This is a genomic window from Methylobacter sp., assembly GCF_036845245.1.
Lineage (GTDB): Bacteria > Pseudomonadota > Gammaproteobacteria > Methylococcales > Methylomonadaceae > Methylobacter_A.
In genome coordinates this window covers 1-57671 of sequence record NZ_DAIUEH010000037.1, presented here as the reverse complement: position 1 = coordinate 57671, position 57671 = coordinate 1, and the positions used below count along the sequence as shown (strand labels likewise).

Sequence of the window (57671 nt, the reverse complement as noted above, 5' to 3'; positions counted from 1 at the left end):
AAATGGTTTTGATAGCCAAGACCCTTTATAAGACCTCCTTCACAGTCAACATCAGATCATCGATTGCCATTAAGACAAAATATCGGCTAATTAAAATAATCCGAGGGAAAGAATTGCAGGGAAAGCTTTTAGTCGAGCGCTTATCTTGGAAGTGCTTCAGCCCATTGAGGAAATTATTTATCACACTGTAAAAATGATTTTTTTTACCAGCAATGTTAGAATCGATACAATTCCTGAATAACCAGATTTAACGGATGTCAACAGACTCTCAACAGCACACTCACCACCTACCGGTATTGGAATTTAAAAGCAGCACTTTTTCTGTGCCTGTTTTGGTTTTAGCCGGTAATGACATCATTACTATCGAACAACAGTTACAAGAAAAAATCCATCAAGCCCCTGAGTTTTTCAAAAATTCGCCGTTGGTGTTTGACTTGCAGGAACTGAATAGTCTTGATCTCGACATCAATGTTACCGAACTCATCAACATCATTCGTAAGCTGGGTTTATTACCGATAGGAATACGCGGCGGCGTTGCACAACAGAACCAGCAGGCGTTGGAACTTGGAATCCCGATACATTCCGGACATAGCATTGCCGCCTCGTCCGGCACACCAAAACAACAAACGCCTGATCCTGAGCCTGAAGCAGCTCCCGAACCACAATTCATTGCCGCAACCACCACACTGATTACACATCCTGTCCGTTCCGGCCAACGTATTTATGCAGAAGGCGATTTGGTCATTTTAGCCCAAGTCAGTGCCGGGGCTGAGATCCTGGCCGAAGGCAATATTCATGTTTACGGCTCGCTAAGAGGCCGGGCCTTGGCAGGCGTGCAAGGCAACACGGAAGCACGTATTTTCTGTTCCGATTTACAGGCTGAACTTATTTCGATTGCCGGAAATTACAAGATCAGCGAAGATTTGAATAGTGCCGTTCACAATCAGCCCGTTCAAATCTATTTACAAAACCATACTTTAATCATTAAAGATATTTAATTTATATTGCTCTTTGGAGGAAACATTTGTGGCACGAATCATAGTCGTAACATCGGGTAAAGGCGGCGTTGGTAAAACAACCACAAGCGCCGCTATAGCCATGGGGCTTGCAAAAAAAGGTCACAAAACAGCGGTCATCGATTTTGATGTAGGTTTGCGCAACCTGGATTTAATCATGGGTTGCGAACGCCGTGTTGTGTATGATTTTGTCAATGTCATTAACGGTGAGGCGACTCTTAACCAGGCATTGATACGCGATAAAAATTGCAACCTGCTATACATTCTGCCTGCCTCGCAAACCCGGGATAAAGACGCCCTGAGTCAGGAAGGTGTAGGCAAGATTTTAGATGAGCTCAAAAAAGAATTTAAATACATAGTCTGCGACTCCCCAGCCGGCATTGAAAAAGGCGCTCATTTGGCAATGTACTTTGCTGATGATGCGTTTATTGTAACCAACCCTGAAGTCTCTTCAGTGAGGGACTCTGATCGTATGCTGGGCATTTTATCCAGCAAGTCGCGCCGGGCCGAACAAAACGAGGAACCTATCAGGGAATATCTGCTGCTATCACGCTATTCGCCAAACAGGGTAAAATTAGGTGAAATGTTAAGTGTCGATGATGTACAAGAAATTTTATCGCTACATTTATTAGGCGTTATCCCGGAATCAAAATCCGTACTTAATGCGTCAAATTCCGGAACACCTGTTATTCTTGACGAAAAAAGTGATGCGGGTCAAGCTTATGCGGATATTGTTGCCCGGTATTTGGGTGAAGATAAACCACATCGATTCATTGATGAGAAGAAAGGCCTCTTTGGGAAGTTTTTCGGGAGCAAATAATGAGTTTACTGGATTATTTTAAGAAATCTAAAGCCAGCTCGGCGTCACTCGCCAAGGAAAGACTGCAAATTCTGGTTGCTCACGAGCGTAGCTCCAGAAACCAACCCTCTTATCTTCCTCAATTGCAAAAAGAACTGCTGGAAGTTATTCGAAAATACGTTAACGTAGAGCAAGATGCCATATCCGTTAATTTTGAACAAAACGATACTCAGGAGACACTCGAATTAAATATCGTACTGCCTGAACATCAAACCAAGATTTCTTAACACAACAATCCAAGCTAAAGGTGACCACTATGTCTAATACAATCGGCGATGCAGCAGGAATAATCTGGCAATACCTGGATAAAAACGGACCCTCCAGTGTCAATAAAGTTACCACTGAAACAGGTATCAATAGGAATGACGTTCAACGCGCCATAGGCTGGCTATCTAAGGAAGACAAGCTGTCCATTGAGATGGTAGGTCGAGCTGAAACGCTATCGTTGAAATAAATCAGGACTGTAAAGACGTTAACCTACATGGATGTAGGTTATGTCATTTACATTATTATAATGACGGGCAGTTCCCAAAAAGAAACTTTATTGTAGTTCCCGGTGACGGACAATGACATTTAAGAAAGGACCTTTAAACTGCTTGGCGAATGCATCCACCAGATAAACCGAACGATGCTGACCACCTGTGCATCCTATTGCCACGGTCAAATAACTGCGCCCTTCCGCCTCAAACCGGGGAATCCAGCGCTCAAGAAAACCCGTAATGTCCTTAAAAAGCTCGGCAACCAGTTCTTGTTCATTAAGAAAGTCGATTACCGGCTGGTCTTTTCCTGTTAGCCCACGCAATTCCGGAATCCAATAAGGATTCGGCAGACTGCGAGCGTCAAATACAAAATCGGCATCCAATGGAACGCCATGCTTAAAACCAAATGATTGGAACTGCAAAGAAATATGCCTGACATCCCTTTCACCTACCTGGTCTCTGATCAGCTCACGCAACTCGTGGTAATGCGTTCGACTGGTATCAATAACTACGCTGGCGTGTCTTGCAACCGGCGTCAACATTTCCTTTTCAATTTTTAAAGCTTCTTTTAACGGCACATTCGAATCCGTCAACGGATGCCGTCTCCGGGTTTCACTGTAGCGCTTCAATAAAGTAGACTCTTCAGCCTGCATAAAGATAATTTCGCAATCGATCTGTTTATTGCGTATTAGCTCCAAGCTTTCAGAAAAATTGACTAAGCTTTCACTCTGATTCCTGGCATCAATTCCAATTGCCGTCTTTGCATAAGTCTTCTTATCCACCAGCATGACGTGGTTAATAAAGTCTTCCAGCAATGTTACAGGTAGATTATCGATACAATAATAACCACAATCTTCCAGCGTATCCAAGGCGATACTTTTACCCGAACCGGAAAGACCACTGACGATTAATAGTTTCATAATGGGGAACTCAAGGATCAATCGCTTCAGGCAACCGCTCCATGCATTGCTCTTGATAGCTGTTCCAGACGAAATCCTACCTCCTCCATCCTTGGAGCAGTACTTCCTGCATAACCTACAGAGATGTGGATTATGCAGGTTTTATATCGAGAAAAACATCTGCCCGTGCAGCCGATCTTCGTCTCTTTCACCCAGAGCCGTTTACCTTATCTATGGTGTCCGGTTTTTTCTTTATGTTTGATAATTTGACGATCTAACTTATCCACCATAGCATCAATGGCTGCATACATATCTTCCTGATGATCTTCGGCAAACAATTTAGCTCCACTCAATTGCAGCGTTGCTTCAGCTTTTTGAATTAACTTTTCCACGCTTAAAATGACGTGTACATCGGTAACATTATCAAAGTGACGTGCTAATTTTTCAAATTTTGAATCGGTGTGTGCTTTTAAAGCGTCGGTTACTTCAAGATGATGGCCTGTTACGATGACTTGCATGAGATAAACTCCTTAATGGTAAATAATTATTTTGTCAGGCTGCGTTATAAAATACGCTTACGCTGACTTGATGATGAAATAAGCATCGCTTCACGATACTTGGCAATTGTCCTTCTAGCAACATTAATGCCCTTTTCTTTTAATAGCTCGGCTATTTTACTATCACTTAACGGTTTTGCCAGATTTTCATTGCTAATTAACTCTTTAATGAACGCCCTTATGGCCGTAGATGAACACTCTCCCCCTCCTTCTGTTGAAACATGACTGGAAAAAAAATACTTAAATTCGACAATACCATTGGGGGTATGCATAAATTTTTGTGTTGTTACTCTGGATATGGTCGACTCGTGTAATTCCAGCTCTTCAGCAATATCTCTCAATACCATTGACTTCATTGCAATAGAACCGTGTTCGAGAAACCCGGTCTGTTTTTCCACGATACACCGGGCGACACGCAATAAGGTATCGTTACGACTCTGGAGACTTTTAATAAACCATCTTGCTTCCTGCAGATGGTCTTTCATACAGGTATTATCCTTGCTGTTATCCGCTCTTTTTATCATGCTTGAATAAAAAGGATTGATGCGCAATTTGGGTGCTATATCAGGATTCAGGTTGACTTGCCATTTATCGTTTTGCTTAACCACATAGACATCGGGGATAACATATTCGGAATCTGAATCTTGTATCTGCGCTCCCGGCTTGGGATCGAGAGTTCTGATTAATGCTACCACCTCATCCAGTTGCCGTTCTGTCACACCCAATTTACGCATCAATTTTGACTGCTCATGCGTAGCCAACAAATCCAAATACCGGGTAACAAGAGTCAGCGCCTCCTCTTTATAAGGTGTAGTCTCCGGTAACTGCTGTATCTGTATTCTCAAACAATCTTTTAAATCGATCGCCGCGACACCGGCCGGATCAAAATTTTGCACCCGGTGTAGTACCGCATTCACTTCATCGAAATCCAGGTCGTCCAATTGATTCTGCAATCCTTGAAAAATTTCTTCGGGACTACTGATCAGATAGCCATCTTCATTGATCGAATCAATAATAGCCAAAGCAATGGCATGGTCCCGCTCCGAAAACGAGGTCAATTCCATTTGCCATAACAAATGATCCAACAAGGTTGAGGATTTACTACGCTGCGTTTCAAATTCAATAGTTTCAGCGGAACTGGATCCCGACTCCATCGCATATTCATAAACATCATCCCAGGAAGAATCAATGGGTAACTCATCCGGTATATCGGTTTGCGAACCTTGGCTGGTCAATAAATCCGCATTCTCAATTTTTTTTTCCGGCGTTATTTCAGCTTCCTGAACGGTGCTTTCTTCTTCATTAACTTCCAGCATCATATTAGACTCAAGAGCCTGTTGAATTTCCTGCTGCAACTCTAATGTCGACATCTGCAGCAACTTAATCGCCTGCTGCAATTGCGGCGTCATAGCCAGTTGTTGACCCAGTCGAAGATGTAAGGATTGTTTCATTCGGTCACACAATTTAGTAGGGGTGTAACCCCTGTTATTACTCTGTTCTTGGGTAGGACAACCACAAGAGATTGCCCCCTAAATTAAAGACTAAAGTTATTGCCTAAATAAACTTTACGCACTTCTTCATTGGCCACGATAGCTTCCGCGCCACCTTCGGCAATGACTCTGCCATCGTTAAGTATATACGCACGATCACAAATACCTAGCGTTTCCCTGACATTATGTTCGGTAATTAATACGCCAATACCGCGGTATTTCAAATGCTCGATGATTTTTTTTATATCATCTACCGATATCGGATCAACACCGGCAAAAGGCTCATCCAGCAATATAAACTGTGGATTGGTCGCCAATGCCCGGGCAATTTCAACACGCCGCCTTTCACCGCCCGACAAACCCAACGCAATTTGGTCGCGCAGATGAAGGATATGAAACTCCTGCAATAACTCCTCAATCACCAATTCAGCCTGTCCTTGGGTCAAATCGGAACGAATCTGTAAAACTGCACGTAGATTATCCGCCACACTCAGTTTTCGAAAAACCGAGGGTTCTTGCGGCAAATAGCCTATACCTAGTTGAGCTCTCAAATGCATCGGATGATGAGTAATGATTTGCGAATCCAGTGTAATTTCACCTTCGTCCGCTTTAATCAGGCCTACCATCATATAAAAGCTGGTGGTCTTTCCTGCACCGTTAGGCCCCAGTAAACCGACAACTTCACCGGTATCAACATGCAATGAAACGCCATTAACCACATTACGTTTATTGTAGCTCTTAATCAGCTGTTTTGCGGCTAGTCTGGTCATGTTTAAAGGCTAAAGGAAAAAATAAAGAACATTGATTGACCCATCATTTGTTACTGTCTTTCACGACCGGCTGCCCCTGCGACGGCTCTTTACCTTTCGGTTGCAATACAACATGAACGCGCTTGGTATCCGATTCTTTTTCTCCCGCTTTAACGAGTGAAGTTTTAAGATCGTATTCAATAAAGTCACTGGTATAAGCTCCGCTACCTTGCCAGACGGTGGCTTTATCAATCAAAATCAACAAATTCTTTTTAGGATAATACTCACCTGTTAGCGCTTCACCGGTTATATCTTGATCGCCCTCGTGAGGCGTCTGTTTGAATTTTGCCGGCTTGCCGGTAAATACCATTTTATCAGCTTCACCATCGATAAAATAAACCACCAGCTTATCTGAATTCACCCGAATACTGCCCTGAATTGATATCACGTTACCCGTATAAGTACTGGTGGCTTTTACGTCATCATAAGTCGCCGTATTTGAATCGATAATTATCGGCTGGTCGCCGTCGCTTTCCAAGGCGTAAACACCTGCGCTATAAAGCGCTAATAACAGTAAACAGTAGCCACTCCCATGTAACATGCGATAGCGAAGGTTTTTATTTTGTTTCATAGTTACCTTTTACTTTAGAGAGCAATTCCAGATGAATCGGTTCCGCAAAAGTCAGCTTCATACCAACTCCTGTTGTCCAATTCGGCAAACTGATTAGTTCGGCCCATTCATCCGTTTCTGCATAACTGATTTCCGGCTTTACTTTTAAATTGAAGGTATGGATTTTCAACGGCCTGACGCCTTCAGCAGCAGCCCTGTCAACATAAACCTTACCATTTAACAGCAGATCCTTGCCATCAGCAGACAAAACACCGGTTTCTGATTTAATTATCCACGGCGGTGTTTTCTCGTTATAAAAAAACATTAACGGATTTACCATGTACGTGACACTGTCATCACTGTAATGAGTCATTTCATCGGCAATCAATTTACTTTTCGGCCTGCCAAGATCACTCATTTCCCATTTTGTATAACCTTTACTGAAATAATCAGGGCTATGCGCCGGCACCGCTACACGCCCAAACTCATCCGAACCGGTCAATTTAATCAGCCACCAGCTCATTACCGCGATAATGATCAGGTACAAATAACCATAGTTTCCATTTAGCCTGATCATTTCATACCTTAGCTGGCCAGGTAAGCATTCAAAACTTCATCAAAGCGCCCTTGCGCCTGCATAATAAAATCACAAACTTCCCTGACCGCTCCCTGTCCTCCGGGCAATGTCGTACACCAATCGGCGCGTTGTTTAACAGCAAAGTTGGCATCATTAACTGCAATTGCCAGACCTACCCTGATCATTATAGGCAGATCCAACAAGTCATCGCCGACGTGCGCCGCCTGTTCGTGCGTTATGCCCATAAGCTCAATAATCTCATTAAACGCAGCGATTTTATTTTCGTGTCCTTGATACACATGTTCAATACCCAGGTTTTTCATACGCAGCGCAACCGAACTTGATTTGCGCCCGGAAATCACCGCGACCTCAACACCGGTCTGCCTTAGCAATTTGATTCCGTGACCGTCCCTCGCATGAAATGACTTGTATTCGTTGCCCTGACCATCAAAAAACAGCCGGCCATCCGTCAATACGCCATCCACATCCAGAATCAGCAATTTGAGTTTCTTGGCTTTTTCTAAAATAGCCAGTCTGTTTTGTATATCCGTTATCATACGATTCCTGCACGAATCAGGTCATGCATATTCAAAGCCCCTATCGCCCTTTGCTGTTCATCAACAACAATTAACGCATTAATCTTTTTCCGCTCCATAATCTGCATGGCTTCAGCCGCTAAAATATCCGCTGAAATAACCGCACAATTTGGTGTCATGACTTCCGTAATAGAGGTTTTATGTACATCAAGATTCCTGCTCAGCATTCGCCGCAAATCACCATCGGTAAAAATGCCGACAACGTGGTTATCCGCATCAACAATCGCCGTCATGCCCAATTTTTTCTCGGTCATTTCCAGCAACGCATGACTAATCAGCGCAGACTCGGATACTGAAGGCACTTTTTCGTCGGCATGCATAATATCGCCCACCATTAACAATAGGCGTCGGCCTAAACTGCCGCCGGGATGAGATAACGCAAAATCGTCGCGGGTAAAGCCTCGCGCTTCGAGCAGGGAGACTGCCAGCGCATCGCCCATGACCAATGCCGCCGTGGTGCTGGATGTAGGTGCAAGACCCAGCGGGCAAGCTTCTTGCTCAACAGCCACGTTGATATGGGTGGTGGCAAATTTGGCCAGCGTTGAGGCCGGGTTTCCGGTCATCGCTATTAACGGTACGCCCAGCCTTTTAATAATCGGCAATATGGTTAAAACTTCTTCGGTTTCCCCGGAATTTGATAAAGCCAACACAACATCCTGCCGGGTAATCATGCCCAAATCGCCATGACTGGCTTCGCCCGAATGCACAAAAAAAGCCGGCGTTCCGGTACTGGCTAAGGTCGCGGCAATTTTACCGGCAATATGCCCCGACTTACCCATGCCGGTAACCACAACACGACCTTTACAATGGAACATCAACTTACAGGCAACCACAAAATTATCATTAATTTGATCGGCTAATGCGGCAATTGCCTGTGTTTCTACCTGTATAACAGCTAAGCCCAAATTACGGAGCTTTTGATCATGTAATTTCATTTATTTGTATAAATATGTGTCTGCCTCAGTAGCGGCAACCTTACTGCGTCAATGATAAAGCATTTATAGCTTTATGGCGCAGTTGAATATAAATTCACAACGATTTTTGATGATAGTTACTCTGCTTTGCAAACCTGTCGGTTGCAGTAACCAATGCGTCGATCATTTCCTCGCCCTGAGCAATATGCCCGGCATTGGGCAATACGATATATTCTGCATTCGGTAACACTTTATGCAAACTGTAACCGGCTTCCATCGGACAGACCAAATCATAACGTCCATGAATGATAACCGTCGGAATCTGAGCCAAGCTTTCACAGTTGTCTAATATCTGGTTTTCCATAATAAAATAACAATGCTTGGCATAATGCAATTCCATCCGCACCTGCTTAACCATTTTCTCAGTTGAATGCTTGCCTTTCGGACTCGGCTGATAATCGTTGCCTAATGACACCTGTCCGCTCCAGGCCATCCATTCTTTGGCGACCCGTCTTTGGGCCATCTCGTTTTCACCCCATAAGACATCACATAACCCTTGCACCAGATTGCCCGAACTCTGTTCCGGGAGGCTTTCAATCAATCGCTGCCATTGCTCGGGATAAATCTTGCTTGCGCCATCTTTGGCAAACCAGTCCAAATCCTGCTGCCGTGCCAAAAATACCCCGCGAATAATCAAACCGATTACTTTATCTTCATGCTGCTGAGCATACAATAAAGCCAGCGCTCCGCCCCATGAACCACCAAACACTAACCATTGCTCAATAGCCAGTTGATGACGGATACGTTCCATATCATCGATTAAATCCTGGGTGGTATTATTTTCCAGCTCACCAAAAGGCAACGATAAACCGCAGCCGCGCTGATCAAACAGAATAATGCGATAAAACTCGGGATTAAAAAAACGCCGATGATCGGGTTTGGTGCCGGAACATGGCCCACCATGCAGGAAAATAACCGGAATACCCTCAGGATTGCCACTTTGCTCTACATATACGGCATGCTTGCTGCCGGTATTCAAAAAAAAAGTCTGGAAGGGTTCTATCTCAGGATAAAGAATTTTCATGGTTATAACGTCAAATTTGATTTGTTCCCCGGCAAGAACGGGAAAAGACGCTATTTTACCTTGAGCCTTTACCTTCCACCTCTTTTTAATTTTTCAAACATAAAAAAAGGGAGGGGTTTAAAACCCTCCCTTTTATTGGATTTATTTTTAAGCGTTTAGCTTAGAAACCTAAACCGAGGTAACCGCCGGCAGTAACACCGTCTGTGTTAACACCGTCAAGATTCTGCGTAGTTAAGTGATAACGAGCATCAGCACCTACATAAATGTTGTTCCAGATTTTGTAGTCGGCACCAATACCGAACTGCATACCTGGGTTCAATACGGTAATCGCATCAGATGGAGGGCTGACCACATTCAGTTCAAAACCTACAGGAATCAACCAAGGTCTAAATGCACTACCTTTCAAGAATTTTACTTTTGGAGAAGCAGCTAAAGTCAATTGGTTAACTGTCGCTCTTTGAGTATTGGCAGCAGGTAATGCAATACCTGTAGCCGCTGCTATTGTTGCTGTTTCTGCAGGAGATAGACCATTGTTCTTTCTTTCGCCAAGCTGCTTGTAATCGAACATCAATTCAGCCAGGACTTCTGTTTTATCCATAAGACCAAACAGATTGTCATTCACGCTGAAATCAAAACCGGCACCGAAATACCATGAGTCTTTATCGTTTATAGGACCAACTAAGGTACCGTTGTCGTTAGCTAAGCCAAGAGCTGAGACTCTTGTAGGATCCAACGTACCGCCACGTTGACTATTAGCATGACCATAACCGCCACGGAAGAAGACCATGTTGTCTTTGCTTTTTTTGCTTTCTTTCGGTTCTGATTTAACTGAGTTCATCCACTGATCCAACTCCTGAACTTTACTTGCTTCTGCGCTAGAGCGAGGACGGTTTGCTTCTGCTCTTAAACGACTTATTTCAGCCTGCATGGCTTGCAATTGCGCTTCCAATGCATCAACTTTACTGCTCACGCCCGATACATCAGCATGATGCTGCACCTTTGAGCCAGCAACTGCTTGTGGAGAAACCAATGCTCCGGCCATTGTTAATGTTGCTGTCGCAATGCCCAGCGCTAGTTTAGTTTTATTAATCATTTATCCCCCTCATGAGGTTGTTATTTTACAAAAATTTGCTTTAATACAACAAAGCTCATCTTCCGGGGATAATAGTAGCAGCTAAACCAAATCCCTACAAGTTTTAACGACATTTTTTTAATATTAATTAATCCTTATTTTTCAATAAGTATAGAGATATTTTTAATCTAAAATATCATGTCGTATGCGAAAAACAACACTTTATTCAACTGACACTCTCAAACCACAGCCAAAGATCCTTCGCACTTCTGTAGGGTAAATAAAATAAATTTGTTGCAGAGTAATATAGCAAAACCCACTCCGATCTAAATAATCTCGACCCGACCCCATTGGTCAAACGCTTTTTCAATCGCCGCTCACGCGCGCCGTCAAAACCGTATATATTGGTTCCAATAATTTAAGCAGACAAACAGCTTACTAATACAAACTTGATCATAGCTGTGGTTTGTTATAATTAACATTGTTAGATTTACCTACTAACAAGAATATTTATTTTTCGCACTAGTCTTCATCAACACATGACCAAAATCCCGGATATCACCATCATTGGCGGCGGCATTATCGGCTTGCTAACTGCCCGCGAGTTTATTAAGACTGGCGCTACCGTCACGATTATTGAAAAAAACGAACTGGGGCAGGAGTCATCCTGGGCGGGCGGCGGCATCTTGCTGCCGCTTTATCCGTGGCGACAATCAGACGCAATTACCCGCTTGGTGTTGCAAAGCCTGAAGCTGTATCCCTCCTTAGCAGCACAACTGACTGCCGAAACACAGATAGACCCAGAATGGAATCCCTGCGGATTGCTGATCGTTAAAAATCCTGACATTACTGCGGTGGTTAACTGGTGTAACGCCAATGAAATTTTATATCGGCCTGCTGGCGTCGATTTTTTTAACATGCTTAATACAGTGCCCGACCAACCGCTTTGGCTGCCCGAGATTGCCCAGGCACGCAATCCACGATTGGTTAAATCATTAAAACAAAACCTTCTTAACAAGGGCGTTACGCTAATGGAACATTGCGAGTTAACCTCTATTAACCTGACTAAAAGTCGCATTACATCAATCCATACCTCATCCGGCCAGTTCGCCGTCAATCAATTGGTCATTACTGCGGGCGCCTGGACCGGTCAATTGTTTCGGCAGCTCTTTCCGGCTGAAATTGACGATGCCCCCAAAATAGCTCCTGTTAAAGGGCAAATGCTGTTATTTGACGCTCAACCGGAAACGCTAAGCTATATGGTATTGGATGGCGATCAATACCTGATCCCTCGACGCGACGGCAAAATACTCGCAGGCAGCACGGTAGAGCAGGATGAGTTCAATAAGACAACTACAACACAAGCCCGAGATCGACTCAAAGCATTCGCAGTAAATTTATTACCGTCACTTAACGACTTCCCGCTAATTAAACACTGGGCTGGATTAAGGCCGGGCACTGAACACGGCATACCGTATATCGACAAACATCCAAACATCAGTAATTTATATATTAATGCCGGTCACTTTAGAAATGGTTTGGCGATGGGACCAGCATCGGCACAACTCATGGTCGATCTTATTTTGGAGCGCCCTACTGCGGTAGCGCCGGAACCTTATAAACTAACCAGCAAACACTAATACAAATGAACCTTTATCCATTACTGCGCCCTTTGCTATTTTCTCTGGCCCCCGAAACCGCTCACGAAGTGACGCTTAAGCTGCTGAATACGGTCTATATCTCGGGCTTATCCAAACTCATCTACCCGGAAATTGACAACAAGCCCATTAACCTCATGGGACTGGACTTTAAGAACCCGATCGGTCTTGCTGCCGGCCTGGATAAAAACGGCGACTATATTAATGCACTGGCCGCATTGGGTTTCGGCTTTGTCGAGATAGGCACGGTGACACCACGTCCGCAACCGGGCAACCCGAAACCGCGCTTGTTCAGACTGCCTGAGCATCAGGCAATCATCAATCGCATGGGCTTTAATAACCTAGGCATAGACCACCTGCTGGCCCAGGTAAAACAAAGCGATTACTCCGGCATTTTGGGTATTAATATCGGCAAGAATTTTGACACGCCGATCGAAAATGCGGCAGATGATTATTTAATCGGTTTACGTAAGGCATACACATCTGCCAGCTACATTACCATTAATATTTCTTCTCCGAATACGAAGAATCTTCGTCAGCTGCAACAAGGCGATGAAATCAAAAGCCTGATTTCATCTCTAAAAGAAGAGCAGCTCAAACTGCAACAAGGACACAGCAAATACACGCCCTTAGCACTAAAAATAGCACCCGACCTGACTGCCGAGGAAATAGCCCATATTGCCGGACTGTTGCTGGAATTTGAAATCGATGGCGTGATTGCGACCAACACCACCATTGCCCGCGACCTAATTGCAGGGCATCCGCTTGCCAATGAAGCCGGAGGTTTAAGCGGCGCACCGGTTAAGCAACAGTCTACGTTTGTCGTACGGGAACTGGCCGCTAAATTAAACGGCAAGATTCCGATTATTGCGGCAGGGGGGATTTTAAGCGCTGCTGATGCGCGGGAAAAATTAGAAGCAGGAGCGAGTCTGGTTCAGATTTACAGCGGCCTTATTTATCGCGGACCGCAGTTGATATCCGATATCGTGCAGAGTCTTTAGAGTAGCGTCTGTTGCTCTTGAATATAGGATCGAACCTCATCATTGTCGACGCGGGTGTAGATTTCTTCTACTGTTAGCGTCAAACCGATCGAGTCAAACAGTACGCTGTCGCCCATAAAATAATGATTGGAAACCCAGCCTTCACTTTTTCGGCAAACTTCCACATCGACAAAATCCTGTTCGATCAAAACGTATTCTTTCAGGCTGGGGATACTTTGATAGGCGATGCGCTTGGTCGTTTCATCAACACGCCGTGAAGCTTTCGACAAAACTTCGACAACAATCACCGGTGAATCGGTGTAATAATCGTGCTGATTCTGTTCATCGCAGACGACCATCACATCGGGGTAGAAAAACCGGCTGCCGGCCTTGATTTTCAGGTCAGAGCTGAACGGCTCGCAAGGTTTGTTTTTCAAAAAGCTTCTTAACTCACCAAAAACATTACCCGCAATTCGTTCGTGGTTCCTGCTGGCACCCGCCATTGCATAAACGTAGCCGTCAATATATTCATGCTTGATTTCCCTGGTTAATTCACCTGCCAGGTAATCTTCCTCGCTGATCCATCCGCCGGTCGATTGTAAATTTTCTGACATAATGTTACCCCTGCTATCAAACTGCCCAAGATGAGCATTCAATACGAGACATCATAACAACGGCCTTATTCCCCGGCAATCGACATCCACTCAACCAATATAGAACCGGTACGGATATTACCGCGATAATCGACATCATTACCCACGGCAACGATATTTTTAAGCATGTCTTTCAGGTTACCCGCAATGGTGATTTCCTCAACAGGATATTGGATCTTGCCGTTTTCCACCCAGAATCCGGCGGCACCGCGCGAATAATCGCCGGTTACCATATTAACCCCTTGCCCCATCAACTCGGTGACCAGCAATCCGGTATCCAACTCTTTTAACATTCCCTGATGATCAAGTTTGCCCGGATCAATCGTTAAATTATGCACGCCACCGGCATTACCTGTACTGCGCATGCCCAGCTTGCGGGCGGAATAAGTACTCAATACATATCCTCGCAAAATTCCGCCGCTGACGATATCGCGTGTCTGGGTGGCAATACCTTCACCGTCATACGCGCCGCTGCCCAAAGCACCTTTTAACAAGGGCTGCTCGTGGATGCGGACAAATTCAGGGAAAACTTGTGTATCCAGCGCATCCAGCAAAAATGACGATTTACGGTATAAATTGCCGCCGCTGATGGCGCCGATAAACGAGCTTAGCAAACCGGAAGCGGTTTCCGCACAATACAGCACCGGACACTGACGAGTGCTTAAACTACGCGCCTGCAAGCGTCGAAGCGTCCGCTCGGCGGCTTTTTTTCCCACTTCAACAGCAGGTTCCAAATCACGCGCATTTCTTGATACCGTGTACCAGTAATCGCGCTGCATACTGTCGCCGCGTTGCGCCAATACCGAACAGCTCAACGAATGGCGAGTTGAAGCATAGCCTTGAAGAAAGCCCAGAGTATTGCCCATAACACGGACACCTTGGTGCGTATCGACCGAAGCGCCTTCGGAATTACTGATTTCCTCATGATAGGAGCGCGCCGCATCTTCGCATTCGATAGCCAACGCAATCGCCCCGTCAACACCGATATTCCACGGATGGTTAAGATCAAGATCGGGAAACTCGGTAGCCAGCAGCTCCTTTTCCGGCAACCCGGCGTATTCATCTTCGCTGGTATAGCGGGCAATACTGCATGCCGCGCTGACCGTTTCCTTGATTGAAGCGGGCGACAAATCCGTGGTACTGGCAGAACCTTTGCGCTTGCCGAAATAAACGGTCACGCCCAGCCCTTGGTCGCAATGATGCTCTATGGTTTCGACATCGCCCAAGCGCACTGATACCGATAAACCGTTTTCCTGGCTCAAGCCGGCTTCCGCTGCACTCGCACCCTGTTTTACGGCTTCGTCCAGGATGTTCTGAACGGTGTTTTTTAAATGGCTGATTTGTTCGTGATTTTGCACTGTGTTCTCTTAATCTGTTTTTTTAGGCTACTTGCCGACTTATCTGCTGAAACGAAACTTCACTAATATTAGCTTGCGACATTGCATGTTCGATGGTCATTCCAATCAAATTCCCATTTTCATCCAGGTCCAGATAAATATTTTCATTGATTTCTTTGGTCTCGAAAACCGGATGTTCTGAAAACTCCAGCAATGCCGTATCGGTATCTTCAAAATATTTAATTTTCATTGTCTACCTCTTTAAATCCTCTATCAAAGAAAGCATTATGTACCGTCTCTTCATCTTCCAACAAAATAACCCTTAGATATTTTTCCTCTTCCCGAATAAATCCCCATTTTTTAAACCGCCCATCTGACTGCCTTTGGGTCTTAATCGGGTTAGCAACAACATTTTCAATCCATTCAAACTTTATAGATGACCTGTCCGCCCTATTCCGCGTATTAAAGAAAATACTGGGTAAATCTCACCTAAACACTCGTCCCGCCAACTGTCAGCCCGTCAATCTTCATCGTAGGCTGCCCGACACCGACCGGCACACTTTGTCCGTCCTTACCGCAGGAACCGACGCCGCTATCCAGCTCCAGATCGGTACCGACCATAGACACTTTGGTCAAAACATCCGGTCCGTTACCGATTAGCGTCGCGCCTTTAACGGCACGGGTGATTTTGCCGTCTTCGATCAGATAGGCTTCGCTGGCGGAAAACACGAATTTGCCCGAAGTAATATCGACCTGCCCGCCGCCGAAATTTTTCGCATACAAGCCTTTCTTGACCGACTTGATAATTTCTTCGGGATCATGCTGCCCCGGCAGCATATAGGTATTGGTCATACGCGGCATCGGTAAATGTGCGTAAGATTCACGCCGACCGTTACCGGTAGGCTTAACGCCCATTAACCGGGCATTGAGTTGATCCTGCATGTAGCCTTTGAGTATGCCGTTTTCTATCAATACGGTTTTCTCTGTCGGCGTGCCTTCATCATCGATAGTTAACGAACCGCGCCGTCCCGGCAAGGCGCCGTCATCGACTACCGTACATAAATCGGATGCCACTCTCTCGCCGACACGACCGCTGAATGCCGATGTGCCTTTACGGTTAAAGTCGCCTTCTAGGCCGTGACCGATGGCTTCATGCAGCAAAATGCCCGGCCAACCCGGCCCCAGTACTACCGTCATATTGCCGGCCGGGGCTTCGACCGCTTCCAGATTAACCAGCGCTTGTCTTACGGCTTCGCGGCCGTATTTCAGTGCGGTGTCCTGATCGATAAAATAATTATAATCGCTACGGCCGCCACCGCCCATGCTGCCCTGTTCGCGCTGACCGTCCTGTTCGACGATGACCGTGACATTCATCCGCACTAAAGGCCGCACGTCGGCAACCAAAGAACCGTCTTGTCTGGCTACCAGAATATGCTCATGCACGCCGACCAAACTGACGATAACTTCTTCAATCCGGCTGTCCAGTTTGCGTGTTTCACTGTCAACCCTGCGCAACAAGTCGATTTTCTGTTGGTCCGCCAATGATTTTAACGGGTTTTGCACCGCATAATGTTTCGGCCAATCGGCCGCTTTTATAGCGACCTTGCAATGCAAAGGGTCTGCTTCCTGCCCTTGCCGAACAATGGCCTTAACATTATTGGCCGCCTCCAGCAACACAGGCAGTTCAATCCTGTCACTATAGGCAAAACCGGTTTTTTCGCCGAATACCGCACGCACCCCGGCACCCTGTTCGATATTATGACTGCCTTCTTTAATGATGCCGCCTTCCATGACCCAAGATTCAAAATGGCTGGATTGAAAATAAATATCCGCCGCATCAACCGGCGAGCTGAGCAACCGGTTCATAATCTTTTCTATATCACCATCCTGAATACCGGCCGGTATCAAGATGGCTTGTCTTGCAAGGTTTAGTATTTCCATCAAAAGTTACAATAAAAGTTCAAGTAAAAGGATAGGGACATGGCAACACATCCCTACTTCGTCATTCTTCTTCCAGCTTATCACGTAGCGTGGTAAATAATAACTGCAACAAGTCTTCCGCACCTTCTACAGAAGGTGGCGGCGTAGTTTCGTTAGGTCCACTGCTTTGTTCGGTCGCATTGGCTAAAGTTGCGGTTACCACTGTTTCTTCAGCCTCTTGCTTTACAGTTAACAAATAGATGGCTGGATCATCACTTAAAAAGGCGGTGGCTTTTGCAAAAAAGCCGGTTTTATCCGTTGTATCCCGAGTCACATAATAAAGCCCTTTATCACGTTCATGATCGGTTATTTTGAGCCCGCTTTGCTTCAATGCCCGGCCTAAAGTGCTCCAGGCATCATCAAAAGGCTGTTTGATCGTCAGTTGCGTTGGCGCACTCTGATATACATCAGAGCCTAACCCGGCCCTGTCTTTTTTCTTCGGAATTGAGCTGTTGTCGACAATGCGCTGCTCTTTGGTAGGACTGCTGTTAGTCACTCTAGGCGGCCGTTCAAGATGTTGGGTATCGCGATAACGGCTGTCCGGGGTGGTGGTTCCGCAGGAAACCAGAAAACCGGTCAGCAATAAACTTTTAATTATTACATGCATATTATTCACAAAAAAAACGACGGTGGTTCAGCGCCGGAAATGCACCTCGTACTTTTTCCAGGCGTTCGATATCTATTTCGGCAGAGACAAAGCCGCCTCCCGTTTTGTAGCAATCCAGCACCACACCCCACGGATCGACAATCATGCTATGCCCGAAAGTTTTACGGCCATTAAGATGAAACCCGCCTTGGTTCGGCGCAATCACATAACACAGGTTTTCCACTGCTCGCGCACGCAATAGCAATTCCCAATGCGCGGCACCTGTTTCTGCGGTAAATGCAGATGGAATAACCAGTATTTCCATGCCCATCTTGCGGAAAAACTCGGGGAAGCGCAGGTCGTAACAGACGGCGACGCCCATCCTGCCAAAAGGCGTGTCAATCACCAGCAAATCAGTACCCGGTTCAATCGAGTCGGATTCCCGGTAAACTTCATTGCTGCCGGGAACGTTGACATCAAACAAATGCACCTTATCGTAACGTGCAACACGTTCGCCCTGATCGTTGTATACCAGACAAGCCGCCCGCACTTTATTACTGTCGTTACCCGCGATAGGAATAGTGCCGCCAACGACCCAGACTCCGTATTTTTTAGCGACCGTCGCCAAAAAACTCTGGATAGGCCCGGAGCCATCGACTTCTTTTGCTTTGATCTTGTCCAATTCGTGATCGCCCATCAGCGCAAAATTTTCCGGTAAAGCCACCAGTTTCGCACCCGCTTTGACTGCTTCCGCTATAAGCTTTTCGGCTTCCAGCAAGTTAGCGCTGATATTGGGACTTGATGCCATTTGAATGGCCGCACATCTACTCATATTGATCTCTCTTTAATTTATGACTACTCAGCAGATGCAAACTTTACAAATAGAGCATCAATAAATTCGACTGATACTGGCATGTCCGCTGTGTTCTCCATGACTGCTGTAGTTTTACCTTTATTTTTCTTCTTTCTGTCTTAACCATGGAAAATCGGTAATGCCGTTCCAGGTTTTTTGTAACAAGCCATCGTTTTTATGCATCGGAATGATTTCCACTTTACCCCACGCCCCTTTTACCAGATATTGGGAACCAAAGAAAAAACCTTCCTGATCTTTGCCGGTCAAAGACCGCCCAACCAAGGCCGCTACTTTACCCATAATTGTACCAGCAATAGGCACGGCATCGGCACTTTTAGGTGTGACATTAATAATATGATCAACAGTTTGACTCACAAGATCGGTATCACCGCTGATGGCGATTTTTGCAGGAACCGCATCGACGATTAAATTATGGGTCGATGCAATCCCGCTGGCCAAATCAAAATGCCCTTTGATGCTGTTAAACGTCAATCCTTCCTCATAAATATCGCTAAAATCCAGCTGCGCCCGCTTTATCCACTGAGCCAGGGCCAACATGCCCAATAACCTGCCGAATCCGGGCTCTATACTTAAAATCCGCCCATTCTTAAGATTAATATCTACCTGGCCTTTCAAATCCGCCAATGAGAATTGATAAGGCGCCGCGTTCCAGCTGACGCTGAAATCTACGTCTCCGCCGGTTTCGGCCAAATCCTTGGTAATATCCAACTGTGCCAGCAGAGGACCGGCGTGAGGCACTTCCAGATGACCGCGGGCATAGGTTACCGATTGTCCTCCTCTTGCCAGCCAATCGCCCGACAAGACCAGCTTTTGATTTTTCCCGATCAGCGCTACATCCTTAAAACTCATGCCGCCCGGTATGCGCTCAGTTTCCAATGATAAACGTCCCAGATCAATCGATTGCCACAGCGTTTTATTGCTGGTGATCGTCAATAAAGGCATAAGCTCTGCCGATAATGTCTGCGCAGCGGAGTCGTCTTTCGATCCTACTTGTTTTAATGCCGACATATCCAGCAATTCCATGTTCAGGCTGATTCTGTCGGTGCTGTTAAAGTCGGCAGGAATCTGGATGGTCCCCTTTGCTAGCGAACTGGCTATAGCTCCGGCCCAAAACTTGCCGTTACGCTTCAAAGCCAGATCGAAAATACCTACATCGATTTTCTTCCACAGCGCATGATCGCTATGAATTTTTAGTTCCGTCACGCCGTCACCTGCGCCTTGGGCAGTCGCCAAGCCTAACCAATCTTGCAAAGCCAAGTGGTCGCGGTTAATTTCCAACTTTAATCCTGCATCCTGCGATTGGACGACCTCACCGGTACCCACCAACACATGACCTGAATATAGGGTTTTTTTCACGGTATCCAACTGCATCGCCGCTTTTAGTTTATTGTCGTAATTTAACTGCACCGGCAATAACGGCTTATCATTTAAGTTGAACGTCAACGAGAAAGGTACGATTTGTTCGCGGGTTTTGGCCAGTGATGCCGGCAAATCCAAGGACACGCCGGAAAGCGTCGACTCCACAACCAGCTTAGGAGCCACATTCCCATAAGGCAAGTCCAGACTTAATCGATAATCTGTTGCCCCGGAAGCTATTTTCCACCAAGGCATATCAAATTGTGCCTGTAAGTCATCAACGCCAACATTCCCGTCCACGTTGACGGTGGTTTGGCTAGCCGAACTTTCAATATGGATTTCTATCGGATGCCCCAAGGCTGCGGCATGAATGGTATCGCTGTACACGCCCTGCTCGTTGAACTTGAGATCGCCGTTAATTTTACTGACCGGCAAAGCCAGCGACTTCACAGTCAATCCGGCATCTTTTAATTGTGCTTTTCCATCAACCTTGGTTGGCGCTCCATCAACCAAAGGAATTTTAAGATCCAACACTATCTGAGTGTTTCCGTGCGGGATAATCGCTTCCAGCAGCGAATCCACCGGCGAGCTCAACGGCGTCTGCTGCATAAAAGCCAAAACTTGGTCAATCCCGCTTTCAGCTTCGCCCTGAATCAGCAACTGTTTGCTTTTATTCAGCTTTGGAATAGTCACTTCAGCCTGTTTAATGATCACATTACCGGATTGCCCTTGCAGGACATTAACCTTGAGGCTGTCCTGTGAAAACATGACCTCGGCGTTCATACCGGTTATATGAGGCCAGTCGGGAGCGTATGACAAATCAAACCGCTCGCCATTAAATACAGCTTCAAAAACACCCGGGGCGGTGTTAAACGGAAAATCGTTCAGATTACCGTAAACCAGCAAGCCGCCGTTGGTCATACTGCCGCTAACAAATGCACGATCCAGCCAGGTGACGACATCTTTATCCATAATGCCTACCGGTAAAAAATGCGGGACTTCGGTTGCATCTTCTCCGGCAAACGAACTTTGCAAATCCATAAAAACCGGCTGATCCGATTTGGGAATATCAACCCGAAACCGGGTTTTGCTCTGAAAACTAAAAGAATCCAGTTCAATCATTGGACTGGATACAGACCAGACATTTTCCGCTTGCTGCCAATCCAATAGGCCTTGAAGGCGATTGATCGGCAAAGTTTCACGAAACAGATCCGGTGCTATTAACCGGGCATCTTTAGTCGCAAGCGTAATAACTCCTTGTTTTTCGTTACCCTTTATTTGGCCGGTCAAATTCTCTATACCGGGCACTGACAGCATCGGCGCAACACCGACCTTGGTAAACCTGCCGCTCAGGGCCACCGATTTTGTATCCAAATCGGCAAACAAGGAGAGATTCTCCAGCATGCCTTGTAACCGTGCCTGCGCCAGCAGGTTAGCCGGCTCATTCGGAATCGGGGCGAAGAACTGCGCAAGCTCGGACGCTTCCTGCAAGTCCAATTGTTCAACATACAGCGCTAATTTATGTAAAGCCGCATCATCCATACGCTGACCGGAAACACTGAATATTGCGGCAGGCCATTTTTTAACAGCGCCTTTGGCATTATCCTGGGTTTCCAGTGAGAAGTCGTTTACATCAAGTTGCCATTGGTTGTTTGCGTCGTTGAGTCCCCAATGAAAACGAGTGTTCAGCTGTTTAACCGAAAATTCCCGCTTATCCTGCCGAACCAGTGCCATCTGCTGAATTTGTGCCGCGACATCCATCGACACCAACTGCGATTGCCGCCAATCGCCCCAGATTTTGAAGTCCCCGGTACCGGTATTGATATGCAGCCGATCCCCGACTGAGGTTTGAACAAGCGCTACCAGCTCAGACAATAAAACGGCTTGGCCATCGATATAAATTCGACCTTGAATAGTTGAAGGCTCAAAAACGCTGCCTTTAAAGTCCATGGACACTCTTAATCTATTGCCGATTTTTTTCGGTAATTTCATCAGCATATTGAGCCGATGATGCTCGCCGTCATTGCTGATTGCCAGATCTACCCCATTAAACAACAGCGACCGAGCATTGCCCGTTGCATCCTGCCAGGTAATTTCGCTTTGCAAGACTTCGTATCTCCTGCCCTGCATGAGCCACTGCGGCTGACCGTCGCTGGCTTTTAAACCGGCAATAACAATACTGCCGTCCTGCTGCCGTTTAATGGTCAGCTTCGCTCCCACCAATGTGACCCAAGACGATGACAATAAATCCCTACTGACCAGCATATCCAATAAATTAACGCCCAGACGAATTTCATTAAACTGGATAGCGGGTTCTTCATTCCCTGAAGGGGGATAGGCGGGAGCAGTCTCGGATGAAATAGCGATGTCTTTTAACACCAGTTCAGGATTAAAGCCGCGCATTTTTGCGCCCAAGCGGCCTATTGTTACCGGTGTGCCGACAACTGAGCTGATATTGGCCGCCAGATCGGACTTATAGTGTTCAATTCCCGACAATAGCAGGCGTACACCGGTCAAGCCGATAGCTGCCGCAATCAAAGACCAGAAAATGAGATGCCGCGTTGCACGCGTAATATGATGGATCACTAAAAAAACCTGTAGGATGGGTAGTGCAAAGCGAAACCCATCAAAAATGCGATGTTCGGTTTGATGAGGTTCGCTCTCGGTAATTGTTCTTGCATTGCTCTACCTCCTCATAACCCACAGAAATGTGGAAAATGCGGATTTTGTAAGGAGCAAAATATCTGCCCATTCAGTCGAACCCATCTTACGATCTGTATATCTATAATGAAAAACAGTATGTATTACCCCTTATAGCAACACCACATCATACTGTTCCTGATTGTATTCGGCTTCGGCCCTGAACTTAATCCGTACACTCAAAAAGACTTCCAATTCCGCCAGCATATCCGCTTCTTCATCAAGCAGCATTTCCACAACTTCATTGGATGCCAGAACCAATATTTTCTGAACTTTGTACTGCCTGACTTCGCGAATAATTTCCCGGAATATTTCCAGGCACATCGATTCCGCTGTCTTCAAAACGCCGCGACCGCCGCAGGCGCTGCAAGGTTCGCAAAGTATATGCTCCAAGCTTTCACGGGTTCTTTTACGGGTCATTTCGACCAATCCCAGCACCGAAACTTCGGTAATGTTGGTTTTCGCGTGATCCTTTTCCAAATGCCGTTCGAACGCCTGCAATACCTGTTTTTTATGATCCTCGCTCTGCATATCGATAAAATCGATAATGATGATGCCGCCGAGATTTCTGAGCCTGAGCTGCCGGGAAATCGTCTGCGCAGCTTCAAGATTGGTTTTAAAAATAGTTTCTTCCAGATTACGGCCGCCGACATAACCGCCGGTATTCACATCGACAGTCGTCATCGATTCGGTTTGGTCGAACACCAGATGCCCGCCCGACTTCAGGTTGACTTTACGCTCCAGCGCTTTTTGGATTTCATCTTCAACACTGTAAATATCGAATACCGGACACTCACCGGTGTAATGTTCTATAACCGGCACAATTTCCGGTACAAAAATTTCCGCGAACTCGACCAGGCGATGATAAGTTTCTCTTGAATCCACCCGAACTCTTTCAATACCTTCCCTGTATAAATCTCTTAAGGTTCTGATACTGAGCGGTAAATCCTTATGGATAAACTGTTTGGGCTTGGCGTTGGCAATTTTGGCCGCTATCGATTCCCACAATTTCAGCAAAAATGTCATATCGGCAACCAATATCGCCTCATCAACGCATTCTGCCGCCGTTCTTGCGATAAAACCGCCGCATTTATGCTCCAGCCTGAACGTGTCGAGACAGACTCTTAACCGGGCTCGCTCGGGCTCGCATTCAATCCGCTGGGACACACCGGAATTGTGCGCATACGGCATATAGACCTGAAACCGCGACGGTATCGATATTTCCGTGGTTAAGCGCGCGCCTTTGCTGCCCAAAGGGTCTTTGACCACCTGCACGATAATATGTTGGCCTTCATGCAGATAATGCTCGATATTTTCCGAACCTTTTTTTTCCAGATCCTTCGCGCACAAATCGGAAAGATGCAAAAACGCCGCTCTGGGCAGGCCGATATCGACAAAAGCCGCCTGCATACCGGGCAGAACCCGGCACACTTCACCTTTATAGATGTTACCGACCAAGCCCCGTTGCCGTGTTCTTTCAATGATCAATTCCTGCAAGACGCCATTTTCAATAACCGCAACACGCGTCTCAGGCGGAGTAACGTTGATTAAAATTTCTTCACTCATTTGAAAAGACCTATGCCTTGCCTGGATAAAAGTTCTGCGGTTTCAAATAACGGCAAACCAACCACACCGGAAAAGCTGCCGCTAATCGACGCCACAAATACACCACCCAATCCTTGAATTGCATAACTGCCGGCTTTATCGGCCGGTTCGCCGCTTTGCCAGTAGGCCTCTATTTCGCATTCAGCCAATGATCTGAAAGTCACCTCGGTAATGCTTACCGCCTGATCGTGCTCTCGCCCCCTGAGCGAAATTGCACTATAAACTTGGTGCATTTTACCGGATAACAGTCTTAACATAGCAAGCGCGTCATCCCGATCTTTGGGTTTTCCCATAATCAAATCGTCCAAAACCACTGCGGTATCGGCAGCCAAAACCGGTAAGTTGTCGCCCAACTGCCGGACACACGCCGCAGATTTCTCAGCGGCCAATCGCTGCACATACGCCAAAGGCGCTTCATTGAGCAATGGTGTTTCATCGACATCGACCGCATTAACTTTATAAGTAACTTTAATTTGATCCAGCAGTTCCTTGCGGCGAGGAGAAGCTGAGGCAAGAATAATCTGCGCTGCCATTAGCGATGATAGGGATGGTTATGGAGGATACTCCAGGCGCGATAAATCTGCTCGGCGACGACAATGCGCACCAGCGGATGAGGAAATGTCAGTTTGGACAAACTCCATGACTCCCGCGCCAGCTGTTTGACTGAATCTGCCAGACCTTCCGGGCCGCCAACTAATAGCGAAACATGCTGCCCGCTTTCCTGCCAACGTTGCATCGCTTGCGCCAGATCGGGCGTCGTCCATGATTTGCCGGGTATATCCAAGGTTACAATATGCGTGCTTTGAGGGATTGCCGCGATCATCCGATCTCCTTCCTCTTTTACAATTCTGGCGACATCGCTGTTCTTGGTCCGTTTGCCCGGCGTAATCTCCTTAAGCACTAACTCGCATTCTCGGGGCAAACGTTTGGCATATTCATCATAACCCTGCTGTACCCAGGACGGCATACGGTTTCCTATTGAAATCAAATTTATTTGCATGCGGTGCAGGATACAGAGAACAGGCTTCTGATGCAATGAGGTCGAATGGAGTCGTATCCCATAACAAAAATAACTGACTGGAACTTAAGTAATGAGCTTACCAGCCGCTATATTAACAAACTGACACAGGAGTCATTACCGTGAACATTAAATCTTTAAAGCCGGCATTCACCGCGTCTGTTACCGACAGACTTGCGGTGCACACACCCTCCCTGGCGATAGCAGGATTAGCCATCAGCTTATTGATGACCTCTTGTACTACTGCCAAAGCACCGCCAACAATGGCGTTTTTTCCGCAAAAAACTATCAGCGCAATAGGCTATGGCACCGTTGAAAAAAGTGACCGGTATTCGCGATCGCAAATTAAATTAATGGCCATGAGAGCATCTAAAATGGATGCCTACAGAAGTTTGGCCGAGCAGCTTAATGGTATTCAATTGCGTGGGCAAACTACGGTTGGCGATGCGGAAGTCACCCATGACAATTATCAGATTTTCCTTAATGCTTATTTACGCGGAGCAAGGGTAAAAAGAACCTCAGCTATCGGCAGCGACATTTATGCCGGCGACGATACTTTTGAAACGGTTGTGGAGCTTGATTTGACGCCAAGATTCTATGAATGTATTAACGGTCCAAGCGAATTGATGAACCAGTGTCTCCAACAAAACATGGAAAGTCCGGCATCCAACACTGACGATAGCCCATCTAAAGTATCGAGCATTAACGGTTACAATTATCCCAATACCAAGGGATTTAACAACAAATAACCCAGCCAAAAGTCAGCCGAATCCTGATGGCGTGACTTTTTGTATTGTTGTATGACTTTATAAAGCTGTTATTGTCGTGAACAATTATTTTGAAAATTATCATAAATAGCATTTAATGATGACTTGCAGGAGCACCAGCTCCTGCTTACGCTCCTTGATCTATATAGTCCAAGTGGATGGCGTCCAGTAGAGCAATTCCAAGGCCAATATCTGTCCCTGTAGACACAGCAACAAACCGAGTTGATGAATGGCAAAAATAGTATTCAAATGCATATTGGTATCAGTCATCTTATTAAGCCAGTCATGCGCCACAGTTCAAAAACAACCTCCTACTAATGTAGTGACTGTTGAAGGTCAAGCCGCCATTAACAAAAGCATGCCGTTGTTAGCTAAAAAACAGGCATTGCAGGATGCTATCCGTCAGGCATCGATGCAATCGTCCGTAAATCTTCACAGCCAGACTACAGTCAACCAAAATAACGTTTCTATAGATACTGTTTCCCTGCGCTCCGCTGCTGCGGTGACCAATACCAAAGTGATTAAGGAATGGACTACCGATAATATCTATCATGTTGTCGCAATGGTGGAGCTATCCGCCGACAATTCCTGCACACCCCACTATCGAAAACGTATTATCGCAACCGCCTTCCCTTTAGTTAAACAAGAACAGGTAAGCGGCTACGAAACGCAGGATTTATACGGCGGCATTCCACGCGAGCTGAACAATCATTTAATTGAGTCCGGCGATTTTATAGGCAGCAACGCCACTAATATCAATTTATATCCAAGACCGGACTTGGCTCCGGAAATACAAGACCGCGCCGCCTATCGCCCATCAAAAGTCATGCAAATAGCCGCATCGAACGGTGTGCAATTGGTGCTGTCCGGTGTAATTAGGGATTTAGAGGTCGAATCCACTGAATACATGAGGGGCGCAGGGCCTTTGGCATTTGCCAGAAGTTTGGCGCGCGATGTCGTAGCCAGGCGCGGGGTTGGGATCGATGTTTTTGTACATGACGGATTTACCGGCGCATTACTCTTCCAGCAGCGTTATATTGACGATGTCATAGGCGATGTATGGATCCCCGCAACTTATACGGTAGGCAGTGAGCGCTTTAACTCCACTTCGACCGGCGCAAAAATAACCCAACTGATAGATCAGGCCAGTACGGATATTCGTCAGTCATTAAGTTGTTATCCTTTTGCCACGCGTATTATTGAAGTTAAGGATGACAAGGTGTTTATTGATGCGGGCGCGCAGGAAAAACTTAGCGTCGGTGATCAATTGGTGGTTTACAATACCGGCGGTGATGACTTGAATCTTGATGGCGGCCTCAGCTTTGTTGGTAAAGACAAGCAACCGGCCGGTGTGTTAACCATTCTTAATGTCACGCCCCGTTACTCCATAGGCAGCTTGGAAGCTCCTGCTCGTGATTTGGGCGTCAGGGTTGGAGACTGGGTAAAATCCTGGTAAACGGCTCGGCTCATTACAACCTAGCCTTGCTATACTGATAGCTTTAGACTATATATTTGCATTTACATTCACTTTTACCCGAGTCCATTATGGAAATTAAATCAAGCTTTTTCGGCGACCAAACCATTGACCCCAGCACCATCATTAATTTTCCTAACGGAATTCCTGGTTTTGAAGATCAAACCCGCTTCAAGCTATTTCATCAAGAAGGCGACAATCCCCTCATTTTCTGGCTGCAATCCTTAGACGATGAATCCCTTGCCTTTTCAGTTGCTCAACCCTCTATTTTCAATATCAATTACGACTTTGTATTAGATGATGCTGAAGAAGCCATACTGGGAATTGAAGATAATGCCGACGCGCTGATACTGATAATGTTACATAAAGATACATCCGACCAACCTGTCATTAAAGGGGCCATTAGATCCCCACTGGTAATAAACAGCGCAAAAAGAATAGGCTTGCAAAAAGTGCTTGCTCAAGTAGAACAAAGCATAACGCTGACCGACGCCAGCAATGAAATTAATGTTTCTGAGAGCGCATAAAGCCAATAGCAGGACGGATATCTCTTCGAAAAGAGCCCCAATATTCAATTTTTAGCAACACGCTCAAGCAATTAATAATTACTGCCGCTTTTTAGCGGCAGTTTTGCTGGTAAGGATACCGGCTAGAAAATTAATACCCAAGCGTTATTAAGTCTGAATCCCTTGATTTGCGCGCCATAAATCAGGCAATCAAGCTGAAGCGGCTTGGACAGGAATTGAACTGGCTGAACGCTGAACCTGGTTCTTTTCATTAAAATAAATCAGCGTAGGCTTATGACTTTCAGCTTCCTTTTGATCCAATATTGCAAACGCGCACACAATAATCAGATCCCCAGGACACGCTAAACGGGCCGCAGCGCCATTAACTGAAAATAACCCCGACCCTTCTTCAGCACGAATGGCATAGGTCGTAAAACGCGCACCATTATTGATATTATAAATCTGTATCTGCTCGTATTCCCTGATACCCGATAAATCAAGAATATTGCCGTCAATCGCGCAAGAACCTTCATAACCCAATTCTGAATGGGTCACCGTGGCTCTATGTAATTTCGCTTTAAGCATTGTGATTTGCATAATAAAAACTATCTAAATACCCTTGAGAACCGCGCATTATCCATTAATTGCAACAATGCATCAACTTTTAGCATTTTCCAAACCTTACAAATTCTGCTATAGCCTACCTGGAAAAACAAAGATTATCTATCAACCGGGTTTTGCCAAGCTTTGCTGCTGTCAACAAAACCAATTCTACATCATCCACATCTGCTTTTTTTAAGTCATTTGTCCTGCATATACTAAAATAATCCGGCTGAAAGCCTGCCTCCTGCAAAAACAGCAACGCCTTTCGCTCTATTTCTTCATAAGATTGCTGACCTGCTAAAATGGCATCACGCGCAACGCATAAAGATTGATACAGTTTGGCAGCGGCTGTTTTTTCCTCTGAAGTTAAATAACCGTTTCTGGAACTCATCGCCAAGCCGCTTGCCTCCCGAACTGTTTCCACACCGACTATGTCAACAGGGATATTCAAATCCCTGACCATCGTCCGTATCACCGTCAACTGCTGAAAATCTTTTAGCCCGAACAAGGCGACATCGGGTTGCACGATATTAAATAACTTACAAACAACTGTTGCAACGCCATTAAAATGTCCTGGCCTGGACGCGCCGCAATACCATTCAGACAAACCGGTTACAGATACAACCGTTTTGGCATCTTGCGTATAAACTTCTGAAACGGCAGGTTGAAACAACAAATCCGCGCCGGAGTCATTCAACTTTTCCTGATCTTCACGCTCGGTACGGGGATAAGTCTCAAAATCTTCGCCGATACCAAACTGGGTAGGATTTACAAAAATACTGACGACCACCCGATCCGCTTTTTTCTTGGCTTCATTTACCAGCTTTAAGTGCCCGGCGTGCAAATTGCCCATCGTTGGCACCAACGCAATACTTTGCCCTGCTGATCGCCATGCTCTTACAGCATCGCGTGATTCCGATATTGTATTAACTATCTGCATAAGCCTTAAAAACTATGTTCAGCCGCAGGAAACAAAGACTGCTTGACTGATTGGTGATAGGCATTGATAGCCTCCTCAATATTAGCTGCATCGCTCATGAAATTTCTGGAAAACCGCGGGCGTTTGATCGTACCGATATTGAGCATGTCATAAAGCACCAGCACTTGCCCATCGCAGTCTACACCGGCACCAATGCCTATAACCGGGATTGTTAACTGTGAGCTGATCTCTTTAGCCAAGGTTGCAGGAACACACTCCAATACCAGCAGGCCGGCACCCGCTTGCTGTAATTGATGGGCATCGGCAAGCATTTTTTCGGCAGCCGCCTGTTCCTTACCCTGAACCTTATAGCTGCCCAGTTGATTAATCGACTGCGGCAACAAACCTAAATGTCCGCAAACAGGAATACCCTGATCAACAAGGAAACTAACACAATCAATTCTCGGCCCTTCGAGCTTAACCATTTGCGCACCGCCAACCTGCATTAATTTAGCAGCATTTTTGGCCGCGATAATAGGGGTGGTATAAGTCATGAACGGCAAATCGGCGATAACGAACGAACGCTGACGAGAATTGCTAACACACCGGGTGTGATAAACCATGTCCCTGATGGTGACCGGCAGTGTTGAATCATGGCCCTGGATAACCATGCCCAGAGAATCTCCCACCAACATCATATCGACACCGACTTTGTCGATTAATGCACTGAAACCGGCATCGTAAGCGGTTAAACAAGAAATTTTTTCGCCGCGTTGTTTCATTGCAGCCAAGTCAGTAATTGACAACAGCTTTAACGTGGCTGTGGAAGCATATTGATTCATTTTATTCAGCGAAATAGCGGATTTACTGAAGCAAGGATCAATCAATCCAGCCGTTTCAGTTCATCCAGTGGACATAGGGCCAGCAGGTCGGCAATATTGCCTTTTCCGGGCACCACCAATTGCGGAGCAATCTCAAACAGGGGATACAAAACGAAAGCCCGCTCAGCCAAACCCGGATGCGGCACAATTAAATCAGGCAGCTCAATAAGCTGATCGTCATAGATCAACATATCCAAATCCAGCGTTCTTGCTCCCCAGCGCTCGGCTTTTCTGACCCGTCCGTGGTCATTTTCGATATGTTGCAGGCAACGCAGTAAATCCATCGGTGGCAAACCGGTTTCGACAGCCATCACCGCATTAACGTAATCAGGCTGATCCTGCGGCCCCATAGGCGAGCTATGATACAAACCGGAAAACGCCAATTCCTTAACTCCGGCTACGTGCGTTATTGCAGTACGCGCTGATTTTATTTGTTCGGCAGGGTCTGCCAAGTTACTGCCCAATCCTATATAAACAGTTACCAAATCAGTTTCTGAGTTTTGCATAGTTAGATACTTTAAGGCTCTGTTTTTGGCGAACTATCATTGGTCTTTTTATGATAACTTCTTTTGCGCACCGACTTGTTATTTTGAGTGCGGCGCGCGGGCTGAGTCATTTTTCTTTGTTCATTTTCACTGGCATTCTGATATTTTGTCCACCACTCGGCCAACTCGGGATCGGCACCTCCGGTCTCGGCACGTAATACCAAAAAATCATAACCCGCTCTAAAGCGTGGATGCCCGATCAAACGGCTGGGCTTAGATCCGATACGCGCATTAAATTTGGGCTGCATATTCCAAACCTCACGCATAGCCATACTAATATGACGAGGGAGAGCTGTACTTCTAACCTGACTGGCAATAATCTCATTGGCCGCATCCTGATAGGCAATGTATTCAACCTCGCCTTGCGCCATTTTTTCTTTGGCCAACATGCGTACGGGTTCCCACAAAAAGGCCGCCAATAAAAAGTAAGCGGTAACCGTTTTACCCTCGGCTATCCTGTTATCCGAATTTTCCAGAGCTTTAATTAACATCAACCGGGGGAATCCGTCTTCTTCAATCGCCAAACTGTTCTCAGTGGCAGGAAACAACACTTGAAAAAGCCCGTAATGCCTAAGCATTTCAAAAGTTTGCAACGCATAACCGGATAAAAACAATTTTAACGCTTCGTCATAAAGCCTGGCGGACGGTATGCTGGCCAGTAGCTGAACGTCGTTGTGTATCGCTTTCTCGCAATCACGATCCAGCTTGAAGCCAAGCTTTACGGCAAAACGCACCGCCCTTAACATGCGCACAGGATCTTCGCGAAAACGCATTTCAGGGTCGCCGATAAGCTTGAGTGTACCGGATTTATGGTCAGCCATGCCGCCGACATAATCCACTACCGAAAAATCCTTTATATTATAATAGAGTGCATTAACGGTAAAATCCCTGCGCCAAACATCTTCTTCAATCGTACCGTAAACATTATCCCGTAATAATCGCCCTTCCTTGTTGAGCACCTGCTTGTCGTTTTGCTCTTCTCCGGCACCTCGAAAAGTCGCAACCTCAATAATTTCCCGGCCAAAATGCACATGCGCTAGACGAAACCTACGTCCGATTAACCGGCAATTACGAAATACTTTTCTAACTTGATCAGGATCTGCATTGGTGACAACATCAAAGTCTTTAGGTTCCCGCCCCAACAATAAATCGCGCACGCAGCCGCCGACAAGATAAGCATCGAACCCTTCTTTTTGCAAACGATACAAAACCTTCAACGCATGCTCACTGATCTGGGATCGAGAAATATTGTGTTCCGCACGCGAGTATATTTTGACTCGTGCGTCGACCGGCTCAGCTTCATTTCTGGCTGATTTAATGATTTTTTTAAAGAAGTTTAAAATAGTCTTCACACCTTATTTATTTTTCTAATTATTTTGATTATATCATTGCTAATGAATTCTAACCCAATCCGCAAGTTTCTTTTACATTCCCCTTTTGAATGGAGTAGAATCATCACTCTGATTTTTTTCAAGCAATTCTAATTACATCGCGTTGCGTGTACCAGATAAAAAATCAGATAACCATTTTTTTAAACATTCGCACAAACATTAGCGTGCTTGACTGGAATTTGTTATGTTCAAAAAGATTCTTAATAGCTTAATTGACCAACCTTTGTTAACCAGCCTTTTTGCAACAGATTTTTTCATTCTTCTGTTTCATAGACCGCCATTCTTATTTTCTCTCGTAATGTTGGGAGCGCTAATGGCGATGTGCATGTATTTTGGTCAAAAACTAGCTTTATTTAAAATTTAATTGGTCGGCCAAACAAAAAATATACCGCAAAAACCAGGCAACGGTCCCGCTTCAAAACCTGGTTTTTTACGTCGCCTAACAGTAATACTTTATGATCTCCTGTTACTGATCGCCATTTTATTTGTCGCGACTGCAATATTGCTGCCTTTAAATGCAGGCGAAGCTTTCACCGCCCAACAATTCTTTTTCCCCATTTATCTACTGCTAGTCAGCTTCTTCTTTTACGCCTGGTTTTGGACTCATGGCGGACAAACATTAGGCCTGCGCGCTTGGAAAATAAAAGTACTCACACTGGATATGAAGCCCATCAGCTGGAAACAAGCTTTGCTTCGTTTCATGGCAGCCCTCTTATCGTGGAGTTTTTGCGGATTAGGTTTTTTGTGGATTCTTATTGATAAAAACCAACGCAGCTGGCACGATCATTTATCCAAAACAGCCCTTTTTTTTGACACTCAGGACCATCATTGAGCCACTACAATTACAAAACGCCAAGCCGCATAACTTACAAACAATAACTCGCGATGCCATCATGAATTGGTTTACTAAACTATTTCCCCAGAGCTCTACGCCCCTTCCGCCGGAAAAGAAACCAGACATCGCCTTCCCCACCAGTCCAAATAATATACTTACCTGCTCGGAACCTGTTTCCACCGAGCATAAAAAACTGCCGCTGACAGTTCTAAAAAAGCTGGCTCCACTTCGAGATATGGATGATGCCTATGTTCAGCAACTGGCCCACACTACATTACGCTATAGCCAGGGTTCTGTTATTTTCAGACTGGGCCAGAAAGCCAATTCCGTTTTTTATCTGCTTGAAGGAAGTGTTGAACTTCAGCCGGATAGCGACAACCGCTACACCCTGTCGGCAGAGTCATCGCTGGCCAATCTGCCGCTCAATAGCGGTAAGCTTTGCGGTTCAACAGCATTCGCTAAAACAGACATCACTATCTTGGCAATTGCAGGAGAATTTATCTGTCGATGGTCCGGAAAAAGCATCCAACAGACTATTTCCGTTGAACTCGTTGATATTGAATTGCCCAAACAAATTGCCGGCAACCGTTTTTTTACCAGTTTTTCGAGCGCCTACCGGGAAAACAAATTAAGCCTACCCTCATTGCCCAATGTCGCTTTAAAACTGAAAGAGGCAATGGAAAAAGATTTGGGCCTTCGAGAAGTCGTTAAAATTATCGGCGTAGATGCATCCATCGTCGCCAAACTTATCCAACTGGCCAACAGCCCGATATATTCGCCAATATCACCGATTACCAACTGCCATGCGGCTGTTACCCGATTAGGCCTGGATCAAACCCGCAAACTGGTCATGGGCATCAGCCTGAAACAATTATTCCGCTGCCAAGACCAGCAATTGATGGAAAAAATGCAAACCTTGTGGAAAAACAGCCTCTATATATCCAGCTTGAGTTTTGTGCTCGCGCAGGAAAACGGCACAGTCAACCCTGAAGATGCCCTATTAGCCGGCTTGGTTAGCGATATAGGTACGATACCGGTATTGCATTTTGCCGAGCAGAACCCCAATGAATACCCGAACCTTGATGTATTGGAATCGGCCATCCCGTTTTTAAGTCCGCCGGTCGGCTCGCTAGTGCTGCATACATTGGGCTTTACTCCGGAATTAGCAGCCATTCCCAAATACGCCGAAGACTGGTTCCATGAAAGTGACGGCGATAAATTGAATCTGGTCGATATCGTCATACTGGCCAAATTGCACAGCTATTTCGGTACCCACAGAGCCAAGGAAATACCGTATATGAACTCGATACCCGCCTACATTAAACTTAAAAACAGCAAATTAACCCCCGACTTTTCCCTGGACGTACTGCACAAAGCAAAAAATCGCATTCATGCAGCCATGAACTTTCTTTCTTGAGATTACTATGAATAATCCATTATTAACCAACTCCACATTGCCGTTGTTTTCCCAAATAAAACCGGAACACGTCGTACCGGCAATCGATCAATTATTAGCCGAAGCACGCTCGTCTGTAGAACAACATCTCCAGTCCACACAAAATTACACATGGAAAAACCTGATCGAGCCATTGGAAGATGTCGACGATAAGCTCAACAAAGCCTGGTCCCCGGTCAGTCACATGAATTCCGTGGTCAACAGCGATGAGTTGCGCGATGCCTACAACGCCTGTCTGCCTAAGCTCAGCGCCTATTCGACTGAAATGGGACAAAACGAAGCTTTGTTTAAAGCCTATCAATTTATTGCCGAAAGCGATGAATTTGCAACACTGGACATCGCCCAGCAAAAAATCATTCGCAATGCGTTAAGAGATTTCAAATTGTCCGGCATAGACCTGGATAATGAAAAAAAGCAACGCTACAAAGAAATCAGCCAGGAATTATCCGCTCTTGCCAGCAACTACGAAGAAAACGTGCTGGATTCAACCAATGCCTGGAGCAAGCTGATCAGGGATGAACAGGACTTGGCCGGTTTGCCTGAATCCGCTTTGGCTCAAGCCAAACAAACCGCTGAAAGCCATAACCAAGACGGCTGGATGATCACCCTGCAATTTCCATCCTATATTTCGGTCATGACTTACGCCGACAACCGCGAATTACGCCGCGAACACTACGAAGCCTTCGCAACCCGCGCTTCCGACCAAGGCCCGCATGCCGGACAGTGGGACAACAGCGAAAACATGGAAAAAATCCTGGCCCTGCGCCATGAAAAAGCCCGTTTGCTGGCATTCAACAATTACGCGGAATTGTCGCTGGCTGCCAAAATGGCTGAAAAACCGGATGACGTGACCCGTTTTCTCGAAGACTTGGCCGACCGCTCTTGGCGGCATGCGCGCAAAGACTTGGCCGAACTGCGTGAATTCGCCAAACAACACTATGGTATTAATGACCTGCAATCCTGGGATATGGCCTATTTCTCTGAAAAAATGCGCCAGCATTTTTACCAGTTGTCGCAAGAAGAAGTTAAAACCTATTTTCCAATCACCCGCGTCTTGCCGGGCTTATTTGCAATCGTAGAAAAACTGTACGGCTTGCAGATAACCGAGATCAACGATTTCGACAGCTGGCATCCCGATGTGCGTTTTTTCCAGATCCATGACCAAACCGGTTCACTACGCGGCCGGTTTTATCTCGATCTTTACGCCCGTTCCAAAAAACGCGGCGGCGCCTGGATGGACGATTGCGTCAGCCGCAAGAGATTCGACGATACCATTCAAACTCCAGTCGCCTATCTGACCTGCAACTTCACTCCGCCAACCGGCGATACACCGGCATTGCTGACCCATGACGAAGTGACCACGCTGTTTCATGAATTCGGTCACGGCTTGCACCATATGCTCACCCAGGTCGACCATCTGGGCGTTTCAGGCATTAACGGCGTGGAATGGGATGCGGTCGAGCTGCCCAGTCAGTTCATGGAAAACTGGTGCTGGGAAAAGGAGGCGCTGGCGCTGATGTCGGGCCATTATCAAACCGACGAGAAATTGCCGGATACCTTATTTGATAAAATGATCGCCGCAAAAAACTTCCAAGCAGGCATGATCATGGTAAGGCAATTGGAATTCAGCCTGTTCGATTTTCGGATTCACCGGGATTACGACCCAGAAAAAGGCGGTCGCATCTATGAAATTCTGGAGCAAGTCAGGGAACAGGTCGCCGTTGTCCAGCCACCGAAATTTAACCGTTTTGCTCATAGCTTCGGACATATTTTTGCGGGCGGTTATGCGGCGGGCTATTACAGCTACAAATGGGCCGAAGTGCTGTCCAGCGATGCTTTTTCGCTGTTTGAAGAAAAAGGCATTTTTGACCAGGAAACCGGCAAAGCTTTTTTAACCAACATCCTCGAAAAAGGCGGTAGTCAAAACGCAATGGAGTTATTTATCAACTTCCGCGGCCGCAAACCCACCATTGATGCGTTACTCAGACATAACGGCATCGCGGCATGATCTACAAAGACCTGCGCGACTTTATCAAACAGCTGGAAAAACAGGGAGAGCTAAAACGCATTACCGTTGAAGTCGATCCCTATCTGGAAATGACCGAAATCTGCGACCGCACCTTAAAACAGGGCGGTCCCGCATTGCTATTCGAAAATCCAAAAGGCGCAAATATTCCAGTGCTGGCCAACCTTTTCGGTACGCCCCGCCGTGTCGCAATGGGCATGGGCGCTGACTCCGTCACCGAGTTACGCGGCATCGGCGAGCTGCTGGCTTACCTGAAAGAACCCGAGCCGCCCAAAGGCATGAAAGACGCTTGGGAGAAGTTCCCAGTGTTCAAGCAAGTGCTGAATATGGCGCCTAAAATTATCAGCTCGCCGCCGTGCCAGGAACTGGTTCGGGAAGGCGACGAAATCGATCTCGGCGTTTATCCTATCCAGACCTGCTGGCCGGAAGATGTCGCTCCGTTGATTACTTGGCCGTTGGTGATTACCAAAGGCCCGAATAAAGACCGGCAGAATCTGGGCATCTATCGCCTGCAAGTCATCGCCAAAAACAAAGTCATTATGCGCTGGTTGGCGCATCGTGGCGGTGCATTGGATTTTAAGGAATTTCAGGCCGCCCATCCGGGCAAGCCTTTCCCTGTTTCCGTGGCCCTGGGCGCCGACCCTGCAACCATACTGGCCGCCGTCACGCCGGTACCGGACTCGCTGTCCGAATACGCATTCGCCGGTTTATTGCGCGGCAGCAAAACCGAAGTCGCCAAATCGTTAATTAACGATTTGCAAGTCCCGGCCAGCGCTGAAATTGTGTTGGAAGGCTTTATCTATCCCGGCGAATTCGCCGCTGAAGGCCCTTACGGCGACCACACCGGCTATTACAACGAAGTCGCCGACTTTCCGGTGTTCACGATCGAAAGAATCACCCAGCGCCAAGCGCCGATCTATCACAGTACCTATACCGGTAGACCACCCGACGAACCGGCCATCCTCGGCGTTGCATTAAATGAGGTGTTCGTACCGATTTTGCAAAAGCAATTCCCGGAAATCGTCGACTTCTACCTGCCCCCGGAAGGCTGCTCGTACAGGATGGCCGTGATCAGCATGAAAAAGCAATACGCCGGTCACGCCAAACGCGTGATGCTGGGCACTTGGTCGTTCCTGCGCCAGTTCATGTACACCAAGTTCGTGATCGTTGTCGACGACGATGTCGATGTGCGCAATTGGCAGGATGTGATCTGGGCGATGACCACACGGATGGATCCCGCCAGGGACTTGACCATATTGGAAAACACACCAATTGATTATCTCGATTTCGCGTCGCCGGTTTCAGGCTTGGGCTCCAAGGTGGGATTTGACGCGACCAATAAATGGCCGGGGGAAACCAATAGGGAATGGGGCAGGACTATTGTGATGTCGCCGGAGGTGGTTAAGAGGGTGGATGAGATGTGGGATAGCTTATTTTAGGACTCGCTCGCGGGGCATGCTGCCCCGTCCCACCTAGGACACCAAATTAGCCAACCATTCAGAAGGCTTCCGACTATGAGCGCGTTGGAATGTCAGACACAAAATGCATGCCCGACCTTCTATCTACATTACTAGGAATTAAGGAGTTTACATGAATGTTCAAGAATTTATTTCAACGTATCGAAATCATCCAGTGCTCTTCGTGGGAGCAGGAGTTAGCCTCCGATATTTAAATGATTCGTATACATGGGACGGATTACTTCGTAAGATTTCACATGATTTAAAAGGAAATGTTGAATATTATCTCGACATTAAATCTAGTTGTGAGACTGGTGGACAATATGGCTTTTCAAAAATGGCGGGGCTTATTGAGAAAGAATTTAACTCCGTTTTACTCTCTGATCGCAACGGAAAATTTAAGGAAGTTAATGATACTTTCTACGAGAATATGGAACAAGGCATTAATTTTAGTAGGTTCAAAATATACATATCGAAACTACTTTCTTCTATTGATATTAAAGATGGTATGACGGAAGAAGTTTCGGAGCTAAAAAAGATAAGAAAAAACATCGCATCAATTATTACAACTAACTACGATAAACTTATTGAGTCCGTATTTGAATTTCAGCCTTTGATTGGCAATGACATTCTATTAAGCAATCCATATGGTTCTGTATATAAGATACATGGATGTGTTAGTGATCCATTGAAGATCATTATTACAGACAATGACTATAAAAAGTTCGATGATAAATATGAATTAATTAGGGCACAATTGTTATCTATATTTATTCATAATCCTATCATTTTTATGGGGTATGGCATTGGAGATGAAAATATAAAGAGCTTGCTGAAAACTATTTTTACTTATGTAGAACCTAACTCTCAAGATGCAAATAAAATAAAAGATAACTTTTTATTGGTAGAATATGAGCCCTGTTCAAACTCGTTAGAAATATGCGAACATGATATTGATTTAGAAGGATTTTCAACCATACGCATCAACAAGATTAAGACTGACAATTTTAAAGAAATATATTCAGCCTTATCAAATTTAACACTGCCGATATCCGCTATGGATATTAGGAAAGTACAAAGCATAGTGAAAGAAATATATTCGGGTGGTGATATTAAAGTCAATATTACTGAGGATTTGGATTCTCTAGATAATAAAGACAAGATAATTGCTATTGGATCACCAAAAACAATCCAATATCAATATCAAACATCTGCTGAAATGATGTCCAATTACTTTAATATCATAGACGAATCAAACTCACAGTTGCTTACATTAATAAACAAATACACAATACAAAGCAGTCAATATTTTCCAGTGTTTGGATTTAGCAAAATATACTCTGAAATTAATAACATTGAGACTTTAAAAAAAAGACAAAGAGCCAAAGTTAAATCAGCACTAGAATCAATAGCTTCAACTTGTAAAATTGCGCATAATACAATTGACTCTATATTCTCGGATGATAGCATTACCGAATGTAACAAGAATAATGCAATATTTTGGCTGACATGTAATGGAGAGCTTCCGCTACATGAGGTTGAAAAATATTTACGAAATTTTTCTGATAAGTCCAACACTCCTTACCGGAAAATATTATGTGCTTATGATCTAAGAATGCATGATGATCAAAGCCATAATGCTGTAACACAACAGCCGTTCGTTAGCCCTGCAAGTCATTAAGCTTCAGGCCGGTATGTTTGAAAATGCGAGGGCCAGCCGGTTCTAGCTAACGTACGATATGCGATCTTGATTGACGTTTAATTTCCCAGCCGATGCTAAGCAGTGCGGCAAGAACTCGTTTGGCCTTTGCCGAAGGCCATTGACTCATGCAGCAACAAGTTGAATATTGATTGGAATGGGACGGCTTTCCCCGGTTTCGATGCGCTCGGCCAGTGCGCGAAGAGCTAATATTTCAGCCTTAGCCATTGCTTCGTCGGCGGTAGCGCCATACGTTAATACGCCGGGAATTTCCGGAACCTCTGCTAACCAGCGACCATCGTCCTCACGCTCATACTCAATATGAAAATTCATGATGTCTCCAGAAGTGGAAGCTCAGTAGGGTACGCTGGGTAGAGACTATAGCCGATACCCATCATAATCAATTATCGATGCGCTGGGTTTCACTTCGTGCTTTACAAGTCGCTACCGCTCTACCCATCTTACCCGGATATTGAATCAATCCGGCTAACAATCTCGCTGGACGCCAACTCCAAACCCTGCTTATAACATTCACTGGCTCTGTCTTTATCGCCTTGGGCAAACAACAAATCGCCGAATATTTGATAAGCCGGAACTGTAGGTTCGATTGATAGGCTTTTGGTCAGGTAGGTTGTCGCTTTTTGGTTATCGCCGCATTTCATGCTTAACTTACCCAGAACGGTCAGGAACACCGCATCCCGAGGATGCATAAGCAACCATTGCTCGGCGGTTTCAAGCTGTCTTGCAATATCAATCGATTGCACATTGCCATACAACACGACCAACGTTTGATCCCAGGTTGTCGACAAGGCTCTTGCCAAGCCGCCTTCAACCTTTGCGCCCGCTCCTGCGTCAATCATTGCAGCAAAATAGATCGCCGAAACGCCTTTCATGTTTTTTATGTAATCGGGAATTTCTGCCCACAGCGATTCAATTTCATCAACACTGCCTCGCTCGGCCGCCTGCTTTAATAATTTGCTGAAAGCTTCGGTCTCCAGCAGCTTTATCTCGGCTTCCATCAACACTTTATTGTTGTTCAATGATGGAATCAGTTTTCGGATGCCTTCCCAATCACCGGCTTGTTGATAAGCTTGGTGTAACAATTTTAAAACACTGGCATGAGTCGGATCGATGGAATGCAGGCGTGTCAGTGTCTCCAGGGCTTGTTCGAATTGTTTTTCCGATAAATGCAGTTCCGCCTGAGTCAGGCCTATTGCGACATCAGAACCCGGCGCCTGGTCGGCTGCTTTTTTTAGATATTCATCTCTCTTGTCAATCGCACCACGGGATTGCGCGGCTCTTGCTGCGGTCAGGTAATGGATCAACGGCGCGCCACTGTGCGAAGCATGCTTGATTAATACTTTTTCGGCTTTTTCCCAGTTGCCTTCTGCGGAATCAACCAGACCTGCAATCAGCGCTTCTTGAGAACGGTTGAATTTGATGCTGTTGCCTCGATTTTTGATTTGGCCCGGCAATCTGAGCAGCCAACCTAAGAACCTGAATAAAATGTAAAATACAAAAAAGCCCATGATCAGGCTAACCGTAAAAACGATTAATGAGGTTTCCAGGGACCAGTATCCGATACCTATCAGAACATAACCGGGATTCTCAAATCCGCCCAACCATTTATTGGCAAGAAATGCGGCGGCAACGGCGATAAGCAGCGAACCCAGAAAATACAGTATATTTTTCATTATGTACTCTCTGGATTATTGTGCGGCAGGTGCTGCTTCAACCGGCTTAGATGTCTCCGCAGGCGGAGCAGGTTCTGCCGGCTTTACCGCTTCGGCCGGATTGGCTGGCTCAACCGGTTTTGGAACCTGTTCGGATTTGGTTTTTTCAGCGGGCGGCATCGCCTTATCGGCTTCCAGCCTCAGCTTGGTAATATCCCTGAGCATTTTTAACGACAGGCTGATATCAGGGAAATGACTGCGGATTTTAATAGCATTAAACCTGTCCAGCTCGGCGACAAACTTATCCGTTTCTGCGTTCTTGGCAAAGTTTTGTCCGGTCCATTTTTTGGCATCGGCCAAGCTGGATTGGTAAAGTTGCTCATTTTGCTGAACCAGGGCGACTTTGACCATCTCCAGCTTCACTCTTAACTGCTCACGGATAAACTGCGCTTCTTCCGGCGTTAATATCTCTTTGATCGGATGTTCGGTATGCCTGAGGGTCACCATCCCTTCCAGTTGCCCCAAGGTCGAATCAAGCAAGGTTTGGCCTTCCTTATCGGTCGGCTCCGGTGCCGGCTTCGGCTGAGTTAACGTTTTTCCTGTATAAGGCAAAAACAAGGTTAAGGTATCGACCTGATCTTGCAGCGCTTGAATCGAGGCATACATACCCACGATATCGGCAACGGCAACATTACGGATAGCGGTAATATCCTTGGCGATTTGCTCGCGCACTTTAAATGCACCAGCATCCCCGCTTTCCCTGAGCCGTTGATCCGCCGCTTCCAGTGCTTCGCGGGTGGTATTTACATCGCCCATCAAATACAGGCGCTGATTGGCTATGCTTAACAAATATTCCGCATCGGCAATTAACCAGTCGCCGCGGGTCTTGCCTAATTGTCGTTGTACCTGGGAAATTGCGGCATTTAATTCGTTCCGAGCGCTGTCGAGTTTTTCGTTATGTAGCTGGGAAAAATCCGCCAGGGTTTTAGTAAAATGAGTGTCTTTCCCGGCAACATCGGCTTCGACGGTTGCCAGTTGGGATTGAATGGCTGCAAGTTGCGCCTGATAACCGCTAATCTGTTTAGATAATTCGATTAGCTGCATATCGCCTTTATTAACTTCGCCGCCTAAATTATCCTGCTGAGAGCGCAATTGCTGAAAAAGATAAAATCCGGCACCTGCCACACTTATGATGATGAGCAGCATAATGATGCCGAACCAGAGTCCGCTACGCGACCTGTGAGCTTTATTATTCTCGCTCACATTCTGTTCTTGTTGTTCACTCAATTCGGCCACTCTATTCCCCTGTCACACACTTTTATTACTGTCTCAAGAATTGCTGTATCGATAGGACTATCCGTCACAGTAATTCGATTAAATCCCATATCGGCAGCTATGCACCTGATTCTATCGCTAACTACCACTAAAGGTATCAATGACAATAGCTTATTATTTTCACCCAGCATTAAATTCAAATTTTGCAATGCTTCGGCACTGGTTACGGTAATGACGTCCAGGCTGTGTTGTGCAAGCAACTCGACAATCGGCGAGCTATCGATATGGGGGATTATTCTTTTATATACTTCCAGATAATTAACTTCTGCGCCTCTGCTGCGTAACGTAGTTGCCAGCTGTTCACGTCCGCCCTCACCGCGAACGATTAAAAAACGCTGCTTCTCGACTTGCTGTAATTGCGGCATCGCCAGCAACGCTTCACTGTTATAACCATTCTCAGGAACCAAATCGACAGGTAACCCGGCCATTTTCATGGCTTGTGCGGTTGACTGGCCCACGGCGGCAAAACGCACAAATTTCGTGCGGGGTATTTTGCCACTATTCGCCTTTAGAGCAAAATTTACTGCATTGGCGCTGATAAAAATAACCCAATGGAAGCTGTCCAGGTTCGCCAACGTATTTTTTATCTCTTCGGCAGCATCCCTCGGTACGATGTCCAATGTCGGAAACCGAACGGATATCCCGCCGCTCTGTTCAATTAAACGGCTCAGGCTTTCCGCCTGATGCTCAGGCCGGGTCACTAAAACGCGTATGCCGTTCAACACTTCACTCAACGGGCCTGCTCCTCGACAACTGCTCCATGCATTGATCTATCTCCTGTATCACTGCATTTAATGAAACAACGCTTGCAGAATTTTATCTGCACCTTGAGCCAATAAGTCTTCCGCAATCGTTTTACCAATGGCTTCGGCCTCGTCCAGTCCCCCTGTCCGCTCAGCCCGATAGATCAAGCTGCCGTCTGGGCTACCGACCAAACCGCGCATAAACAACCGTTCACCTTGCACCTGTGCGAACCCGGCAATCGGTACTTGGCAACCGCCATTCAAACGTGCGTTCATTGCTCTTTCCGCCGCTACGCACAGTCCGGTTTCGCCATCATGCAATGCGCTCAACATTTCATTGATTTCGAGATCATCGCTACGGCATTCTATGCCAATGGCGCCTTGGCCGCTTGCAGGCAGACTGATGGTAGTTTCCAGGCATTGGGTGATACGCTCGGCCATGCCCAATCTTTTTAATCCGGCTGAAGCCAGAATAATGGCGTCATATTCACCGGCATCCAGCTTAGCCAAGCGGGTGTTGACATTGCCTCTTAACGACAATATTTCAGCATTGGGGTAAAGTTCTTTAATCTGGCATTGTCTGCGCAAGCTCGACGTGCCGATCCTGGCATTAGCCGGTAAGTCGTGTAACGTCGAATAATGCTTGGAGACAAATGCATCGGTCGGATCTTCGCGAGTCAAAATCGCCGCCAAATGCAAACCGTCCGGAAACTCTACCGGCACATCTTTCATCGAATGCACGGCAATATCGGCCAATCCTTCCAACATACCTTGCTCCAGCTCTTTAACAAACAAACCTTTGCCGCCAATCTTGGCTAAAGGCGCATCAAGGATCTTATCGCCTTGAGTGGTCATTTTAACCAGCTCAGTCCTGCATCCCGGAAATATTTGCTCCAACCGTTCTGCAACATGTTCTGCCTGCCATAACGCCAAAGGACTCCTGCGCGTTGCAATGCGAATAATTTTTTCAGTCAAAAGAACACCATTCATATTTCAACAATAAATATTTTTAATTATAACCCGTGTAAGTTGATGACGGTTAATCGAACTTGAATTACCGGTCCGGGATGTGGATAAGGAGCGTTAGCAGGAGCAATCGCTTTAGCTGTATAATTTATATATTTAAGTCAATCTGCAAAAAACCACCATGACCAACGTTAATTCCGACAAGCTTTCCAGCGCCCGTTTTGCCCAAGCAACCGATGCCTTCGTTGAAGTGTTCACAGCTTCTGTCGATTTTGACCAACGTATGGCGCAACAGGACATTGAGGGCTCGATCGCCCATGCCAAAATGCTCAGCGCTTGCGGCATCCTGACTGAACAGGAACGCGACGCTATTATTGTCGGCCTTACTCAAATCGGTCAGGAAATCATTAACGGCGAATTTGTCTGGTCGATCAAGCAGGAAGATGTTCATATGAACATTGAAGCCCGCCTGACTGATTTAATCGGCATTGCCGGAAAAAAATTGCATACCGGGCGCTCCCGCAATGACCAGGTGGCGACGGATATTCGTCTTTACCTGCGCAGTGAAATCAAACAGATTTTAGGCCAGCTCACCCGCCTGCAAACAGCTATTCTGGACTTGGCCGAGCAACACGCCGACACTATCATGCCGGGTTTTACCCATTTGCAGGTCGCCCAGCCGATTACTTTCGGCCATCACCTGATGGCCTGGTTTGAAATGCTCAGCCGCGACCGGGAAAGACTCCATGATTGCTGCAAGCGCGTCAACATCATGCCTTTAGGCTCTGCGGCATTAGCCGGAACCAGCTATCCGATAGACCGCCAGATGACTTCCGATTTGCTTGGTTTCAGCCGACCCTCAGCTAACTCGTTGGACTCGGTCAGCGACCGTGATTTTGCGATTGAGTTTACGGCGGCCGGCAGCTTAATCATGATGCATTTATCACGCTTTTCCGAAGAATTGATCTTATGGTCCAGCGCCCAGTTTGATTTTATCGAAATGCCCGATGCCTTTTGCACCGGCTCCTCGATTATGCCGCAAAAGAAAAATCCCGACGTACCCGAACTGGTGCGCGGTAAATCAGGGCGTGTAACCGGTCATTTGGTTTCACTGCTGATGCTGATGAAAAGCCAACCGCTGGCTTACAACAAAGATAACCAGGAAGATAAAGAACCGCTTTTCGATACCGCAGATACTTTAATTAATTGCTTGCGGGCTTATGCGGACATGGTTCCTCATATCGAGGCCAAAAAAGCCAATATGTACAACTCAGCAAAACGCGGCTTTGCCACGGCCACAGATCTTGCCGATTATCTGGTACGTAAAGGCATGGCTTTTCGCGATGCCCATGAAGTCGTGGGCCTGGCAGTTCGTTTAGGACTGGAAAGCCAACGCGATTTATCCGAACTCTCCCTGTCAGAGCTACAGCATTTTTCGGGATTAATTACCGCTGATGTTTTTGATTATTTAACGCTGGAAGGCTCGGTTTCGGCCCGTAAACACATTGGCGGCACGGCTCCCGATACGGTCAGACTCGCCATCCAAACCGCACGGCAACAGATAACTTCAGATTAAAATAACGTCTTAGCCATGACCAGACCACACCACGAGCCTGCTATCCATTTAGGCTCTCCCGGCGAAGAGATTAGCATACAAGATCTCCAGACTATCAAGCACCGGTTTAAACGCTTGAACCGGTTACGCGAACAACGCGTCCAGGAGTTTTTGCAACCTCGCCAACAAGCATTTCTGGATTTATTACCCCTGCTTTTCCATTGCAACTTCCCGATGTTACCGGGATTTATTTCCTCGACGACACCAGCAGGAATACCTGAATACAATCCTGGCATCCAGACCATAAATGCCGCCAGGCAACTTGCAAAGAATTTCAATTATACCCGTCCGGCATCGCACATTTACCCCATTGAAGGCCTGTTCTTAATGGGCAGTGTCGGCAGCATCGCTTTTTCCAAAACCAGCGACATGGATATCTGGCTATGCCATCAGTCCGGCTTATTGCCCGGCGCCATTGATGAGCTGCAAAAAAAAGCCACCGCAATAGAGATTTGGGCGGCATCATTGGGTCTGGAAGTGCATTTCTTCCTGATGGACAGTAAACAATTCGTGCTCGGCCAAAACACCCCGATTTCCACAGAGAGCAGCGGTCAAACACAGCATTATCTATTGCTTGAAGAATTTTACCGGACGGCAATTTATATTGCAGGAAAAAGCCCTGCATGGTGGTTGGTTCCCCCTCACGAAGAAGGCAACTACACCGCCTATATCAAACATTTAATAGCCAATCTGTTCATTCCCGAGCATGAGCTTATCGACTTTGGTGGTTTCGATGCCGTCCCCGCTGAAGAATTTACCAGCGCAACCCTTTGGCATCTTTATAAAGCACTGCATTCGCCGCATAAATCGCTATTGAAACTGATGTTAATGGAATGCTATGCCAGCGAATATCCCAAGACTGAATGGCTGTGCCAAGACATAAAAAAAGCCGTTTATCAGGGCGACTATATGACGGCCGATCTCGACCCCTATTTGCTCATTTATCAAAAAGTCGAAAAATATCTGCAAAAAGCGCATAGCCATGGAAGATTAGCCCTTGCTCGTCAATGCTTTTATTTAAAAGTGATGGGGTCATCCGATAATACTATGGACTCCCAGACCAGAGCTGTCAGGGAGAAATATATGCTATCTATTGCTAAAAACTGGAATTGGCCAACATCCACTATTGATAACCTTAAATACCAGCGGCTCTGGAATATAAAAAAAGCAACATCGGAACATGCCGTTATCGTGCAGCAATTGACCCACTGTTATCGCATGATCATGGGATTCGCCAGAAGCTATGTAGCCCAAAACCAGGAAAACAGTAATGACCTGAAATTGATCGGTAGAAAGCTTCACGCCTTTTTGGAAAAAAGACCCGGTAAGATTGAAATCATTACCACGCGCTCCGAAGTCCACTCAAAAGAAAATATATTATCTATCGTAGAAGATCGTCTTCCGGGCGGCGACAATGGCTGGGCTTTGTACCTGAAAAACATACAGATGACTAACGCCGCAGATTTTGACCCCATACAAAAATGCCGGTCTCTGATCGAAATCCTTTGCTGGCTGATCATCAACGGACTCTATCACAAACAACTAAAGCTCCAATTCAGTTCGCATTCCCTTAAGATGCCGAATGAAGAATTGCATTCAACCCTGACACAAATCAATCTTTTTTTAACCCGGAACTTTAATTACGACCCTTCGCTGGAAACCTACCAAACCCTCAAAGCTCAGTTGAATTCACTGATTATTATCAATATGGGAATATCGGATGACGACGACTTGTGCGTTATGAGCGAGCGTTCCGATGCGTTAAGTTACGGCATGAGCCGCCAGTGCTTTATCCAAACTATCAACAGGATTTCACTGTCCAGCTGGGGAGAAATCACAACCAGTCAGGATGAAGGTATAGAGGGGCTGTTTAATTGTTTAACGGACATCATTAATAACAAAAAGCCGCCATCTGTGAGCGACCTGAAGTTTATTTGCCACACTCCGGCCCGGGCCAAGGGTATTATTCTTCGCGTTGAAGCTGTATTTAACAACTTGGTTAGAATTTTTGCCAAACAACATCATAATCGCTCACCCCGCTATATTTTACCCGGCGGAACTTCATTTTATGTTTTTCAGTCGACAAATAAAGCTCTAAGCTACAAAGAGCTGGCGACAAAAAAACTGTTATTAAATGAATTAGCCAGCCCTCAAGAACAGTTCAGCACCATTCATTTTGACCAGACCGTCCTCGAAAACACGCCTATCCATCTTATTTACTCGCTGAACAGGCCGCAAGTGATTCAGCTTTTTTACTATGAAAGCAAAGCCGACACCAGTGTCTATATTGTTGATGAAAAAGGAGCTTTATATATGCAGCAGCATAGCAAAACAAATCCTAACCATCTGCTAAAGCAATACTCCATTTTTTTAGAATCGCTACTCAACCGCAATCTTTTTGAAACGCTTTTGACGATTGAATATTACGAAATCAAGAAAAATCCGACCGGCGTTTTTTCTTATAACCCGGTACAACTGAAAGCAATATCCTCAAACCAGGAATTAAGCTTGCGCATCACCGGGGAAGATACTCATAAGGGCATTATCTATTCGATCTATTGTAATGAAAAAGAGTTTTCCTCGCTGGACCACGGCAATCAAGTTTTTTTTGCCGCTTACCAACATATACTCCAGTTCAGGAACGGTAAGATTAATTATCCGATTCATATTACTGACATCGACTTGCCGCTTTCCGCATTCCGCATCGACAACCCGGGAAAACTGCAAACTATTCATTATTTAAACTACAAACAGAAAATAGAGGATAAATTTAATATTTAATTTTACCTATTTATTAAATCGTCCTTCTGGAGCAGCTCGACAAACTCATCCGCCGGCAGAGGCTGACTCTTAAGATAGCCTTGGTATAAATCACAATTTTGCGTTTGCAGGAAAGCCAGCTGTTCCAGCGTTTCCACACCTTCCGCCAACACCTTAAAGCCTAAGATATGCCCCATTGCTACAATGGTCGCTGCAATTTCCATATCGTCTTTATTATGAGGAATATCATCGATAAAACTTTTATCGATTTTCAATACGTCCAAAGGAAAGTGTTTGAGATAGGTCAATGACGAATAACCGGTGCCGAAATCATCAATAGCAAGATGAACACCTTGAGCATGCAGGCTGTTCAGAATATTTGTCGTTTTATCCTGATTCTCCATCAATCCGCTTTCGGTAATTTCCAATTCCAGCTGCCCTGCCGGAAAACCGGTATCTCGCAGCACCGTTGCAACCAATGCGCTAATGTCACTGCGCCGGAATTGGTGCGGAGAAACATTAACCGCCAGAGTTATCGGCGGCAGCCCCATCTCCAGCCACTGCAGGCCTTGTCGGCAGGTTTCGCGCAGCACCCATTCGCCAATCTCCACAATTAAATTGGTTTCTTCGGCAATAGGAATAAAGCGGCAAGGTGGAATCAATCCTTCGACCGGATCCAGCCAGCGCACCAACGCCTCAGCGCCGACAATACGCCCACTGGCGATATCCATTTGCGGTTGATAGAACACCCTCAACTCCTGCTGTTTAATCGCCTTGCGCAGACGCGCTTCCAATGCGATACGCTGACGGACAGCAATCGTCAAATCTTCGGAAAAGTAAGCAAAACAGCCGCGTCCGTTATCTTTGGCGTGATACAACGCTGTATCAGCGTGATCCAGTAACATTTCAGGGTTGTCTGCATGCTGCGGATACAAGCTGATACCTATGCTGGCGCCGATCTGCACATCGTCGCTCTGGATAAGCTGAAACGATTTGCTTAAGTCGGCAATAATTTCTTCAGCGACTCGTGCGGCATCGTCCGGGTGAGTAATATCTTCCAGCAAGACGATAAATTCATCGCCGCCCAAACGGGCAACCATGTCTACCTCACGTAATCGGCTTGTTATTCTGTGGGCGACTTGTTGCAATAACTCGTCACCCGCCTGGTGTCCCAAGCTGTCGTTGACTGCTTTAAAACGATCCAGGTCGAGCATCAGCAATGCCAGCTGCTTGCCTTCGCGTCGTTCTACGTCAATCCCGTGCTTCAAACGCTCCAGCAACAAGCGACGGTTTGGCAGCTGGGTAAGCGCGTCATGGAAAGCCAGATGCTGGATTTCGTCTTCCGCCGATTTACGCTCGGTAATATCGGTAAATGAAGCAACATAGTTGGTAACCTGACCACGATCATCTGTTACGGCTGTAATATTGAGCCATTCCGGATATATCTCGCCGTTTTTACGCCGGTTCCAGATTTCGCCTTGCCAGTGTCCATCACGAGATAAACTTTCCCACATAGCCTGGTAGAATTGGTCATCCTGACGTCCTGACTTGAGCAAAGCCGGAGTTTTTCCAACGGCTTCCTCAACGCTATAACCAGTAACCCGGACAAAAGCCTGATTGACCCGGAGAATAACTTGATTGTTATCGGTAATGGCCATGGCTTCCTGGGATTCGAAAGCGGTGGAGGCGATACGCAGATCTGTTTCAGCCAGCTTACGCATGGTAATATCGATACTGGAACCAATGTACCCGAGGAATGTATCTTGTTCATCATAAAGCGGCACACCATGATCGAGCATCCAGCGATATTCACCATCAAAGCGGCGCAAACGATATTCCATACTGAATTCATGGCGGGCATCGAAAGAGGTAACGTAGGTATTAAAGCAATGCTGAAAATCTTCAGGATGTACGTTAGCTACCCAGCCATTGCCTATTTCCTGTTCCATTGTCCGTCCGGTAAATTCCAGCCAGCCCTTATTGAAGTAATGGAAATATTTGTCCGGCCTGGCAATCCAGATCAACACTGGCGCGCTGTCCGCCATAGTACGGAAACGGGCTTCGCTCTCTAACAGTGACGCCGTTGCCCGCTTGCGTTCAGTGACATCGGTGATAAAGCCGTGCCAAAGTATCGAACCATCCGCTTCCTGCTGTGGCAATGAGTTGCCGAACAGCCAACGCACCTTACCATCGTTGAACTTGACACGATATTCATGCCGCCAAGGAGTCAAGTTTTTTGCCGATGCGTTGATGGAAGAAACGATATTGTCATAATCGTCGGGGTGTAGAGCAGCGTATACCATCGACGCATCATCTCGAACATCCTCCGGACTGACTCGATAGATATCTCGGATCGCTTCACTGGCAAACGGAAAGCAGGAACTGCCATCAGGGTGCATCTGAAATTGAAATACGAGTCCGGGAACTCGACTGGCAATTTTTTGAAGGCGATCCAAAGCTTCTTGTAATGCCGTCTCCGATGCCTTGTGGTCGGTGATATCGCGAGTAACGGCAAGCAATGCAGTAATATGCCCGGATGAATCGCGTAAAGGAACCGCATGCGTATCCATCCAGCGTTGTATACCCTTGAGTCCACGCATCTCGAACTTCAGATTGCCGGACTCGCCCTCAAACACGCGCTTTATCAACGCCATAAAGGCGTCCCGATATTCCGGCGCCATAAATTGTAGTATGGGTTGACCGATGATTTGATCCAGAGACTCTGCTTCAATCATATTCAATCCGGCACGGTTTATCTGTAATACTGTTCCGTCTGCTGCCACCAGTTTCACACACTCAGGCTCGGCCTCAATGATAGCGTGCAATTGCAACTGACTCTCGGTGAGATGTCCAAGAAAGTAACCCAGCATGGCCACAACCAAAGAAGCCACAAAAAAGGATGCAACCAATCCGGTAAGCAGATAATCGGGAGGCACCTCACCCTTTAGCAATAGCCCCATCGCAGCAACAACAACCTCGGTCAACAACATCGAGAGAATCACTGAGAAAAACCATAACTGCCATACTTTGAGACGTTGGAGCAGCGGAAGAGGATTTATTTTCAAGTCAGTCCTTCGCTGTTGTTGCGGTATGCATAATTTTAGACTCAAACTTTAAATTAAGCCGCGCATTATCCCAGCTTCTTTCCAGGCGAACTTTAAAGCCATGAACAAACAATAGCGAACTCTATAATTTTTAACGATTCGTTAGTATAGCAACATGCTTATAGCCGCAATAGCTGTTTCCTACGTAAATAGACTAACCCCCTTAACTTTTGATATAATTAACAAGGTTCCCGGATACCTTAGGGTTATCCATTTTTGTAAGTTTTCATTTTCATCACTCTGGAGAAAATCTATGCCAATTAAAGTTGCAATCAATGGTTATGGTCGTATTGGGCGTAATATCGTTCGCGCGTTATACGAAGCAGGCCGTACCAATGAAATTCAAATTGTTGCAATCAATGATTTAGGCGACGCTAAAACAAATGCTCACCTGACTCAATACGATTCCGTGCATGGAAAATTTCCTTTCGAAGTGAGTGTTGATGGAGATTACATCGTCATTAACGGCGATAAAATCAAGGTATTCTCTGAAAGAGACCCCTCAAAACTGCCATGGGCAGAACTCGGTATTGATGCCGTTCACGAATGTACCGGTTTATTCACCAGCAAAGCCAAGGCATCTGCGCATATTACTGCCGGCGCAAAAAAAGTCATTATTTCAGCACCCGGCGGCAACGATGTCGATGCAACCATCGTTTACGGTGTAAATCATGATGTTCTGAAAGCATCGGATACTGTCATTTCTAACGCATCTTGCACAACCAATTGCTTATCGCCTTTAGTTAAGCCTTTGCTCGACACCGTTGGCGTGGTACATGGCTTAATGACCACCATTCACTCTTACACCAATGACCAGGTTCTGACTGACGTCTATCACAGTGATTTACACCGCGCTCGCTCAGCCACCCAATCAATGATCCCAACAAAGACTGGCGCAGCAGCCGCTGTTGGTTTGGTTTTGCCTGAACTGGTTGGAAAAATGGATGGTTTCGCAATGCGCGTACCGACTATCAATGTTTCTGTTGTTGATTTAACCTTCCAAGCTGCCAGAAATACCAGCAAAGAAGAAATTGACCAAATATTGAAAACAGCATCTGAAGGCTCATTAAAAGGCATTCTGGACTTCAACAGCTTACCACTGGTTTCAATCGATTTTAATCACAATCCTGCATCGTCAATCTATGATGCAGCATTGACCAAAGTCATGAATGGCAACCTTGTAAAGGTTCTATCTTGGTATGACAACGAATGGGGCTTCTCAAACCGTATGCTGGATACGACAATTGCTTTAGTTAACGCAAAATAACGGATTTCCCACATAATGTTAAGAAGAACCAAAATTTTAGCAACACTGGGCCCTGCTACAGATAAGCCCGGTGTACTTGAGGGCATGTTTGCAGCAGGCCTTGACTTTGTTCGCATGAACTTTTCCCATGGTTCTGCTCAAGACCACATCAACAGAGCGAACGCTGTCCGCGAACTTAGCTTGAAAACCGGCAGATTGGTAGGTATTTTGGCTGATTTGCAAGGACCTAAAATTCGCATTGCCCGCTTTAAAGATACCAAGGTGTTATTAAAAGAGGGGCAAAGCTTTGCTCTGGACATCAATTTTGATCCGATGGCTGGCGACAACACTCAGGTTGGTATTACTTACGAGCCATTAGCTTTAGAAGTCAAGCCAGGCAGCAGACTGCTGCTGGACGATGGACGTATCGTACTTGACGTGGTCAATGTTGAAAACATGCGCGTTAACTGTACTGTTGTCGTTGGTGGTGATTTGTCTAATAACAAAGGCATCAACCTGCTAGGCGGGGGTCTTTCGGCGGCCGCCTTAACCGACAAAGATAAGGAAGATATTAAAACGATTGCGATAATGAAATGCGATTATGTAGCCATTTCTTTTCCCCGCACCGCTGAAGATCTTCATGAAGCGCGCCGTCTGCTGGTTGCTGAAGGCTGTCATGCCGGCATCGTGTCTAAAGTTGAACGAGCCGAAGCTTTGGATGTTATTGATGAAATCATCCTGGCATCTGATGCTGTCATGGTTGCTCGCGGCGACCTCGGCGTTGAAATTGGTGATGCCAATCTGCCTGCCGTGCAAAAAATGCTGATTAAACGCACAAGGGAACTCAATCGCGTTGCAATTACCGCCACACAAATGATGGAATCAATGATCGACAACCCGATTCCTACTCGTGCCGAAGTTTTTGATGTTGCCAATGCAGTTTACGATGGTACAGATGTCATTATGCTATCAGCAGAAACAGCGTCTGGTAAATATCCGATTAAAGCGATTGAAGCAATGCATCGTGTTTGTATTGAAGCGGAAAAACAGCCCAAAGTTCGTGTTTCAGGCCACCGCGTTGAACTTCAATTTGAGCGCGTTGACGAAGCCATTGCAATGTCTGCCATGTATTTGGCTAATCACACCAAAATTCATGGTATTGCTGCGTTAACCGAATCTGGCTCTACAACATTATGGATGTCCAGAATCAGCTCCGGCATTCCAATTTTTGCGCTCAGCCCTAAACAAGAAACGCTTGGTAAAGTCACTTTATATCGCGGTGTTTTTCCGGTGCTTTTCATCCATGACCTTAGCGATCATGCTGAAGTAAACAGGGCTATCATTGCGGAATTAAAAAGGCGCGGAGTCGCTACTGACGGTGACACATTCATTATCACTCAAGGTGACCTCGAAGGAATACCGGGAGGCACTAACGCTTTAAAAGTTATCACGGTTGGATAATAACTCTTTTCAGCGTTGTACTGATCTCCTGATAACTCTCAGTCCGAGAATATTACACTTCTAACAAATATCACATCTCAATTAATAGCCGGAAAAAATTTTTCAGGCTATTAATTATAGAGCATTCGCTATCCTCCGGAATAAGTCTTAATTCTGGGATGACGTAGTTCGGCTCGCAAATAGTCGGAAAACAAATCGGCCTAGGAGCCTGTCGGACTTATCAGCTTTTACGTTTCATATATTGTAAAATAGCACTGAATTCAACAATTTCACCGGCATGATTTTATGAGTCGCTTTATCCAATTTGATCGAAGCCAACAGTATTTGCTTCCGCCGTCTGTGGACGAATGGTTGCCGAAAGGACACTTGGCGCGGTTTATCGTTGAGGTGATCGATCAGCTCGATTTGTCCAAGTTGACGCGCCGTTATTCCGGGAGTGGTTCAGCGGCTTATCAGTCGGCAATGATGTTGGCCTTGCTGGTCTACGGCTATGCCAGCGGCACCTTCTCCAGTCGCAAGATCGAGAGGGCGACTTACGATTCGGTAGCTTTCCGGTTCATTGCCGCCAACCATCATCCCGACCACGACACCCTGGCCCATTTTCGCAAGACCTTTCTGGTGGAGATGGAGGACTTGTTTGTACAAGTTTTGAGCTTGGCTCAGGCAATGAAGCTGGTCAAGCTGGGACAGATTTCGTTGGATGGCACCAAAATCAAAGCGAATGCCTCAAAGCACAAAGCCTTGTCCCACGGCCATATCGAAAAACTGGAAGCCCAGCTACGTGAAGAAGTGCAGACCTTGCTGAAAAAGGCGGCGGACGTCGATCAGGAGGAATTGGCCGACGGGATTGACTTGCCAGCCGAAGTGGCACGCCGGGAAGACCGCTTAAAAGCCCTGACGGAAGCCAAGGCCAAGATTGCCGAGCGGGTTAAAGAGCGCGACGAACAGGCCCAGAAAGACTACCAAGAAAAACTTGCCCGCCGTGAGGCCCTACGCGTAGCGGGTAAAAAGCCCCGAGGCAAAGAGCCGAAAGCTCCCGAAATCGGCCCCCAAGCTAAAGACCAGATCAACCTGACCGACGAAGAATCGCGCATCATGCCGAGCGCCAACGGCGTTGTACAAGGCTACAACGCCCAAGCTGCCGTCGATGTCGACAGTATGTTGGTCGTCGCCACCACACTCACCCAGCACACCAACGACAACCAGCAAGTCGAACCGATGTTGAGCGAACTGAAGGCTGTGCAAGACAAGCTCGGCAAGCCGGAAACACTACTGGCTGACAACGGCTACTTCAGCAAAGACAATATCCAGGCCTGTGTGGATCACAAGATTACACCGCTCATCGCATTGGGCCGGCAAATCCATCACCTACCACTGGAACAGCGGTTGACGCCCGATGCGCCCGAACCTGAAGCCGCTGATCCACTGGTCAAAATGGCCTGGAAACTTAAAACCCAGAGTGGTCGTGCGCTTTACGGCAAACGCAAAAGCACGGTCGAGCCGGTATTTGGCATCATTAAACAGGTGCTGGGCTTTCGCCAATTCTCGTTAAGAGGCCTCGACGCAGTGACGGGTGAATGGAAGTTGGTAACGATGGCCTTCAATTTAAAGCGGATGCATGTGTTGTCCGCAGGATAGCGGGAAAAATGACCCGAAATCACTCTTAGTTAGGCAGAACTGGGATAAAGCCCGACCATTTTTCAATGTGGAACAGTGATAATCGGTTTACGAACCGAGGAATCAATGCCGCCAAAAATCCGTATAGGGCAAGCAATGGTCGGAATAATGCAGAGCCCTGTCCGACAGACTCCTAGGGACTTTTTCAAGGCATTCGCTTTGACTTTAGGAAATCCGCGCGCGGTAGCAACAAGCGATGTGATTGCGTTGAGAGCGGCCTTGGGCGTTGGCATTTCTGGGAGCCGGCCAACTGTTTGAGTTCGCGGTGAAATTCTTCGACCTGCCAGCGCACGTCGTTCGCGTATTGAGCGATCTGCGCTGGCAGGTTGACATTCATTAGTGATGAGCCAGTCAATGTCGCCGTCTGGGGCGACCAGCTTGAATAATTTGACCTTAAGATACTTTTTTCAGTTTGACGATGATGCCGGATTGAAGCCATTATTCGGCTCTGTTTCATGAAGTTGCTCACCACATCGTGGCTGACATGATCCAAATGCTCGGACAGATTGAAGCTGGTGTAGTTGATCGGCGTGCAGATCAACTACACCTGAGTTCGGGATAAAAAAGCAGTGGGCGAGTATCCGAATTTATCATAACCTATTGTTTATTAATATAACATAAGCGTTAGGATGACTTCTGTCGCTTATTCGAGCCCACTTGGGAACAGCATTTGCTGTCATCCTCAGAGAAAAAGCGCAGACGACGGCGTGAGTTGAGCATGGGTGAGCTGATGACGCGGGCCGTCATTTCATCAACTGCATTTTCGCCATTTCAAGAGCTTTTACCTGGACTACGCTAATTGTGTCCGGCGTCAACTATCCTGTCCGAGTGACGACAATTACCTTGGCCGGTTTTAGTTGAAAAAATTTTGATTATTTTTTTA

General features: G+C 46.2%; 52 protein-coding genes. 20 read left to right on the top strand and 32 right to left on the bottom strand.

From position 1 onward, the window contains the following. Positions 1–254 precede the first annotated feature (254 nt). Genes minC through V7051_RS16270 form a run of 4 tightly spaced genes read left to right on the top strand, consistent with a single transcriptional unit; the run spans position 255 to position 2329 of the window. On the top strand, positions 255–998 hold the full coding sequence (gene minC, locus V7051_RS16285; RefSeq protein ID WP_333876567.1) for a septum site-determining protein MinC: 744 nt from the start codon (positions 255–257) through the stop codon (positions 996–998). A 28-nt stretch (positions 999–1026) separates the two neighbouring features. Next, positions 1027–1836 (top strand): septum site-determining protein MinD, encoded by an 810-nt coding sequence (gene minD / locus V7051_RS16280; RefSeq protein ID WP_333876569.1) that lies wholly within the window; start codon positions 1027–1029, stop codon positions 1834–1836. After that, a complete protein-coding gene (minE, locus tag V7051_RS16275; protein ID WP_006891874.1) occupies positions 1836–2102 on the top strand; it encodes a cell division topological specificity factor MinE in 267 nt (88 codons plus the stop codon). The genes minD and minE overlap by 1 nt, the downstream gene beginning before the upstream one ends. A 29-nt stretch (positions 2103–2131) precedes the next feature. Next, positions 2132–2329: a winged helix-turn-helix domain-containing protein gene (locus V7051_RS16270; RefSeq protein ID WP_333876576.1), complete on the top strand. Its 198-nt coding sequence runs from the start codon at positions 2132–2134 to the stop codon at positions 2327–2329. Positions 2330–2416: 87 nt separating this feature from the next. Here V7051_RS16270 and rapZ read toward each other — a convergent pair whose 3' ends face one another. The 10 genes from rapZ to V7051_RS16220 all read right to left on the bottom strand — a co-directional run bounded on the left by rapZ (position 2417) and on the right by V7051_RS16220 (position 10923). Further along, positions 2417–3274, bottom strand: coding sequence for an RNase adapter RapZ (gene rapZ, locus V7051_RS16265; protein ID WP_333876577.1), 858 nt, complete (start codon positions 3272–3274; stop codon positions 2417–2419). 206 nt (positions 3275–3480) lie between these two features. Next, positions 3481–3771 (bottom strand): ribosome hibernation-promoting factor, HPF/YfiA family, encoded by a 291-nt coding sequence (gene hpf, locus V7051_RS16260; RefSeq protein WP_333876579.1) that lies wholly within the window; start codon positions 3769–3771, stop codon positions 3481–3483. 44 nt (positions 3772–3815) lie between these two features. Beyond that, entirely contained in the window at positions 3816–5261 is a 1446-nt protein-coding gene (locus tag V7051_RS16255) for an RNA polymerase factor sigma-54 (RefSeq protein ID WP_333876580.1), read from the bottom strand. Between the two features lie 83 nt (positions 5262–5344). After that, entirely contained in the window at positions 5345–6070 is a 726-nt protein-coding gene (gene lptB / locus V7051_RS16250) for an LPS export ABC transporter ATP-binding protein (protein WP_333876581.1), read from the bottom strand. A 43-nt stretch (positions 6071–6113) separates the two neighbouring features. Further along, a complete protein-coding gene (lptA, locus tag V7051_RS16245) occupies positions 6114–6680 on the bottom strand; it encodes a lipopolysaccharide transport periplasmic protein LptA (RefSeq protein ID WP_333876583.1) in 567 nt (188 codons plus the stop codon). After that, on the bottom strand, positions 6667–7236 hold the full coding sequence (gene lptC, locus V7051_RS16240; RefSeq protein WP_333876585.1) for an LPS export ABC transporter periplasmic protein LptC: 570 nt from the start codon (positions 7234–7236) through the stop codon (positions 6667–6669). Before lptC ends, lptA begins: the two co-directional genes overlap by 14 nt. An 8-nt stretch (positions 7237–7244) precedes the next feature. Then, positions 7245–7793 (bottom strand): 3-deoxy-manno-octulosonate-8-phosphatase KdsC, encoded by a 549-nt coding sequence (gene kdsC / locus V7051_RS16235; protein ID WP_333876586.1) that lies wholly within the window; start codon positions 7791–7793, stop codon positions 7245–7247. Further along, positions 7790–8767, bottom strand: a complete 978-nt coding sequence (locus tag V7051_RS16230) for a KpsF/GutQ family sugar-phosphate isomerase (RefSeq protein WP_333876588.1) — start codon at positions 8765–8767, stop codon at positions 7790–7792. The genes kdsC and V7051_RS16230 overlap by 4 nt, the downstream gene beginning before the upstream one ends. A 94-nt stretch (positions 8768–8861) precedes the next feature. Further along, positions 8862–9830, bottom strand: a complete 969-nt coding sequence (gene pip / locus V7051_RS16225; RefSeq protein ID WP_333876590.1) for a prolyl aminopeptidase — start codon at positions 9828–9830, stop codon at positions 8862–8864. A gap of 160 nt (positions 9831–9990) precedes the next feature. Next, positions 9991–10923 carry a porin family protein gene (locus V7051_RS16220; RefSeq protein WP_333876592.1) on the bottom strand — a complete coding sequence of 311 codons (933 nt, stop codon included), beginning with the start codon at positions 10921–10923 and terminating at the stop codon, positions 9991–9993. A 518-nt stretch (positions 10924–11441) separates the two neighbouring features. Here V7051_RS16220 and thiO point away from each other — a divergent pair. Both thiO and V7051_RS16210 read left to right on the top strand, forming a co-directional pair. Beyond that, complete coding sequence (gene thiO, locus V7051_RS16215) at positions 11442–12542, top strand: glycine oxidase ThiO (RefSeq protein ID WP_333876594.1); 1101 nt, start codon at positions 11442–11444, stop codon at positions 12540–12542. 5 nt (positions 12543–12547) lie between these two features. Then, positions 12548–13561 carry a quinone-dependent dihydroorotate dehydrogenase gene (locus tag V7051_RS16210; RefSeq protein WP_333876596.1) on the top strand — a complete coding sequence of 338 codons (1014 nt, stop codon included), beginning with the start codon at positions 12548–12550 and terminating at the stop codon, positions 13559–13561. On the opposite strand, the gene V7051_RS16205 is transcribed toward V7051_RS16210, so the two are convergent. The 10 genes from V7051_RS16205 to rlmH form a co-directional block, all read right to left on the bottom strand. Then, the gene (locus V7051_RS16205; protein WP_333876598.1) at positions 13558–14154 is read right to left on the bottom strand and encodes a Uma2 family endonuclease; all 597 of its coding nucleotides are present in this window, start codon (positions 14152–14154) and stop codon (positions 13558–13560) included. The genes V7051_RS16210 and V7051_RS16205 overlap by 4 nt on opposite strands. Before the next feature lie 65 nt (positions 14155–14219). Next, positions 14220–15551 carry a metalloprotease PmbA gene (gene pmbA / locus V7051_RS16200; protein WP_333876600.1) on the bottom strand — a complete coding sequence of 444 codons (1332 nt, stop codon included), beginning with the start codon at positions 15549–15551 and terminating at the stop codon, positions 14220–14222. Between the two features lie 22 nt (positions 15552–15573). Continuing rightward, entirely contained in the window at positions 15574–15780 is a 207-nt protein-coding gene (locus V7051_RS16195; RefSeq protein ID WP_333876601.1) for a DUF2283 domain-containing protein, read from the bottom strand. Positions 15781–16019: 239 nt separating this feature from the next. Next, complete coding sequence (gene tldD, locus V7051_RS16190; RefSeq protein WP_333876603.1) at positions 16020–17471, bottom strand: metalloprotease TldD; 1452 nt, start codon at positions 17469–17471, stop codon at positions 16020–16022. A gap of 61 nt (positions 17472–17532) precedes the next feature. Beyond that, positions 17533–18117 carry an outer membrane protein assembly factor BamC gene (bamC, locus tag V7051_RS16185; RefSeq protein WP_333876605.1) on the bottom strand — a complete coding sequence of 195 codons (585 nt, stop codon included), beginning with the start codon at positions 18115–18117 and terminating at the stop codon, positions 17533–17535. 1 nt (position 18118) lies between these two features. Beyond that, positions 18119–18928: a carbon-nitrogen hydrolase family protein gene (locus V7051_RS16180; RefSeq protein WP_333876607.1), complete on the bottom strand. Its 810-nt coding sequence runs from the start codon at positions 18926–18928 to the stop codon at positions 18119–18121. 120 nt (positions 18929–19048) lie between these two features. After that, positions 19049–22912 carry a YhdP family protein gene (locus tag V7051_RS16175; protein ID WP_333876609.1) on the bottom strand — a complete coding sequence of 1288 codons (3864 nt, stop codon included), beginning with the start codon at positions 22910–22912 and terminating at the stop codon, positions 19049–19051. Between the two features lie 225 nt (positions 22913–23137). Next, the gene (gene rng / locus V7051_RS16170) at positions 23138–24592 is read right to left on the bottom strand and encodes a ribonuclease G (RefSeq protein WP_333876611.1); all 1455 of its coding nucleotides are present in this window, start codon (positions 24590–24592) and stop codon (positions 23138–23140) included. Continuing rightward, positions 24589–25164, bottom strand: a complete 576-nt coding sequence (locus V7051_RS16165; RefSeq protein ID WP_333876613.1) for a Maf family protein — start codon at positions 25162–25164, stop codon at positions 24589–24591. Before V7051_RS16165 ends, rng begins: the two co-directional genes overlap by 4 nt. Then, a complete protein-coding gene (gene rlmH, locus V7051_RS16160; RefSeq protein WP_333876615.1) occupies positions 25164–25631 on the bottom strand; it encodes a 23S rRNA (pseudouridine(1915)-N(3))-methyltransferase RlmH in 468 nt (155 codons plus the stop codon). Before rlmH ends, V7051_RS16165 begins: the two co-directional genes overlap by 1 nt. A 140-nt stretch (positions 25632–25771) precedes the next feature. Here rlmH and V7051_RS16155 point away from each other — a divergent pair, with 140 nt between their 5' ends. From V7051_RS16155 to fliW, 3 genes are all read left to right on the top strand, one after another. Beyond that, positions 25772–26398, top strand: a complete 627-nt coding sequence (locus V7051_RS16155) for an LPP20 family lipoprotein (RefSeq protein WP_333876617.1) — start codon at positions 25772–25774, stop codon at positions 26396–26398. Between the two features lie 247 nt (positions 26399–26645). Next, entirely contained in the window at positions 26646–27872 is a 1227-nt protein-coding gene (locus tag V7051_RS16150) for a flagellar assembly protein T N-terminal domain-containing protein (protein WP_333876619.1), read from the top strand. Between the two features lie 89 nt (positions 27873–27961). After that, on the top strand, positions 27962–28417 hold the full coding sequence (gene fliW, locus V7051_RS16145) for a flagellar assembly protein FliW (RefSeq protein WP_333876621.1): 456 nt from the start codon (positions 27962–27964) through the stop codon (positions 28415–28417). A gap of 189 nt (positions 28418–28606) precedes the next feature. On the opposite strand, the gene panD is transcribed toward fliW, so the two are convergent. The 5 genes from panD to pcnB all read right to left on the bottom strand — a co-directional run bounded on the left by panD (position 28607) and on the right by pcnB (position 32696). After that, entirely contained in the window at positions 28607–28993 is a 387-nt protein-coding gene (gene panD / locus V7051_RS16140; RefSeq protein ID WP_333876623.1) for an aspartate 1-decarboxylase, read from the bottom strand. Positions 28994–29096: 103 nt separating this feature from the next. Continuing rightward, positions 29097–29939: a pantoate--beta-alanine ligase gene (gene panC, locus V7051_RS16135; RefSeq protein ID WP_333876625.1), complete on the bottom strand. Its 843-nt coding sequence runs from the start codon at positions 29937–29939 to the stop codon at positions 29097–29099. Positions 29940–29944: 5 nt separating this feature from the next. After that, the gene (gene panB / locus V7051_RS16130) at positions 29945–30760 is read right to left on the bottom strand and encodes a 3-methyl-2-oxobutanoate hydroxymethyltransferase (protein WP_333876628.1); all 816 of its coding nucleotides are present in this window, start codon (positions 30758–30760) and stop codon (positions 29945–29947) included. 41 nt (positions 30761–30801) lie between these two features. Further along, positions 30802–31305 carry a 2-amino-4-hydroxy-6-hydroxymethyldihydropteridine diphosphokinase gene (gene folK / locus V7051_RS16125; RefSeq protein WP_333876630.1) on the bottom strand — a complete coding sequence of 168 codons (504 nt, stop codon included), beginning with the start codon at positions 31303–31305 and terminating at the stop codon, positions 30802–30804. A gap of 11 nt (positions 31306–31316) precedes the next feature. Further along, positions 31317–32696, bottom strand: coding sequence for a polynucleotide adenylyltransferase PcnB (gene pcnB / locus V7051_RS16120; protein WP_333876632.1), 1380 nt, complete (start codon positions 32694–32696; stop codon positions 31317–31319). A gap of 223 nt (positions 32697–32919) precedes the next feature. Between pcnB and V7051_RS24710 the strand changes: the two genes are divergently transcribed. The 6 genes from V7051_RS24710 to V7051_RS16095 all read left to right on the top strand — a co-directional run bounded on the left by V7051_RS24710 (position 32920) and on the right by V7051_RS16095 (position 40190). Then, the gene (locus tag V7051_RS24710) at positions 32920–33099 is read left to right on the top strand and encodes a hypothetical protein (RefSeq protein ID WP_006891830.1); all 180 of its coding nucleotides are present in this window, start codon (positions 32920–32922) and stop codon (positions 33097–33099) included. Continuing rightward, positions 33100–33567: an RDD family protein gene (locus tag V7051_RS16115; protein ID WP_333876634.1), complete on the top strand. Its 468-nt coding sequence runs from the start codon at positions 33100–33102 to the stop codon at positions 33565–33567. A 61-nt stretch (positions 33568–33628) separates the two neighbouring features. Then, positions 33629–34987, top strand: a complete 1359-nt coding sequence (locus V7051_RS16110; protein ID WP_333876636.1) for an HDOD domain-containing protein — start codon at positions 33629–33631, stop codon at positions 34985–34987. A 7-nt stretch (positions 34988–34994) separates the two neighbouring features. Continuing rightward, on the top strand, positions 34995–37034 hold the full coding sequence (gene prlC, locus V7051_RS16105; protein WP_333876638.1) for an oligopeptidase A: 2040 nt from the start codon (positions 34995–34997) through the stop codon (positions 37032–37034). Then, positions 37031–38491: a 4-hydroxy-3-polyprenylbenzoate decarboxylase gene (ubiD, locus tag V7051_RS16100; RefSeq protein ID WP_333876640.1), complete on the top strand. Its 1461-nt coding sequence runs from the start codon at positions 37031–37033 to the stop codon at positions 38489–38491. Before prlC ends, ubiD begins: the two co-directional genes overlap by 4 nt. A gap of 151 nt (positions 38492–38642) precedes the next feature. Next, complete coding sequence (locus V7051_RS16095) at positions 38643–40190, top strand: SIR2 family protein (RefSeq protein ID WP_333876641.1); 1548 nt, start codon at positions 38643–38645, stop codon at positions 40188–40190. 144 nt (positions 40191–40334) lie between these two features. Here the strand turns inward: V7051_RS16095 and V7051_RS16090 are convergent, their stop codons facing one another. The 5 genes from V7051_RS16090 to hemC all read right to left on the bottom strand — a co-directional run bounded on the left by V7051_RS16090 (position 40335) and on the right by hemC (position 44934). Next, positions 40335–40541, bottom strand: coding sequence for a type II toxin-antitoxin system HicB family antitoxin (locus tag V7051_RS16090; RefSeq protein ID WP_333876642.1), 207 nt, complete (start codon positions 40539–40541; stop codon positions 40335–40337). 128 nt (positions 40542–40669) lie between these two features. Beyond that, a complete protein-coding gene (locus V7051_RS16085; protein WP_333876644.1) occupies positions 40670–41902 on the bottom strand; it encodes a heme biosynthesis HemY N-terminal domain-containing protein in 1233 nt (410 codons plus the stop codon). Positions 41903–41917: 15 nt separating this feature from the next. Continuing rightward, positions 41918–43177, bottom strand: a complete 1260-nt coding sequence (locus tag V7051_RS16080) for a uroporphyrinogen-III C-methyltransferase (RefSeq protein ID WP_333876646.1) — start codon at positions 43175–43177, stop codon at positions 41918–41920. Further along, positions 43165–43941 carry a uroporphyrinogen-III synthase gene (locus V7051_RS16075; protein ID WP_333876660.1) on the bottom strand — a complete coding sequence of 259 codons (777 nt, stop codon included), beginning with the start codon at positions 43939–43941 and terminating at the stop codon, positions 43165–43167. The genes V7051_RS16080 and V7051_RS16075 overlap by 13 nt, the downstream gene beginning before the upstream one ends. A gap of 66 nt (positions 43942–44007) precedes the next feature. Continuing rightward, positions 44008–44934 carry a hydroxymethylbilane synthase gene (gene hemC, locus V7051_RS16070; RefSeq protein ID WP_333876648.1) on the bottom strand — a complete coding sequence of 309 codons (927 nt, stop codon included), beginning with the start codon at positions 44932–44934 and terminating at the stop codon, positions 44008–44010. A 172-nt stretch (positions 44935–45106) separates the two neighbouring features. Here hemC and argH point away from each other — a divergent pair, with 172 nt between their 5' ends. Both argH and V7051_RS16060 read left to right on the top strand, forming a co-directional pair. Then, entirely contained in the window at positions 45107–46501 is a 1395-nt protein-coding gene (gene argH / locus V7051_RS16065) for an argininosuccinate lyase (RefSeq protein ID WP_333876650.1), read from the top strand. A 15-nt stretch (positions 46502–46516) separates the two neighbouring features. Then, the gene (locus V7051_RS16060; protein ID WP_333876652.1) at positions 46517–49321 is read left to right on the top strand and encodes a class I adenylate cyclase; all 2805 of its coding nucleotides are present in this window, start codon (positions 46517–46519) and stop codon (positions 49319–49321) included. Positions 49322–49323: 2 nt separating this feature from the next. On the opposite strand, the gene V7051_RS16055 is transcribed toward V7051_RS16060, so the two are convergent. Continuing rightward, positions 49324–52365 carry a bifunctional diguanylate cyclase/phosphodiesterase gene (locus V7051_RS16055; RefSeq protein ID WP_333876654.1) on the bottom strand — a complete coding sequence of 1014 codons (3042 nt, stop codon included), beginning with the start codon at positions 52363–52365 and terminating at the stop codon, positions 49324–49326. A 292-nt stretch (positions 52366–52657) separates the two neighbouring features. Here V7051_RS16055 and gap point away from each other — a divergent pair, with 292 nt between their 5' ends. The 3 genes from gap (at position 52658) to V7051_RS16040 (ending at position 56749) form a co-directional block, all read left to right on the top strand. Next, positions 52658–53671 (top strand): type I glyceraldehyde-3-phosphate dehydrogenase, encoded by a 1014-nt coding sequence (gap, locus tag V7051_RS16050; RefSeq protein ID WP_333876655.1) that lies wholly within the window; start codon positions 52658–52660, stop codon positions 53669–53671. A gap of 15 nt (positions 53672–53686) precedes the next feature. Then, on the top strand, positions 53687–55111 hold the full coding sequence (gene pyk, locus V7051_RS16045; RefSeq protein WP_333876657.1) for a pyruvate kinase: 1425 nt from the start codon (positions 53687–53689) through the stop codon (positions 55109–55111). A 285-nt stretch (positions 55112–55396) separates the two neighbouring features. Continuing rightward, a complete protein-coding gene (locus V7051_RS16040) occupies positions 55397–56749 on the top strand; it encodes an IS1182 family transposase (RefSeq protein WP_333876659.1) in 1353 nt (450 codons plus the stop codon). Positions 56750–56933: 184 nt separating this feature from the next. Here V7051_RS16040 and V7051_RS24705 read toward each other — a convergent pair whose 3' ends face one another. Continuing rightward, positions 56934–57329 carry a hypothetical protein gene (locus tag V7051_RS24705; RefSeq protein ID WP_442919730.1) on the bottom strand — a complete coding sequence of 132 codons (396 nt, stop codon included), beginning with the start codon at positions 57327–57329 and terminating at the stop codon, positions 56934–56936. Between the last annotated feature and the right edge of the window lie 342 nt (positions 57330–57671).

What these genes read in the sequence shown, in the direction of transcription:
- minC (WP_333876567.1), top strand. Translation starts at nt 255, where the DNA reads ATGTCAACAGACTCTCAACAGCACACTCACCACCTACCGGTATTGGAA.
- minE (WP_006891874.1), top strand. Translation starts at nt 1,836, where the DNA reads ATGAGTTTACTGGATTATTTTAAGAAATCTAAAGCCAGCTCGGCGTCA.
- V7051_RS16270 (WP_333876576.1), top strand. Translation starts at nt 2,132, where the DNA reads ATGTCTAATACAATCGGCGATGCAGCAGGAATAATCTGGCAATACCTG.
- rapZ (WP_333876577.1), bottom strand. Translation starts at nt 3,274, where the DNA reads ATGAAACTATTAATCGTCAGTGGTCTTTCCGGTTCGGGTAAAAGTATC.
- hpf (WP_333876579.1), bottom strand. Translation starts at nt 3,771, where the DNA reads ATGCAAGTCATCGTAACAGGCCATCATCTTGAAGTAACCGACGCTTTA.
- V7051_RS16255 (WP_333876580.1), bottom strand. Translation starts at nt 5,261, where the DNA reads ATGAAACAATCCTTACATCTTCGACTGGGTCAACAACTGGCTATGACG.
- lptB (WP_333876581.1), bottom strand. Translation starts at nt 6,070, where the DNA reads ATGACCAGACTAGCCGCAAAACAGCTGATTAAGAGCTACAATAAACGT.
- lptA (WP_333876583.1), bottom strand. Translation starts at nt 6,680, where the DNA reads ATGAAACAAAATAAAAACCTTCGCTATCGCATGTTACATGGGAGTGGC.
- lptC (WP_333876585.1), bottom strand. Translation starts at nt 7,236, where the DNA reads ATGATCAGGCTAAATGGAAACTATGGTTATTTGTACCTGATCATTATC.
- kdsC (WP_333876586.1), bottom strand. Translation starts at nt 7,793, where the DNA reads ATGATAACGGATATACAAAACAGACTGGCTATTTTAGAAAAAGCCAAG.
- V7051_RS16230 (WP_333876588.1), bottom strand. Translation starts at nt 8,767, where the DNA reads ATGAAATTACATGATCAAAAGCTCCGTAATTTGGGCTTAGCTGTTATA.
- pip (WP_333876590.1), bottom strand. Translation starts at nt 9,830, where the DNA reads ATGAAAATTCTTTATCCTGAGATAGAACCCTTCCAGACTTTTTTTTTG.
- V7051_RS16220 (WP_333876592.1), bottom strand. Translation starts at nt 10,923, where the DNA reads ATGATTAATAAAACTAAACTAGCGCTGGGCATTGCGACAGCAACATTA.
- thiO (WP_333876594.1), top strand. Translation starts at nt 11,442, where the DNA reads ATGACCAAAATCCCGGATATCACCATCATTGGCGGCGGCATTATCGGC.
- V7051_RS16210 (WP_333876596.1), top strand. Translation starts at nt 12,548, where the DNA reads ATGAACCTTTATCCATTACTGCGCCCTTTGCTATTTTCTCTGGCCCCC.
- V7051_RS16205 (WP_333876598.1), bottom strand. Translation starts at nt 14,154, where the DNA reads ATGTCAGAAAATTTACAATCGACCGGCGGATGGATCAGCGAGGAAGAT.
- V7051_RS16195 (WP_333876601.1), bottom strand. Translation starts at nt 15,780, where the DNA reads ATGAAAATTAAATATTTTGAAGATACCGATACGGCATTGCTGGAGTTT.
- tldD (WP_333876603.1), bottom strand. Translation starts at nt 17,471, where the DNA reads ATGGAAATACTAAACCTTGCAAGACAAGCCATCTTGATACCGGCCGGT.
- bamC (WP_333876605.1), bottom strand. Translation starts at nt 18,117, where the DNA reads ATGCATGTAATAATTAAAAGTTTATTGCTGACCGGTTTTCTGGTTTCC.
- V7051_RS16180 (WP_333876607.1), bottom strand. Translation starts at nt 18,928, where the DNA reads ATGAGTAGATGTGCGGCCATTCAAATGGCATCAAGTCCCAATATCAGC.
- rng (WP_333876611.1), bottom strand. Translation starts at nt 24,592, where the DNA reads ATGAGTGAAGAAATTTTAATCAACGTTACTCCGCCTGAGACGCGTGTT.
- V7051_RS16165 (WP_333876613.1), bottom strand. Translation starts at nt 25,164, where the DNA reads ATGGCAGCGCAGATTATTCTTGCCTCAGCTTCTCCTCGCCGCAAGGAA.
- rlmH (WP_333876615.1), bottom strand. Translation starts at nt 25,631, where the DNA reads ATGCAAATAAATTTGATTTCAATAGGAAACCGTATGCCGTCCTGGGTA.
- V7051_RS16150 (WP_333876619.1), top strand. Translation starts at nt 26,646, where the DNA reads ATGGCAAAAATAGTATTCAAATGCATATTGGTATCAGTCATCTTATTA.
- fliW (WP_333876621.1), top strand. Translation starts at nt 27,962, where the DNA reads ATGGAAATTAAATCAAGCTTTTTCGGCGACCAAACCATTGACCCCAGC.
- panD (WP_333876623.1), bottom strand. Translation starts at nt 28,993, where the DNA reads ATGCAAATCACAATGCTTAAAGCGAAATTACATAGAGCCACGGTGACC.
- panC (WP_333876625.1), bottom strand. Translation starts at nt 29,939, where the DNA reads ATGCAGATAGTTAATACAATATCGGAATCACGCGATGCTGTAAGAGCA.
- panB (WP_333876628.1), bottom strand. Translation starts at nt 30,760, where the DNA reads ATGAATCAATATGCTTCCACAGCCACGTTAAAGCTGTTGTCAATTACT.
- folK (WP_333876630.1), bottom strand. Translation starts at nt 31,305, where the DNA reads ATGCAAAACTCAGAAACTGATTTGGTAACTGTTTATATAGGATTGGGC.
- V7051_RS24710 (WP_006891830.1), top strand. Translation starts at nt 32,920, where the DNA reads ATGTTCAAAAAGATTCTTAATAGCTTAATTGACCAACCTTTGTTAACC.
- V7051_RS16110 (WP_333876636.1), top strand. Translation starts at nt 33,629, where the DNA reads ATGAATTGGTTTACTAAACTATTTCCCCAGAGCTCTACGCCCCTTCCG.
- prlC (WP_333876638.1), top strand. Translation starts at nt 34,995, where the DNA reads ATGAATAATCCATTATTAACCAACTCCACATTGCCGTTGTTTTCCCAA.
- ubiD (WP_333876640.1), top strand. Translation starts at nt 37,031, where the DNA reads ATGATCTACAAAGACCTGCGCGACTTTATCAAACAGCTGGAAAAACAG.
- V7051_RS16095 (WP_333876641.1), top strand. Translation starts at nt 38,643, where the DNA reads ATGAATGTTCAAGAATTTATTTCAACGTATCGAAATCATCCAGTGCTC.
- V7051_RS16090 (WP_333876642.1), bottom strand. Translation starts at nt 40,541, where the DNA reads ATGAATTTTCATATTGAGTATGAGCGTGAGGACGATGGTCGCTGGTTA.
- V7051_RS16085 (WP_333876644.1), bottom strand. Translation starts at nt 41,902, where the DNA reads ATGAAAAATATACTGTATTTTCTGGGTTCGCTGCTTATCGCCGTTGCC.
- argH (WP_333876650.1), top strand. Translation starts at nt 45,107, where the DNA reads ATGACCAACGTTAATTCCGACAAGCTTTCCAGCGCCCGTTTTGCCCAA.
- V7051_RS16060 (WP_333876652.1), top strand. Translation starts at nt 46,517, where the DNA reads ATGACCAGACCACACCACGAGCCTGCTATCCATTTAGGCTCTCCCGGC.
- gap (WP_333876655.1), top strand. Translation starts at nt 52,658, where the DNA reads ATGCCAATTAAAGTTGCAATCAATGGTTATGGTCGTATTGGGCGTAAT.
- pyk (WP_333876657.1), top strand. Translation starts at nt 53,687, where the DNA reads ATGTTAAGAAGAACCAAAATTTTAGCAACACTGGGCCCTGCTACAGAT.
- V7051_RS16040 (WP_333876659.1), top strand. Translation starts at nt 55,397, where the DNA reads ATGAGTCGCTTTATCCAATTTGATCGAAGCCAACAGTATTTGCTTCCG.